The sequence below is a fragment of the Nocardia sp. CA-135953 genome, from assembly GCF_050955735.1.
Lineage (GTDB): Bacteria > Actinomycetota > Actinomycetes > Mycobacteriales > Mycobacteriaceae > Nocardia.
Window position 1 is genome coordinate 689,121 of the sequence record NZ_CP192082.1, and the last position, 56,235, is coordinate 745,355.

Sequence of the window (56,235 nt, forward strand, 5' to 3'; positions counted from 1 at the left end):
CGCATCCCCTGGCATAGAGTCTCGCGACTGCTAGTTTTCTCCGTCGTCGGCGGGTCGATCAATGATCGGCCCGCCGACGACGGTTTCGGCGACCATGGGAACCGGCTGGTGGCCGATCTGCGAGGTGTGGTGCGCCGCAATATGACTCGGGCTTGTTCCCAGCATCTGGCGAGTGCGGTGAGTTCGGCGATTTCCGCATCGACGTCCGCGGCCTCCGACGGTATCGCGATAGCATCCGCCGACGCCGCGGCGCCGCCCGCCTTTGCCGCGCCCGCCTACGCGAGGCAGACCGCGTAACGGAGTCGATCGCGGTCCGGCCGCGACCAGTGTCCACGCGTCGTAGGCGATTACGACATCTTCGACCCGGTCCAGCACCAGGCCGTACGGCAGACCCGTCGTCATGGTCGCGGGCAGTGGCAGCAGGCGAATCCGCTTGCCCAGCAACATGGTTACTTGCCGCAGGAAGGCCGACCGGTCCCATGGCGAGGGCACGGTCAACGTCGAGGTCAGGTTGCGTACCTGCGCGACGGCCGGGTCGGAGCACCGCCAGCGGCTCACGACAGGCCCGAACCACGGCAGATCGAACCCCGGTGGCCGCGCATTCGGAAATCGAGACAGGAACGGCGAATCCGGACCACCTGAATCGAAGTCGGTAGCTCATGCCATCTGAACACGGTCGAAACGGTACCGGGCATCTGCGCCAACGAGTATGGGCGGCCGCCTCGGGCTCGGATCGCGATAATTCGTGCGGAGACTTCGCCGAACTGCCTCCGTGGCGGCGATAAGTTGCGCTACGTTCTGGAACGCGTTCCAGACTTTGGAGGTCTCCATGCGGCGTGTTTCCGGGTCCGCAATCGTCGTTGCCGTGCTGGCCGTGCTGTGGGTTGGTGCGGCTGGTAGTGCACAGGCCGAGTATCCGGTCGACTACAACTTCTTCGCGGGAATCCCGAATGAGCTGGTGAATCATGGTGGCTCGCTGCCGGGTTCGAATGATTGGGGGTGTCGGCCCGGTGCGGCGCATCCGAATCCGGTGGTGCTCGCACACGGTACGGGTGGTGGGGCGCAGACGAATTGGGGGCTGTACGCGCCGCTGCTCGCGAACGAAGGTTACTGCGTCTTCTCGCTGACCTACGGCGCCTACGATCTGCCGTGGCCGATCTCCGCGGTCGGCGGGATGCTGCCGATCGAGCAGAGCGCGGTGCAGTTCGCGGCGTTCGTGGATCGGGTGCTCGCGGCGACCGGGGCGAGCAAGGTGGACGTGGTCGGGCATTCGCAGGGCACTGTGCTGCCGAACTACTACGCCAAGCGGCTCGGCGGTGCGGACAAGATCGATAAATATGTATCGATCGCACCGGCCTGGCGCGGTACCAATGCGGGCGGCGGGGCTGATGTGGCCGCATTCGCCGACCGGCTCGGCGCCGGGCCGTACTTCCATGCCGCGACGGGTTCGCTGTGCCAGGCCTGCACCGAGTTGTTACGCGATTCAACCTTCCTACGGGATCTCAACAGCGACGGCGTCTACGTTCCCGGTATCACCTACACCAACATCATGGGCAGCCTGGACGAGATCGTCGTCCCGTACGACTCGGGCTTCGTGCCAGCGCCGAACGCGACGAATATCGTGGTCCAGGACGGTTGCGCGATCGACTACTCCGAACATCTGGCGATCGCGGGCAGTCCGCGCACCGCCCGCTTCGTGCTCAACGCCCTCGATCCGGCGCATGCGCGCGAGGTGCCGTGCGAGTTCGTCCCGCCGTTCACCGGGTGACACCCACGGCTGGGAAGCGGCGAGGCGCCGATTTCGCTGAGGGCAAAACCTGAGCGGAAACGTATCCCGCAACTAGCACGTTATGAGTGAATGACCGTGTTGTCGCCGGTCCCCAATAGGGTGGTCTGGAGGCGGCGTAATCCCGTGCCAACTAGAGTGGAGGCCGGGGCCGCAACCCCCGGGCTTCATGGCAGGCTGACGCCACGGAAGCGTCGGATGCCAGAATTTCGGAGCAGGAGAGTGAGGGAGCGATGTTCGAGAGGTTCACCGACCGCGCGAGGCGCGTCGTTGTCCTGGCCCAAGAAGAGGCCCGGATGCTCAACCACAACTACATCGGCACCGAGCACATCCTGCTTGGGTTGATCCACGAGGGCGAGGGCGTAGCGGCGAAGTCGCTGGAATCCCTTGGTATTTCGCTGGAGGGTGTGCGCAGCCAGGTGGAGGAGATCATCGGCCAGGGCCAGCAGGCTCCGTCCGGTCACATCCCGTTCACCCCGCGTGCCAAGAAGGTGCTGGAACTGAGCCTGCGCGAAGCGCTGCAGCTCGGCCACAACTACATCGGCACCGAGCACATTCTGCTCGGCCTGATCCGTGAAGGTGAGGGTGTCGCGGCGCAGGTGCTGGTGAAGCTGGGTGCGGATCTCAACCGGGTGCGCCAGCAGGTCATCCAGCTGCTGTCCGGATATCAGGGCAAGGAGCCGGTGGAATCCGGTTCGCGCGGCGAGGCCGGGACCCCGTCCACCTCGCTGGTGCTCGACCAGTTCGGCCGCAACCTGACCCAGGCCGCCCTCGAGGGCAAGCTCGACCCGGTCATCGGCCGCTCGAAGGAAATCGAGCGCGTCATGCAGGTGCTGAGCCGCCGCACCAAGAACAACCCGGTTCTCATCGGTGAGCCCGGTGTCGGTAAGACCGCTGTCGTCGAGGGTCTGGCCCAGGCCATCGTCAACGGCGAGGTCCCGGAGACGCTGAAGGACAAGCAGCTCTACACCCTCGACCTGGGTTCCCTGGTCGCGGGCAGCCGCTACCGCGGTGACTTCGAAGAGCGCCTGAAGAAGGTGCTCAAGGAGATCAACACCCGCGGCGACATCATCCTGTTCATCGACGAGCTGCACACGCTCGTCGGCGCGGGTGCCGCCGAGGGCGCGATCGACGCCGCTTCGATCCTGAAGCCGAAGCTGGCTCGCGGTGAGCTGCAGACCATCGGTGCGACCACCCTCGACGAGTACCGCAAGTACATCGAGAAGGACGCCGCACTCGAGCGCCGGTTCCAGCCGGTCCAGGTCGGCGAGCCGACGGTCGAGCACACCATCAATATCCTCAAGGGTCTGCGCGACCGCTACGAGGCGCACCACCGGGTATCCATCACCGACGGCGCGCTGGTGGCCGCGGCCACCCTGGCCGACCGCTACATCAACGACCGGTTCCTGCCGGACAAGGCGATCGACCTGATCGACGAGGCCGGTGCGCGCATGCGCATCCGTCGCATGACCGCCCCGCCGGACCTGCGCGAATTCGACGACAAGATCGCCGATGCGCGCCGGGAGAAGGAAAGCGCCATCGACGCGCAGGACTTCGAGAAGGCGGCGCGGCTGCGCGATAAGGAAAAGCAGCTGGTCGCCAAGCGCGCCGAGCGCGAAAAGCAGTGGCGCTCTGGTGATCTGGATGTCGTGGCCGAGGTCGACGACGAGCAGATCGCAGAGGTGCTGGCCAACTGGACCGGTATTCCGGTGTTCAAGCTCACCGAGGAGGAGACCACCCGTCTGCTCCGCATGGAGGACGAGCTGCACAAGCGGATCATCGGCCAGGAGGACGCGGTCAAGGCCGTGTCGAAGGCGATCCGCCGTACCCGCGCCGGTCTGAAGGATCCGAAGCGTCCCTCGGGCTCGTTCATCTTCGCCGGTCCGTCCGGTGTCGGTAAGACCGAGCTGTCCAAGGCGCTGGCGAACTTCCTGTTCGGCGACGACGACGCGCTCATCCAGATCGATATGGGCGAGTTCCACGACCGCTTCACCGCATCGCGGCTCTTCGGTGCCCCGCCTGGATACGTGGGCTACGAAGAGGGCGGCCAGCTCACCGAGAAGGTGCGCCGCAAGCCGTTCTCCGTCGTTCTGTTCGACGAGATCGAAAAGGCACATCAGGAGATCTACAACACCCTGTTGCAGGTCCTCGAGGACGGTCGTCTCACCGACGGCCAGGGACGTACGGTCGACTTCAAGAACACCGTGCTGATCTTCACCTCGAACCTGGGTACCGCGGACATCTCCAAGGCGGTCGGCCTGGGCTTCACCCAGTCCAACGCCGAGGGTTCGAACTACGAGCGGATGAAGCTCAAGGTCAACGACGAGCTGAAGAAGCACTTCCGGCCCGAGTTCCTCAACCGCATCGACGACGTGATCGTCTTCCACCAGCTCACCACGGATCAGATCGTGGAGATGGTGGATCTGATGATCGGCCGCGTCGCCACGCAGCTGAAGAACAAGGACATGGAGATCGAGCTGTCCCCGCAGGGCAAGGCACTGCTTGCCAAGCGCGGCTTCGATCCGGTGCTCGGCGCCCGTCCGCTGCGCCGGACCATCCAGCGCGAGATCGAGGACCAGCTGTCGGAGAAGATCCTCTTCGGCGAGATCGGTCCGGGACAGACCATCGTGGTCGATGTCGAGGGCTGGGACGGCGAGGGCTCCGGCGAGAACGCCAAGTTCACTTTCACCGGCAAGGCGAAGCTGACCAAGGCGGCAGCCACGGAGGAGAAGCCGGAGGTCGTGCTCACGGGTGCGGGCGAAGGCACCACCACGGCCGAGACCGCCGGCGAGTAATCGCAACGGCTGGAAGATGCCGCCCACCGGATTTCCGGTGGGCGGCATTTTTCTGGAATTCGCACGGCTCGAGCGGCGGCGTACCGTGGGGAGCGGTCATTCGGACAACTATCACGGGGGTGCTAAGTGACAAATTCAGAATTGACATCGATCGCGGTTCTGCTGGATCGGTCGGGTTCCATGCAGGCGATCAAAACCGATACCGAGGGCGGCTTCGATGCCTACATCGAAGAACAGCGCAAGGTGCCGAGGACGACGCTGGTGACGCTCGCGCAGTTCGATACCGAATACGAACTGGTCTATGCGAATCGGCCGATCGCCGACGTGCCGCCGCTGAACCTGCAGCCGCGCGGCGGAACCGCACTGTACGACGCGGTGGGACGGCTGGTCACCGATATCGGCCGGGAACTCTCGGCTCGACCCGAGCACGAACGGCCGGGCACGGTGATCGTCGTTGTACTCACCGACGGGCACGAGAATTCCAGCCGGGAATGGACGCATGCCGCGGTGCGGGCGCTGATTACGCAGCAGCAGGAGGTGTACTCCTGGGATTTCGTATTCCTCGGCGCGAATATGGATGCGGTGGCGGTGGGGTCCGAATTGGGATTCGATCCGCGACGCTCGCTGACCTATGGCGCGACGCCGGCCGGAGCGGCCGGGGCATTCGCGTCGGCCGCGGCATATTCGGCGCGGCGCAGTATGGCCGCGCCCGGACAGGCGGTGGATGGATTCACCGATGCCGAACGGCGGGCCGCGAATCCGGACGGGCAGTAGTTCGGCAGGCAGTGCTGGTCTGGGTGCGGCGTGTGGCCTGCGGGTGCGGGGCACCCCGCCGGGCGCGGCTGCGGGTTGCAGCGCAGCCGCGTGGACGGTCAAGCGGAGGGATTCGTGAATCGGGCGAGGGTCGGGGCGAAGGCTTGGGCCAGCTCGCCCGGGACGATCAGTTCATCGATTCCGTACTTCTCCCTGCGGTATTCGAGCACCTCGGCGACGGTCGCCGGATCTTCGTCCAGCACCCCCGCCGATCCGGCTGCGCGCAGTCCGGCCGCGGTGAGTCCGAGGCGCTTGCTCAACCAAAACGGCAGTTTGTCACCGATGCCGACCAGCTGATGGGTGAAGCGCACATCGCGATCGGTGTTGTCCCGCACCACTCGCACCATTTCGGCGAGATCGGCCTCCGTGGCCTCCGGTCCAGCGGCCAGGAGCACTCGATCGGCGAAACCTGCTGCGACAGTGAGCATTCGAGGTCCGTTCGCGGCAACGACGATCGGCGGGGCCGGATCGATCTGTGCACGAACGGCATCCACCGTGGCGATGAGTTGCTCGCGCCGCCGTGCCGCCGAGCCCCACGGCATACCGAGCCGTTCGGCCTCACCGCGCGCATCAGGACGCCCCGACCCGATGCCGAGTTCGAATCGTCCGTCTGAAAGCAATTGCAGTGCAGTGGTTTCCCGCACCGTGACGGCGGGGTTGCGTAGCGGAGCGGCCAGTACGTTCGGGCGCAGCCGCACCGTGGTGGTCACCGCTGCGGCGGCCGCGAGCGTCGGGAAGGGCGATGGGGTGTTCAGTGTGTCCGGAAGCAGGATCGTCCGGTAGCCCTGCTGCTCGGCGCTCTGTGCCGTGCGGGCCCATTCAGCACCCGAGCGCGGTGTGATGACGATTCCGAAGGTCAGGCTCATGATGTGGTCTTCCGTGAGTCGGGTCGAATGATCTTTGGGTCGGAGTGCGGCCGTGTGATACCGGCGGCCGACATTTGTCGAGCAAATGTTTCTCGCGGTGCCCGCCACCGATCGGGGCCGAGACGACGGGCACGGCGTTTGCCGGGAATGGCTCAGGTGGTGGGAGTTTCGCCGCCGCGTGGCTTACCGCCGCGTTCGCGCAGCACCGCCAGTCGACTCCGATACTGATCCTCGGAGATCTCGCCCCGCGCGAATGCGATACGCAGCGCGCCGATTCCGCTCCGGTGTGTCCGGAACCGCCGCCGCGCGAATACGAAGACGACGATTATGGTCGCCCAGAACAGCACTGGGAAGATCCAGAAGAACGGCCAGGGATGCCACCCGCCGTCATAGTGATCGGCTAGAAAGGTCACGGCCTCGGGTTGGGTGAAAATGTTCATGCCCCAACCCTGCGCCCGACACCCCACCCAGACATCGGCCTGCCGACGCTATTCGTGCTACGCCTGTGCGCGTATACGTTTGGGTCGGCGGGCCACTGGTCGCATAACCACTGGGCCCCTCGCACACAGGATGCGAGGAGCCGGGAAGTCAGGCGAGGGCGGCGTCGAGGGTGATGTTGTCCACTCCGGCGAGGGCCTTGCTGACCGGGCAGCCCGCCTTGGCGGCGGCCGCCGCGGCGGCGAAGCCGTCGGCGTCCAGGCCGGAGACCCGGCCGCGGACGGTGAGTTTGATGGCGCTGATGCGGAAGCCGCCGTCCGGATCCGGGCCGAGGGTCACATCGGCGGTGACATCCAGGCTCTCGGGTGTGCCACCGGCATTGCCGATCTGGGCCGAGAGGGCCATAGCGAAGCAGGAGGAGTGCGCCGCCGCGATCAGTTCCTCGGGGCTGGTGGTGCCGTCGGCGTTGTCGGCTGCACGCTTGGGGAAGGAGACGTCGTACTTGCCGACACCGGAACTGGCCAGCTCGACCTGGCCGGAGCCGTCCTGGAGGCCACCGGTCCAGGCGGTGCGCGCGGTACGTGTGGGCATCACGGTCCTTTCGAAGATGTGTGAATCGCAATTCGCAGTCGAACCTACCCCGCCGCCCCGCGACGCGTGCGAAGGCGGCAGTCCGAATCGAGTGGTCCCGCACGTCCGGTCGCTGTTGGTGGCCGGCGGCGTCGGGAACCGGATGCCATGGCCGATTCGCCGCTCGCACCGTTGGCCGCCGAGGTCTACCGGCATCAGCGGGCGCGGGGTCTCACTTCCGCGCGGATCGCGGCGGCGCCGGCCGAACTGGCCCCCTTCCGTGCTGTCCGAGCCCCGAATGCACCGAACCGCTGACGGACTGTTGTCCGCCAACGGTTTTCGGTGCCTGCGGGATCAGACCATGTCGCGCCGCCACACCAGCCACATCGTGCCCGTCGCGAAGAGCGCCACGTACACCACCAGCGCGATGAGCGACTGCGTCCGCGACAGGATGTCGAGCACGCCCGGCGTCGACGGCCCCTCGACGGTCCGCATCGCACCGGCCATCGAACCCGCTGCCGTACCGGGCAAATGATCGGTGAGCACCTTGATCGGGCTGAAGATCGCCGCGACACCGCGCAGCAGATTCTCCACCACCAGTACCCATACCAGTCCGAGCCCAACGGCAAGTGCGGGACCGCGCGCGATCGCTCCGATCAGTGCGCCCGCCAGCGTCCACATCCCGAGAATCGCTGTGCCGGTGATGATTCCGTTCGCCGCCTGGCCGAGGCCTGGCAGTGCGAGCGACTGTGATCGGGTTGTCGCGATAATCGAGGCGACCCCGATATCCGCCACGAACGCGACGCACACCAGCCCGATAACCGTGACCGCAAGGCTGATCAGCGCACCGCCGATGGCATCGGTCCGCGACGGCCCCTGGGTGAGCACGGTCTTCCAAGTGCCCCAGCCATATCCGCTACCGATGGTCAATGCGCCCAGAATAAGCATCAGCGCACCACCGAACATCGCCATGCCCTGGGTGAAGACCTCTGGCACCGCGGCGGGCAACATCTGGTGCAGCAGAACGTCTTCGGGCACGCCGCTCGACATCGTCTTCATATCGCCGGAGGAGTAGGCGAGGTAGTTGAACAGGTAGGAGAAGGTGAGATTCAGCAGAATCCAGGTGCCGAGGATGATCCAGAATGCGGGCCACTTACGCAGTCGCAGCATTTCCGCTCTCGTGCTCGCCATCAGGTCTTTCACTGTCGCGTTCATTTCGCAGGCTCCAATTGGGTCATTTCGAAGAACACTTCTTCCAGGGACTTTTCATCGGTCCGCAGCTCCAGCAGATCCGCGCCGGATTCGACGACCGCTCGCGCGACCACCGGCGCGCTCTCCGCGCCGGCCTCGATCCGAATACCGCGCGCGGTCAACATGGCCGAGCGCTCGCCGACCGCTCGGCGCACCGCGGGAAAAGCCACCTCCAGCGGTTCGGCGCGCAGCAAAAGCGAAGACGCGCCGCGCAATTCGGTGACGGTGGATTCGGTGAGCAGTTGCCCGCCCGAGATCACCCCGACGCGATCGCAGATCTCCTGCACCTCGCTGAGCATGTGGCTGGACAACAGCACGGTATGACCGTCACCGGCGAGAGTTGTGATGAGCTCCCGCATTTCGGCCATGCCCTGCGGGTCGAGGCCATTGGTCGGCTCGTCCAGGATCAGCAGATCGGGACGGCCGAGCAGGGCCGCGCCGACACCGAGGCGCTGCTTCATGCCGAGGGAGTAGGTGCGGAATTTGTCATCGGCGCGATCGACGAGGCCGACGCGGTCGAGTGCGTCCTCCACGTCGGCACGCGCTAGGCCGCGGTATTTCGCGAGTACCCGCAAGTTGTCGCGGCCACTGAGGTAGGGGTAGAAGCCCGGACCCTCGATGAGGACGCCGATGCGGCGGACCACGGCCGGATCGCCCGGAGTATGTCCGAGCACGGTGGCGGAGCCCTCCGTCGGACGGATCAATCCGACCAGCATTCGCAGCGTGGTCGTCTTGCCCGCGCCGTTCGGACCGAGGAAGCCGTAGATCTCGCCGGGTGTGACATGCATGTGCACGCGGTCGACGGCGGCGTGGGTGCCGTAGCGTTTGGTCAGCCCTGCGGTGACCACGATGGAATCTGTCATGCACCGAGAATCCGCCCCGACCAGGGATGGCACATCCGTCACGCGGCGATGCTCGACGTACGTACCTCGGCCTACGAAGACCGTGACCGCGGCCGGGACGACTGATTTCGCAAGCACGTGGGTGAACGCCCGCTCCTGGCTGTCACCTCGACCGGCGGCCCGCGACGCGACCGTTGAGGCACCCACGGCCGGCAAATATTCGGGGGCGGGCGGAGCATACGTAGCGCGGCGGACGTCGTGGCCCGTCCGGGCTAATAGGCTGCAAGTGTGACAGCGCCAGGGGAATCGAAACGTGGCCCGGTCGTTCAGGACTGGGTGCTCACGCTCGTCGTCGCGGCGATCCAGCTCGTCGGGGGACGCAATGCCAACCTGCGCCAGACCGGAGTGCACGCACTCGACGCATTCGGCTATGTGCTGTTGCTGATCGGACCGGTGGCGTTATTGCTACGCCGTTCCTACCCGCGGCCCGCGCTGCTCGTGACGATCGTGTCCTGCGCGGTGTACCTGCTGCGCGGCTATGGCTACGGCCCGATCTTCGTCTCGCTGGTGATCGCGTTCATCAGCGCCGCGATCGTCGGATCGCGCTGGTGGACATATCCGCTCGCGCCGATCGGCTATCTCGCGCTGCTCTGGCCGCTGCCCGCGCTGGTCGGGCATCCGGCCGACCCGTGGCTGGCCTTCGGCATGATCGCCTGGCTGGGTGTGCTGGTCGCGATCGCGGAGGGGATCCGCCAGCGCCAGGCGGTGCTGGTGGCACGCAGGCAGCGGGCCGAGGCGGCCCGCCGCGATGAGGAGGCGCAGCGCGAACGGCGGGCCAGCGAGGAACGGCTCGCGATCGCGCGCGAGCTGCACGATGTACTGGCACATAGTCTTTCGCTGATCAATGTGCAGTCCTCGGTCGCGCTGGAACTCTTCGCCAAGAAGCCGGAACAGGCCGAATCGGCGCTCGCGGCAATCAAAACGGCGAGTAAGGATGCGTTGGCCGAGGTCCATACGCTGCTGCACTCGATCCGCAGTGGCAGCACGGCCGAAGTGCGCGACACGGAGGTCGAGCCGGAATTCGCGCGTGCACGTCCCGATTCCGAACGGGACCACGATAATTCGGATGCCGGCAGCGTCGAAGCCCCGCCGCCGCCCGCCCCGCGGAGCCCGGCCCCGAGCATCGAGGACCTGGACGCACTGCTGCAGCGCACCCGTGCCGCCGGTCTCACCGTCGATACCCGCGTTATCGGCACCACGCACAAACTGCCCAGCGTCGTCGACGTGGCGGCGGCCCGCATCATCCAGGAATCGCTGACCAATGTGGTCCGTCACGCCCCCGGCGCACCGGCCGCGGTGACCATCCGCTATGCCGCCGATTCGGTCGAGATCACCATCGACAACGCTCGCGCCACCGGCACACAATCGAAGTCCGCAGCCGGCGGTGGCAATGGCATTCTCGGAATGCGTGAGCGGGCACACGCCCTCGGCGGCCAGCTCATCGCGGGTCCGCGGCCCAGTGGCGGATTCCGTGTGGTGGCCCGGCTGCCGTCCAAGGTGGGGGCTCAGGAGGAGGCGCGATGAACGGCGGCGATTCGAGGGACGCGGGTGGGCCTGTCCGGGTATTGGTTGCCGACGACCAAGCCCTTGTGCGCGGCGGTTTCGTCGCTCTGCTCGATGCGCAGGACGGCATCGAGGTGGTGGGGGAGGCCGACAACGGCGAACAGGCCGTCCGCATGACCCGCAGCCTGACCCCCGACGTGGTCCTGATGGATATCAGAATGCCGGTCCTGGACGGCCTCGCCGCCACCAGGATGATCGCCGAGGATCCGAAACTCGCCGAGGTGAAGGTTGTCGTGCTGACCACCTTCGAACTCGACGAATACGTTTTCGAAGCAATGCGCGCCGGGGCAACGGGGTTCTTGGTCAAACACACCGAACCCGCCGACCTCGTCCGCGCCGTCCGAGTCGTCGCCGTGGGCGACGCCCTGCTCTCACCCGGCGTCACCCGCCGCCTCATCGCCGAATTCTCCGCCCACGCCAAACAACCTCCACCCGCCGCCTTCACCGAACTCACCGACCGCGAGCGCGAGGTCATGACCCTGGTAGCCGAGGGCCTCACCAATGCCGAAATCGGCGAACGCCTCTTCATGAGCCCCGCCACCGCCCGCACCCACGTCAGCCGCATCCTCATGAAACTGGACGCCCGAGACCGCACCCAACTCGTGGTCATGGCATACGAATCCGGCCTGGTCCGCCCGGGCTGGCAATGACGCGGTCCTGTGCGAAATAGCGGCGGGCGGTCGGGGGGTACATGGCGGGGATGGCAACCAAGACGGCCAGGATGTGCCCGGTGCGGAAGATTCCGGCGATCACTGCGGATGCGGTGAGGTCGTCGAACAGGTCACCGATCTGCTCGGCGGACAACGCGGCTGCCAGCGGTTCGATGATCAGTGAGGCCAAGCCGATAACGCCGATGCCGAAGGTGAGCACCAGCCTGGCCCAGCGGGCGCCGCGCGTCATCTGGACGGCAACGCCGAGAACCACCAGGTAGATGCCGCCGCGAATGGCCAGACCTGTTGCGAGCGAGCCGATATCGGCATTCGGGCGGTCCAATTGCACGGCGGTGTAGGTGATGGCCTCGCCGACGCCGCAGAGCAGCGCAATGGCGAAGCCGGTGAATGCCACAGAAACCGCGTGCGGTGGGTCGGTTCGCGGCCGTACGGAAAAGGCAGTGCCGGTCATGCGACCGACACTGCCCTGCGCGGTCCGAACTCCGGATCAGCCTGCGGTAGCGGCTGTTTCTCGTACCAGAGTGCTATCGCGCGTCGCGAATTCGGTGAGCGCCGCGAAACCGAGGCCGAGACAGGCCCACAGGGTGGCCGTCTCGCCGAGCGATGTCGCACGGAACTGCCACAGCAGGACGGCCGGGAAGTCGTCCTTCACCTCGTTCACACCGGGCAACAGGACGTACCCGAATACGACGATGAGGACGAATGCCGCGACCCCGGCGATCAGCCGGACCGTACCGAGTTGCGCGCCAAGCAGTTTGTAGACGTAGAGCCCGATACCCACGGCAGCCAGTCCGAGTAACACCGCCGCCAACCACAGCAGGGTGCGCTGGTTGATGGTGTCCGGTTCACCCACGGCGGGCGGATTGGCCGGGTATTTGAAGAACGGCACCGCCACGATCGCGGTCCAGCCGGCCGATGCCAATCCCAGCGCGAGCTTCGGCCCCGACAAGGTGGTGTACCGGCGTGCGAAATGCGCGACCGATGCGAAGATCGCCCCGAGCGCGAGCCCGGCGAGTCCGAGCGCAAGGAACTGCCCGAACTTCTGTCCGGACCGACTGACCAGCGGTTCTTCCTCGTCACCGTGCGTATGCCCGGCTGGTTCCTCGGCGTGCTCGGCGGCCTTGGCGGTATTGGCCTCTTCGATGGAGATGGCGGCGTCGATCTTGGGCTCGCCGACGAAATAGCCCACTGTCGCGGCCAGCAGACCGGCGATGAGGCCGGCCAGCAGGCCACGGATCAGCAGGGTCTTGAGCGATCCGATCAATGGCACGGCACACCGAGCAGGTGACGTCCGTCGTGCATGAGCTCATGCAGATACATCCCGCTGCGCGAGATGACGCCCTGATCGAAGCCGACCAGGTACAGCGTGAGCAATGCGAGCAGAACGACGCCCACTGCGATGAGCAGCGTGCCGAGTGAATCAGTTGCCCGACTCGGTGAATGCGCGATAGCCATTCGAGTCCTCCTAGGGATGCGCGTCCCGTGAGTTGTTCGGTGCAAGGGTGCCGGTGTCTGGCTTTCCGGCACCGAGGACTCGGTGCAAGAACACAGTGGCGCGACCGCTCCGGATTTTCACCGAATTACCGCGTCACCCTCGCGTTTGTCATTTCGAACTGTGACATCTGTGCACGCCCGCCGTCAACACGGCGGGTAACTTGCCCAGGCCGGGATGGGCGCGTCGCGCGCCGCGTCTGTCCAGCGGTTTCAGGAAGCGGACTTGGCCGCGACGTCCAGTACGACCTCGAATTCCAGCAGCGAGACACCCGTCGAAACCGGCTTCTGCCGCTCGCCTGCGTGGGCCTCGCGCGCGGGTCCGTCCCGCCACGCCGCGAACGACTCCTCCGAATCCCACTGGGTGACAACGAAGTACCGATTCTCCCCGGCTACCGGCCGGAGCAACTGGAAGCCGAGGAAGCCCGGCGAGCCCTCGACCGCGTGCGCGCGATGGGCGAATCGCTTCTCCAACTCGGGGCCCGCGCCCTCCGGAACCTCGATCGCATTGATCTTCACAACAGCCATGCGCTCGACAATACGTTCGCCGATGAACCCGGCTACCACGGATCTGTCTTACGAGCGACGTTCGCGGCCCGTCTCGCGCCCGCGCGAAGGCGCGGCCATCGACTCAGCCGAGTGGCCGAAGCGCATGCGACGAAGTCGCGAGTCTCGGCCGCGCCCCCAGCGATTGCTTGCAGGTCGCTCGAAAGGGTCGGACGCGAGACACCAGGGGCCGCGAACACGCAGCGCCGTAGGCGCTGCAAACTGTCACAGTGTTGTATGACGAAGGTGGAGCAGGGGTGCCGATCCTGCTGCTGCACGGACTGATGGGCAGTGCCCGCACCTGGCGCGATCACCTCGACTGGCTGCGCAAGTTCGGCCACGTCTACACCTTCGACGCCGCCGGTCACGGTCGTCCCGCGCCCGTGGAATTGACCACCGAGGCCTTCATCGACGACCTCGCCGCGGCCACCGCCGAAATTTCCGAACCCATGGTGGTCATCGGACATTCGATGGGCGGTCTGCACGGCTGGGTTTTCGCCGCGGGATATCCGGAGCGGGTGCGCGCGCTGGTGGTCGAGGATATCGCCCCCGACTTCCGTGGCCGCACGGCCGCGAACTGGGCGGCCATGATCGAGTCCTGGCCGCAGCCGTTTCCGGATGCGGATGCGGTGCTGGACTACTTCGGCCCGGTCGCCGGTCGCTACTTCCTCGACTCCTTCGAGCACGGCCCCGACGGCTACCGACTGCACGGTTCGGTCGCCACCTTCCGCGATATCTCCGAGGAATGGGGAACCCGCGACTTCTGGGCGCAATGGCGCGCGGTCGAAGCGCCCGTTCTCTTGATCGAGGGCGAATTCACCATCACCCCCGAGGGCCAGATGCGGCAGATGGCCGATGTCCACCCGAACGCCGTCTACGTCCGCATCCCGGGCGCTGGCCATCTGGTGCACGACGACCAACCCGAGCGCTACCGCACCGAGGTCGAAGCCTTTCTCCGGAAGGCCCTGAACCTTCCCGCATGAGGCTGTGTTCCGCCCTCGGCCGTCAGGGCGAACGGCCCGTCGGTCTTATTCGACAAGGTCCTCGATGACGTCGCACGAGGCTGTTCCAGCTTCGCCGGCCGACGCGAGCAGTCCGTAGTGGAGTGTCCGATCGGGGCTTGTTCGACAAGGACTCGAAAACCCCGATTGTCTAGCCCTCGCCGGCCAGCGCGAACAGCCCGTCGGAGGTTTGTTCGATGAGGCCGTCGACCAGCAACGAGTCCAAAGCTCGGTCGCGCTGGCCGGGATCGCGAGTCCAGGCCAGATCCAACCGGATTCGCTCGACCGGCCCGCTCGCGTCGCGTAACACGTCGAGCAGCCGACCGCGCGCCTGACGATCGGTGCCCTCGTACTTCTGCGTCTTACGAACCACATCCGAGACCGGCCTGCCCGCCGAAACCCACGCGCATTGCGGCAGCGGGCAACGCGAGCAGTCGGGCGTGCGCGCCGTGCACACCGTCGCGCCGAGTTCCATCAGCGCGGCGGAAAACATTGCGGCATGGTCGATTCGGCGCGGCAGCAGCGCTTCGGTCTCGGGTAGATCGCGCGACGACGGATTACCGGCCTGCGCGCGCCCGTGCACCGCGCGCGCCACCACCCGGCGAACATTGGTGTCCACCACCGGAACTCGCTGTCCGTAGGCGAAACAGGCCACCGCCCGCGCGGTATACGCGCCGATACCCGGCAGACCGAGCAGCACATCCACATCGGTCGGCACCTCGTCGCCGTGTTCGTCGGCGAGCACCTTCGCGCATTCGTGCAGCCGCAACGCCCGCCGCGGATATCCGAGCTTGCCCCAGGCACGCAGCACCTCGGCCTGCGACGAGGCCGCCATGGCGGAGGGGACCGGCCAGCGCGCGACCCACTCCCGCCAGATCGGTTCGACCCGGACCACCGGCGTCTGCTGCAGCATGATCTCGCTCATCAGGATCTGCCAGGCGGTGACGTCCTTGCGTCGCCACGGCAGATCCCGCGCGGTCTCCCGGTACCAGTCCAGCAACGATTCGGCATCCACCCGATTGGTACCCGTCGTGATCTTGGGTTTTCCGCCTGCATGCTGTTGCGCTGCGCCGCCCTCCGACACTGCCCTCACCGTTCCTATTGTCCTGCGGCCGGTCGATATTTGCCGAGCCGTAACGAACCGGACTCGCTGGTAACCATTGCGATGTGCACAATGGTCGGTATGCCGGATTCCAACCCGATCAGTGCCTGGAAATCCCTTCGCGAGGGCAATGCACGCTTCGTGAACGGCAACCTGCTGCATCCTAGTCAGGGCGCGGTCGACCGGGCCAAGCTCGTCAGCGGCCAGCACCCGCACGCAATCCTCTTCGGCTGCGGCGACTCCCGCGTGGCGGCCGAGCTGATTTTCGACCAGGGCCTCGGCGATATGTTCGTCGTGCGCACCGCCGGCCATGTCGTGGACAGCTCGGTGCTCGGCTCGATCGAGTACGGCGTGCAGGTCTTGAATGTGCCGCTGATCGTGGTGCTCGGGCACGACAGCTGCGGCGCGGTGAAGGCCACCATCGACGCGCTGGACGGTGGCGAAGTGCCCGGCGGATTCATCCGCAGTGTGGTCGAGCGGGTCACGCCGTCGATTCTGGTCGGACGCCGGGAAGGGCTGTCCACCGTCGACGAGATGGAGGCCAGGCACGTGGTGGAGACCAGCCGACTGCTCATGCAGCGCTCGATGATCATTTCGCAGCGCGTTGCCACAGGTGAATGCGCGATCGCCTGCGTCACATACAAACTGGCCGAGGGCGAAGTCAAGTTGCAGCGGGTCGTCGGCAATATCGGTGAGCTGGCCTGAACCGGTGAGCTGGCCTGATCCGGCCGAATCGAGACATCCAACGGTGGGAGCGGAATTTACCTGCCGTGCGCGGGTTTTCCGATCCGACACGCCGGGGTCCTGAGTCGCTGTACCGGATCGTGCCCTTACCGTTGACTCCGTGCTGGAACCGAATGGACCGCTGCCTCCGGAGATCTATTGGCGACGCCGCGCGCTCGCCGTAGGTGTCCTGGTCGTGGCGCTCGCACTGGTGATCTGGTTGGTATTGACGGTCACGCGCGGCGGCGATTCGCCCGGTACGACAAAAGCGGCCGCGACCAGTTCCGCGTCAGCGACGAATAAGCCCGCGGGCGCGTCCTCCTCGCCGCCGCCGACCACCGGCGAATCCAGCGCGAAGCCCACCGGCACTACCGCTGCGGCGGCGAGCGCCAGCCAGGTCGCCGCGGGTATCTGCCCGGATCAGTCGCTCGCGGTGAAGGTGACCGTCGAGCAGCCGACCTACAAGACCGGTGAGAATCCGGTATTCGGCGTCGTGATCACCAATATCTCGTCCACGGCCTGTTCGCGCGATGTCGGCTCCGGACTGCAGCAGGTCTCGGTGACCAGCCTCGACGGCCAGCGCCGCCTATGGTCGAGCACCGACTGCTACCCGGACGGCGCCCCCGACGTCCGCACCCTGAACCGCGGCGAGCAGGCGGCATTCATGGTCACCTGGTCGGGCTCGACCTCCCAACCCAACTGTGCGGGCGACCGCGTCCAGGTTCCACCCGGCGCGTACGCCGTTGTCGCCCAACTGGGCTCACTCCGCAGCGCCGCCGAACCCTTCAACATCGCCTGACCGGTTGTCCGAGAGTCATTGTCGGCTCAGAAGTCAGGGGCGGTCTCTGTGGCTGCGGTGCGCTGTTTACGGAGTCCGGCTAGGCGGATGGCCGACTTGACGTCGGTCACCTCGTGGATCTTCATGCCGCTCTTGGTGCGTGCCAAACCGGGTGGCACCAGCGCGGTGGTGAAGCCGAGGCGTTCGGCCTCGGCGAGTCTGCGTTCCAGTCCGGTGACCCGGCGCACCTCGCCCGCCAGCCCGACCTCACCGAGGATGATCCAGCCGACCGGCAGCGCCTGATCGCGCTCGGCACTCGCAATGGCAAGTGCCACAGCGAGATCCGCTGCTGGCTCCAGCAGGCGCATACCGCCGACGGTCGCGGCGTACACGTCGTGCTTGCCGAGGAACACCCGCCCCCGGCTCTGCAGTACGGCGAGCACCATCGCGACCCGGTTGTAGTCCAGCCCGCTCACCGCCCGCCGCGGATTCGGGATCTCGGTGTGCACGGTCAGACCCTGTACCTCCGCGACCAGCGGCCGTTTACCGTCCATCGCGACCGTGACCGCCGTACCCGATACCGAATCGGTGCGGTGGTGCAGAAAAAGCCCGGACGGATCGGTGACGCAGGAGATCCCGTCGTCGTGCAATTCGAAACAGCCGACCTCGTCGGAGCTGCCGAAGCGGTTCTTGATGCCGCGCACCATGCGCAGTGTGGAGTTCTTGTCGCCCTCGAACTGCAGCACCACATCCACCAGATGTTCGAGCGTGCGCGGGCCCGCGACATTGCCGTCCTTTGTGACATGTCCGACCAGCAGCACCGCAATGCCGCTCGCCTTGGCCAGTGACGTGAGCGCCGCCGCGACCGCGCGCACCTGGGTGACGCCGCCGATGGTGCCGTCCACCTCCGGGACGAGCATGGTCTGCACCGAGTCGACCACCAGCAGTGTCGGACGCACCTGTTCGACATGGCCGAGCACGATCGACAGATCCGATTCCGCTGCGAGATATACCCTTTCGTGCACCGCATTGGTCCGGTCGGCGCGCAGCCGAACCTGTCCGGCCGATTCCTCGGCGGTGACATACAGCGACTTCTCGTCGCGCTGACCGGCCCAACGATGGGCGACCTCCAACAGCAGCGTCGACTTGCCGACGCCGGGCTCACCCGAGAGCAGTACGACCGATCCGGGCACGATGCCCCCGCCGAGTACCCGGTCGAGTTCCTCGACCCCGGTCGGCCTGGCCTTGGTGACCTTCGAATCGATATGCGAGATGGGCGCGGCGGCGGTGCTCGGCAGCATGGCCTTGCGCCCGACCGGTGATGCCGCGGTGGCTGCCGATCCGGCTACCTCGTCGACGGTGCCCCATGCGCCGCAGTCCGGGCATTTGCCCACCCACTTGGCGACCTCGTACCGGCATTCGGAGCATCGGAAGATCGACTTGGTCTTGGCCACAGGCGCGCTCCCCCGCCTCTCCGAATCTTTGCCGGTCGTGAGTGCCTCGAAAATCACCACCCGGGGCCCGGCGGTCGGGCATTCGAACAGTGTTGGGCGTGCCCGACGAGTTACCCATGTCCTTACGAGATCAGTTGTTGTGTCGGCAATCCTACTGTGCCGTCGCCCTCAGGAGATCGGATCAGTGTCCGCCCTTGTGCTCGCCCTCGGTCGCGGTGGCCTGGCCCCCGTGCCGTTCGGCGACCGCACCGGCGTCGACCGGGACCTGCACGGTCACGGTGCCGTTCTGCTTGAAGTTGAACGTCACCGGGTAGGTGAGGCCGGGGATGATGTCCTTGGACAGACCGGTGATCTCGATCAGACCCGGCTTCTTCTCCGGATCGACGGCGGTCGTCTTCTCGCCGGCCCCGGGCGTGGCGCTGGTGGTCGGCGCGGCAGTGCTGCTCGGCGCGGCGGAGCTGCTCGGCGCGGCGGAGCTGCTCGGCGTCGCACCGTGCTCGTCGGACTTGGCGGCGGTCGCGGCGGTGGGCGAGGTCGCCGCGACGACGGTCTGCTGCGGGGCGATCTGGAAGGCCGAGGCGCCCGCAGGCGGGGTGATCTTGACCGTGCCGAGGTCGGTGGTGATGCTGGTCAGCTCGTCGGTGACGGTCTCGCCGTTATTGACGACCGACAGCGCGATGATCGCCTTGCCGCCCTTGGTGTTGGTGTAGTCGGTGCCCGTGGCCGGGAAGACGATGTGCACATTGCGCAGCGAGATCCGGTCGATGTCGGCGTGATTGCCGTTGACTGCGGCGACCTGGGTCGCGGTCTGCGAGATCTGGCCTGCACTACAGCCGGACAGCACGAGCGCTGCTCCGGCGGCGAGCACGGCAACCGAAACCATGCGACGACGCGCCCCTGTCGAGGCGGTCACAGCTTTCAGGGCAGTCACGGGTTGTCCCTCCATGTCGACCGGGCTCACTCCGCTAGGGAGAGTAATAACTAGGCAGCGTAGTAGTAGCCTCCGCGGCACGGGCGCCCGGGATGTGTCTGATTGCAGCGCCTGCGGCGCTGCTCTGTTTTTGGCCGCGTGGCCGCGGCGGGTTCGCGGCCCCCTGGTGTCTCGCGTCCGAGCCGTCGAGACTCGCGACTTCGTCGCATCGCTTCGACGACTCGGACGCGAGACGGGCCGCGAACGGTCGCTCGCAGGACTCGCTCCGTGGTGGTTGGTGATGGTGGATCGTTCGGCACCGGATGCGCGCGGCGGGTGGTCGAGGCTCGCGTCTGGGGCGCATCGCTTCGACGGCTCGGATGCGAGATGGGCCGCGAACGGGTCGCTCGTAAGGCAGCTCCGCTCCGTGGTGGTCACTGACGACGGATCGTTCGGCACTGGATGCGCGCGTCGGGTGCGAGGCTCGCGTCTGGGGCGCATCGCTTCGACGGCTCGGATGCGAGACGGGCCGCGAACGGGTCGCTCGTAAGGCAGCTCCGCTCCGTGGTGGTCACTGACGACGGATCGTTCGGCACCGGATGCGCGCGGCGGGTGGTCGAGGCTCGCGTCTGGAGCGTATGCGCTTCGACGGCTCGGATGCGAGACGGGCCGCGAACGGGTCGCTCGTAAGGCAGTTCCGTGGTGGGTTCCCAGGGCTGGATGGTTCGGACACCCCGTTGCTCGGCATCCGTTGGGTAACGGTTTTGCGCGGTGGCGGCGTAATGCCCGACACGCCGCTGGGTTCGCGGACCGTCCGGTGTGCTATTCGCGCCGGTCGATAACCTGTTCTGGCACAACGCAATGCACACCGCACCGGTTCTGTCAACCCCCACGGTTGGCTCGTTGTGGCCCTGACCTGCACAGTTGATCGCGCCGTTACCGAGTCGCATGTTAAACTGTGAACATCGAAAGGGGCACGGGACACATGATTTTTAAGGTCGGAGACACCGTCGTTTACCCCCACCACGGAGCGGCGCTGATCGAAGCTATCGAGACTCGCACCATCAAGGGTGAGCAAAAAGAGTATCTGGTCCTGAAGGTCGCACAAGGTGACCTGACTGTTCGCGTTCCCGCAGAGAACGCCGAATATGTCGGCGTGCGCGACGTCGTCGGCCAGGAGGGTCTCGACCGAGTCTTCCAGGTGCTGCGTGCGCCGCACACCGAAGAACCGACTAACTGGTCTCGCCGCTACAAGGCCAACCTGGAGAAGCTCGCCTCCGGCGATGTGAACAAGGTGGCCGAGGTCGTTCGCGACCTGTGGCGTCGGGAGCAGGACCGCGGTCTGTCTGCGGGTGAGAAGCGGATGTTGGCCAAGGCCCGTCAGATCCTCGTCGGTGAGCTCGCACTCGCCGAAGGGACCGATGACGGCAAGGCCGAGACGCTCCTCGATGAGGTTCTTGCTGCGGCTTCCTGACCGTGAACGTCTCTAACAGCGACGGATCCGTCGTTGCGTTGGTGCCTGCCGCCGGCCGTGGCGTTCGTCTGGGTGAATCGACACCCAAGGCGTTCGTCACGGTCGGCGGCACACCTATGGTCCGGCTGGCCGTCGACGGCCTTATCGCCTCCGGGGCGGTCGACCGGATCATCGTGATGGTCCCCACTGAACTCGTCGAGAGCGCCGTTGCCCTGCTGCCGCCCTCGGAGTCGGTGCGCGTGGTCACCGGTGGCGCCGAGCGCACCGATTCGGTGCGCTGCGGTATCGCCGCCGCCCCCGATGCCGCCCACTTCCTCGTGCACGACGCCGCCCGCGCATTGACCCCGCCCGATCTGATCGCCCGGGTCGTCGCGGAACTGCGGGCCGGCGCCGAAGCGGTCGTGCCCGCATTGCCGGTGGTCGACACCATCAAATCCGTCGACGCGCGCGGCGAGGTCACCGGTACGCCCGGCCGCGCCGGTCTGCGCGCTGTTCAGACTCCGCAGGGTTTCGCCGCCGACTTGCTGCGCGCGGCCTATGCCGATGAGCGCCTGCAGGCCACCGACGACGCGGGTCTGGTCGAACTGCTCGGCACCCGGGTGCGCACCATTCCGGGCGACCCCATGGCTTTCAAGATCACCACCCGGCTCGACCTGCTGCTGGCAAATGCCGTGCTCGACGGTGCCCGGACGGTAGGGCTGTCATGAGTATGCGCGTCGGCATCGGCAGCGATGTCCATCCCATCGAAGCGGGCAGGCCGTGCTGGATGGCGGGTCTGCTCTTCGACGGCGACGACGGCTGCGCCGGACATTCCGACGGCGATGTCGCCGCGCACGCCCTGTGCGATGCGCTGCTTTCCGCCGCCGGACTCGGCGATGTCGGCGCGGTGTTCGGCACCGGACGGCCGGAATGGGCAGGCGTTTCCGGCGCGGCCATGCTCAAAGAAGTGCGAAGGCTCCTTGACGAGGTGGACTTCGAAATCGTCAACGCGGCGGTTCAGGTGATCGGCAATCGGCCGAAGATCGGACCGCGTCGCGCCGAGGCCCAAGAGGTGCTCGGCGAACTACTCGGCGCCCCGGTCTCGGTGTCGGGCACCACAACCGACGGCCTCGGGTTGACCGGTCGCGGCGAGGGCATTGCGGCAGTGGCTACCGCCCTGCTACAAGAATGTCGCTGATCCAGCCTTCGCCGACCTGAGCCGCTCCGTGAACGGCCTTATCTACCAGCTAGGATCGACTTCCGTGACTCTGCGCCTTTTTGACACCGACACGCGGACCATGCGCGATTTCGCGCCACTGGTCCCCGGCCGTGCCTCGGTGTACCTCTGCGGCGCCACCGTGCAGGGGGACCCACATATCGGCCATGTGCGCAGCGGAGTCGCATTCGACGTACTACGGCGCTGGCTGCTCGCCCACGACTACGACGTGTGGTTCATCCGCAATGTCACCGATATCGAGGACAAGATCCTGACCAAGGCCGCCGAAGCGGGTCGGCCCTGGTGGGAGTGGGCGTCCACCTACGAGCGCGCCTTCGACGACGCCTACCGAACCCTCGGCGTACTGCCACCCTCGGTGGAGCCACGCGCGACCGGCCACATCACCCAGATGATCGATCTGATGCAGCGGTTGATCGAGCGCGGGCACGCCTATGCTTCGGAGGGCAACGTCTACTTCGACGTGGTCAGCTATCCGGAATACGGCAGCCTGTCCGGACACCGACTCGATGACGTGCACCAGGGCGAGAGCGCCGGTGCGGGCAAGCGCGATCCGCGCGACTTCACGCTGTGGAAGGCCGCCAAACCCGGCGAGCCGACCTGGCCGTCGCCGTGGGGGCCCGGTCGGCCCGGCTGGCATCTGGAATGCTCCGCGATGGCCGAGTTCTACCTTGGCTCCGAATTCGATATCCATTGCGGCGGAATGGATCTGGTCTTCCCGCACCACGAGAACGAGATCGCCCAGTCCAAGGCGGCCGGTGACGGTTTCGCGCAGTATTGGCTGCACAACGGCTGGGTGACCATGGGCGGCGAGAAGATGTCCAAGTCGCTCGGCAATGTGTTGTCGGTGCCGAATGTGCTGAAAAAGGTTCGGGCCGTTGAACTTCGGTTCTACCTGGGCAGCGCGCACTACCGTTCGATGCTGGAGTACTCGGATAAGGCGCTCTGCGATGCGGCGGCCTCATATCAGCGCATCGAGGCATTCGTGCATCGGGTGGCCGAGCGGGCCGGTGTGATCGCGGTCGGCAAGTGGACCGATGCGTTCGCCGAGGCGCTCGACGACGATCTTGCTATTCCGCGGGCCTTGGCCGAGGTGCACCGTGTTGTGCACGAGGGCAATAAGGCGCTGGAATCGGGTGCGATCGATGCGGCGGTCGAATTGGCCGGGCAGGTCCGGGCCATGCTGAATATCCTCGGCGTCTGCCCGTTCGACCCGCAGTGGTACAGCCCACAGGACAATTCCGTCGCGCTCGATGCCCTGGACGTCTTGGTGCGCGCCGAACTCGACCGCCGCCAGCAGGCGCGCGCCGCGAAGGACTGGGCCAGCGCCGACGCGGCGCGGGACCGGTTGCAGGCCGCCGGAATCGAAGTGACCGATACCGCACAGGGTCCGGAATGGTCGCTGGGTGCGGCACAGCATTCGCCGGGCGCGGTGCAGCGTGGAAAGGCGGACTGATGGCAGGCAATTCGCAGCGTCGAGGCGCGATTCGCAAGGGCGGCAGCAAGAAGGGCGCGGTCGTCGGCTCGGGTGGACAGCGTCGGCGTGGTCTGGAACCGCGCGGTGCGACCCCGCCCGCCGAGGCGCGCACCAAACATCCCGCCGCCAAGCGCGCGGCCGCCAAGGCGAAGGCCGCGGCTCAAGGTAGGCCGGGTCCGCGCGGTGGCGCTCGCCCGGCCGGACGCAAGAGCGACGACGGTCCGGAGATGGTGCTCGGCCGCAATCCGGTCGTCGAATGTCTGCGTGCGGGTGTGCCCGCGACCGCGCTGTACGTCGCGGTGGGCACCGAGAACGACGACCGGCTCACCGAAAGTGTGAAGATTGCCGCAGATGCGGGCATTTCGATCCTCGAGGTGCCGCGCACCGATCTGGATCGGTTGAGTGCCAACGGACTGCATCAGGGTGTTGCGCTGCAGGTGCCGCCGTATCGGTACGCCCATCCGGATGATCTGGTTGCGCGGGTGCAGGATTCGGCCGAACCCGCGCTGCTGGTCGCGCTGGACAATATTTCCGATCCGCGCAATCTCGGTGCCGTGATCCGTTCGGTGGCCGCCTTCGGCGGACAGGGTGTGTTGATTCCGCAGCGGCGCAGCGCGAGCGTTACCGCGGTGGCCTGGCGGACCAGTGCCGGTGCCGCGGCCCGGCTTCCGGTCGCCCGCGCGACGAATCTCACTCGCACACTGAAGGATTGGGCTGCGCAGGGGTTCCAGATCGTCGGACTCGACGCGGGCGGTGACACCATCCTCGATGATTTCGACGGCAGCGTTCCCACCGTGATCGTGGTCGGTTCGGAAGGTAAGGGCCTGTCCCGGCTGGTTCGCGAGACCTGTGATTCGATCCTCGGCATCCCGATGGCGGGTCCGGTGGAATCGTTGAACGCGTCCGTGGCGGCGGGCGTCGTACTCTCCGAGATCGCGCGTCAGCGCCGGGCCTGAGCACCGGGAGTCGGCTAGTTCACCGCCGAATCGGCGACGCGTTCGAACCGCAACGGGCGGACCGCAAATCACCGATCGCCGTCGATCGGGCAAATCGGCCGCCGGGTTGAACCGCAAATCGACTCCGGCCCCGTAGAATTCGACTCGTGGTCATCCCGAACCAGGCTCCCCAGGAGACGATCGAGCATCCGCACGCGACGGCGGTGCTGGCGCTCGGTGCGGCGAGTCTGTTCTGCTGCGGTGTGCTGGGACCGGTGGCCTGGGCGCTCGGCAGACGCGCGCTCGACCAGATCGAGGAGTCCCACGGCGGTTACGGTGGCCGCGCCCAGGTGCTGGTCGGCTATGTCCTCGGCGTTATCGGCACGATCCTCATGGTCTGCACGGCGATCGTTTTCCTGCTCATCCTGGTCGGCGGCCGCGCGTAACCCGAGCGGGTCAATCCAGGCTGGGCCGTTGCTCGTCGACGTTGCTGTCCCAGGTCGGCCATTCCTCGCTGATGCTGCCGGTCCAATTGGGCTGGCGGCGATCCCGGAATGCCGCCATCGCCTCACCGCCGTCGATGCTCTTGCCGACGTGCTCGTTCAGATCGGTCTCCAGCTGACCGACCATGGCCGGGCTCATGCCGAGGCTCTCCCATAGCAGCCGTTTCGACAGGGCCACCGGCAGCGGCGCCGCACCGTTCGCGATGTCATGGGCGATGGCGAGTGCCGTGGGCAGCACCTCACCCGCGGGCAGGCAGCCATTGGCCAGGCCCATGGCCTTGGCCTCGTCGCCGTCGAAGGTGCGACCGGTCAGCATGATGTCGGCGGCATTGGCCATGCCGACCAGCCGCGGCAGCGTCCAGTGCGCGTAGCCGTCGGCGAGCACCCCGCGCCGCACCTGATTGAGTCCGTAGACGGCGTCCTGTGCCATGTACCGCAGATCGCATTGCAGGGCCAGCGCGAGTCCGATGCCGACCGCATGTCCGTTGACCGCCGCGATCACTGGTTTGCGCACCCGCCACGGCGCCGGTTCGATGGTCGCGCTGACATCGCCGACCCGATTGGACAGATCCGCACCCGCGCAGAACGCGGGTCCGGTACCGGTAATGACGACGGCGCGAATCGCATCCTCGACATCGCAACGCTGCAGTGCCGCACTCAATTCGGCGGCCATGGCCGGAGTGACGGCATTCTGCTGTGCGGGTCTGTTGAGCGTGAGGACGGCGATGCCCGCGGAGACATCGACGAGCAGTTCCGAACTCATGCCACTGGATGGTAGTCGTGTTGAATTTGCCTCGCCCGCGGCGCTGGCAACGTGGCTCACGCCCGCAACACGCGGCGGCCGATGGCGTACTTGTGCACCTCGGTCGGGCCGTCGTAAAGCCGGAAGGCGCGCATGTCGCGGAAGATCATTTCGACGACCGTCTCATCGCTGATGCCGATGCCGCCGAGCACCTGTACGCAGCGGTCGGCGACCTTGAACAGTTCCTCGGAGACGTAGGCCTTCGCGATCGAACTCTCGTGCCTGGCCATGTCGCCCTGGTCCATCAGCCAGCAGGCGTGCCAGATGGTGAGGCGGCACTGGTGCAGGGCGATCTCGTTATCGGCCAGCATGAACGAAACGCCCTCGTGGTCGCCGATCGGCTTGCCGAAAGCGGTGCGGGTCCTGGCGTATTCGACGGCGATGGACTGCGCGCGTTCGGCCGCACCGAGCCAGCGCATGCAGTGCGTGAGCCGGGCCGGGGCCAGCCGCAGCTGGGCGTAGCGCAGTGCCTGACCGGTCTCGCCGAGCAGCGCGTCCTCGGGCAGCACCAGATTCTCGAAGCGCACCACGCCGTGACCGCCGACGTAATTGCGGTCCATGGTGTTCATGGTGCGTTCGATAACGATGCCGGGCTGGTCGCCCTCGGTCAGGAACAGCGTCGGGCCCTCGGGCACATGCGGGTTCGGTGCGACGCGCGCCATGATGATCCAGGTCTTCGCGCCGTCCGCGCCGGTGATGAGCCATTTGCGGCCATTGATGGTGAAGTTCTCGCCGTCGAAGACGGCCTCGGTGGCCAGCTGATTCGGGTCCGAACCCGCGCCGTCCGGTTCGGTCATCGCGAAGACGGTGCGGCGGTGTCCGGCGACCGCGGGTGCGAGGTGACGCTCGACCTGTTCCGGGTTGGCGATCTTGGAGAGCAGGAACATGTTGCCCTCGTCGGGCGCGGCGCAGTTCATGGCGACCGGGCCGAGGGTGGACCAGCCCGCTGCCTCGTAGATCACGGCCTGCTCGATATGGGTGAGGCCGCGACCGCCGAGGGCCTCCGGCGCCTGCACGGTCAGCAGTTTTTCCGCGCGGGCCAGCTCGATGAGGTCCTGGCGCAGTTCGTCGGTGGGACCGTGCGACGTGAGTCGCGGATCGCGCTCGAAGGGGATGATCTTGTCGATGACGAACTGGCGGACCCGGTCGCGTTCGGCGGCGAGTTCGGCAGGAATCGTGAAGTCGATCATTGGTCACCATTCGTTCGATGGGGCGCGTGGGTCGAGCATACGAAACCGGGGGCATCCGACTGAAGGCGACTGCCATCAAAAGCCGTCTATGGCTGGCTACAGCCTTGCTGACCTGCATTGATATCCGAAGTCAGCCGAGCCGACCAGGTGTCAGCGCGCTGTCAGCGCGGCGGGGGTAGTCCGTGCGCGCCACACATGGCTGATGGTTATTCCGTGCGTGGCCGCGGCACCGGCTCGGGTCATGTGCGGGAGTCAGCGGGCGCGGGCCGCCTGACGGCGTCGGGGACCGAGAAGACGACAGATCAGATAGATCAGGAACGAGATGGTGGTGACGAAGGTGGAGACCGGAACGCCCGGCGCGAGCGACAACAGGATGCCACCCACCGCCGCCGTTTCCGCGAAAACCACCGCGAGCACCGTGGCGCGCACCGGATTCGCGGTCAGCTGCGCCGCCGCGGCCGCAGGCGTGATGAGCAGGGCGAGCACCAGCAGCGCGCCGACGATCTGTACACCGAAGGCCGCGGTAATGCCGAGCATGACCGCGAACACCACCGAAAGCGCCCGCACCGGAACCCCGCGGGCGAGTGCGACTTCGGGATCCGAACTCGCGAAAAGCAGCGGCCGGTACACCACCGCGAGTACGGCGAGCACCAAAACGGTGCAGGTCAGCAACAGTGCCAACCCGTTGTAGCCGACGCTGACCACCTGACCGGTCAGCAGCGAGAATTTCGATCCGGCGCGTTCGGGACCGAGCCACAGGAACAGCACCGAGAGTCCGAGTCCGAACGACAGCACCACCGCGATCACCGAATCGCGTTCTCTGGCTTTGGTACCGAGCAGACCGAACAGCACCGCCGCCACCACCGAGCCGATGATCGCGCCCAGCCCGACCCCGATTCCGGCGAGCAGCGCGGCAGACGCACCGGTCAGCGAGAGTTCGCTGGTGCCGTGTACCGCGAACGACATCTGCCTGCTGATGATCAGCGGACCGATCACACCGGCAAGCAATCCGAGCAGCGCGGCCGCGAATACCGCCTGCTGCACGAAGGAATACGAGAGCAGGTCCGCGGTGGTGGTGAAGTCGAACATCTTCGAGACGACATCGGAGAGCTTGTCGTTCACGAACGAACCCCGGCCGATTCGGGCAGCTCATCGGAAAGCGTTGCGCAGTGCTGGGCACCGGCCGCACCGAGCGCGTCCATGGTGTCGCCGGTGCCGACGACGACCAGCCGCCCGCGCACCCGCAGCACATCGACCTCGGTCTGGTACAGCTCCGAGAGCACCGCCGAGGTCATCACCTCGTCCGGAGTGCCGATCCGGAACTTCCCGTCGACCAGATACAGCACCCGATCCACCAGCGGCAGAATGGGATTGATCTCGTGCGTCACGAAAAGCACCGCGGTGTCATGGGTTCGCCTGCGTCGATCGATCAGTTCCGAAACCAGCCGCTGATTCGCCAGATCGAGGCTCAGCAGCGGTTCATCGCAGAGCAGCACCTCGGGATCGCCGACCAACGCCTGTGCGACCCGCAGCCGCTGCTGTTCGCCGCCGGACATGGATTCCAGTGGCGCATAAGCGAATTTCTCCGCGCCCACATCGGCGATGGCCGCACGGACCTTGCGCTTGCGCTCGGCGCGCCGCCGCAGTCCGAGGCCCCAGCGGTGCCCGTCGACGCCGAGTCCGACCAGATCGACCCCGCGCAGCTGCACACCGGCATCGATCGTCTTCTGTTGCGGCACATAGCCGATGTCGGGATTGCCTGCCCGTGCGGGCCCTCCCGCGATATCGGCGGTGCCGGAGCTGAGCGCGAGCTGACCGAGCAGCACCTTCAGCAGCGAGGTCTTCCCGGATCCGTTCGGCCCGAGAACGGCGACGAATTCACCAGGCGCGATCTCGAGATCCAACCCTTGCCAAAGCGTGCGTTCGCCGAATGACAAGCTGGCGGAATCGAGTTTTACGGCGGCTGAGCGGGTATCGGGCCGCCGCTCCACCTTGTCGGTGTCTTCGGTGGTCAGCGCGGCTCCCATGGGCCCACTCGTCACCCGGCCACCACCCCTCATCGGATCGCTTCGCGATGCTGTCATAATCTCGATCAGGCCAGCGCCGCGGCCAGGGCCTGGGCGTTCTTGGTCTGCCACTGAATGTAATCCACACCCTCGGGCAGCGTTTCGGTCACCTCGACAATGGGTAAACCGTTCGACTGCGCGAGCGCCCGCAAATCCTTGGTGATCTTGTCCTCGGTCTGGATGTTGTAGATCAGCGCGCGAACCTTCTTACCGGTCAGCAGATCCTGGGTGGCGGCGACGGCGGCGGGCGCCGGATCGGTCTCCTGCTCGATCGCCTCCTGGAATTCGTGCGGGGTCAGATCCTGGGTTCCGGCGGCGACCAGCAGGTAGTGCGCCAGCGGTTCGGTCTGCAGCACCGGGGTCTTCGGGTGCTCGGCCGCGATCTTGGTGGCGACGGCGGTGATCGCGGTCAGCTGGCTCTTGAATGCGGCGGCGCGGTCGGCGTAGGCGGCGGCGTGGGCGGAGTCGATCTCGCCGAGGGTGCTCGCGATCTGGTCGGCGACCGTGCGCACCGTGCCGATGTCGTAGAAGACGTGCTCGTTCTCGTCGCTCTTGTCGGTGCGGGATTCGAATGCGTCGACGGTGCGCTTGTCCTTGCCCTGGATCGCCTTCTCGATGAACTCGTCGTAGCCGCCGCCATTGAACACGACCAGATCCGCATCGCTGATCTCGGCCGATTCCACGGCCGAGGTCTCGTGCGAATGCGGATCGGCGGTGGGGTCGGTGATCAGCGCGGTCACCGCGGCATCCGGGCCCGCGATGGTTGCCGCGATATTGCCCCAGACATTGGTGGACGCGACGACGCTCGGCTTATCCGAATCCTTCGAACTCCCGCATGCGGTGAGCGCCACTGCGGTGGCCACCCCCACGACGATACCGGCGAATCTGATGGCAATCCGTGTGCTCACGCGGGGGGTACTCCTGGCAATGCGGCAGATCTGAGCGTGCTCTAGATCATAATGGAAATCGTTACCATTTGAACTGTAGCAGTAGGCCCGGTTCGGCACGAGTCGATGTTCGCCGCGTCACTTCGACGCCGGATACCGGCCGGGCCCGCGAACCGATCGGTTCGCGGGCCCTGACCAGGGTGGCGGTCGGCTCAAACGAACGCTTCCACCGGCTTACCCAACAGCTGTGCACAACGCAGCAGGCCGAGATGGCTGTATGCCTGTGGATGGTTGCCGAGTGAGCGTTCGGCGACCGGGTCGTACTCCTCGCTGAGCAGACCAGTCGGTCCGGCGACATCGACCAACTGCGCGAACAGCGCCTCGGCATCCGAGCGCTTACCGATCAGCAGATACGCCTCGACCAGCCAGGCCGCGCACAGGTGGAAGCCGCCCTCTCCGCCGGGCAGGCCGTCGTCGTGGTGGTACCGGTACACCGTCGAGCCGCTGCGCAGTTCCGCCTCGGTGGCGACGACCGTCGCCGCGAAACGCGGATCCGACGGGTCGATCAATCCGCTGAGGCCGATGTGCAGGGTGGCCGCGTCCAGATCGGTGCCGTCGTAAGCGGCGGTGTAGGACTGGACGTCGTCGTTCCAGCCCTTGGACTTCACCTCGTCGGCGATGGTGTCGCGCAACGTGATCCACAGCGGATCGATCTGGCGCTGGAACCGCTGCGCGAGGGTGATCGCCCGGTCCACGGTCAGCCAGCCCATCACCTTCGAGTACACGTGGTGGCGCGGGTTGCCGCGGATCTCCCAGATGCCGTGGTCCGGTTCCTGCCAGCGCCGCTGCACCGCGGAGACCATGGCGTGCACCAGTTCCCAGTCGGCGTCCGGCAGCGTCTTGCCCGGGTCGGTCGATCCCTTCGCCTCGCGACCGTGGGCCAGCGATGCGATGAGATCGACGATCGGACCGAAAACATCCAGCTGCACTTGCATATTCGCGGCGTTGCCTACGCGGACCGGACGCGAACCCGCATAGCCGGGCAGCTGATCGATCGATGCCTCGGGCGGCAGGGTTTCGCCGTAGAGCGTGTACAGCGGGTGCAGGCGCTCGGGACCGGGCAGCGTCTCCAGGACCCGGTGCACCCAGCCCAGGAACTCCTCGGCCTCGGTCAGCGAGCCGAGCGAAACCAGCGCCTGTGCGGTCAGCGAGGCATCGCGCAGCCAGCAGTAGCGGTAGTCCCAGTTACGTACGCCGCCAATGTCTTCCGGCAGCGAAGTAGTGGCGGCGGCCAGGATCGAACCCGACGGCGCGTGCACGAGGCCGCGCAGCGTGAGGGCCGAACGCTTCATCAGATCCGGCTTCAGCGGCGGCAGTTGCAATTTGGCCGCCCACTTGGACCAGTAGTCCTCGGCATCCCTGCGCCGCTCCAATTCGCTGACCATGGCGGGCGCGAGATCCTGCGTGCCGCAGCGCATTTCCAGCACGATCGGGCCGCGGGACGGATCGATGACGGCGCGCGCGGAGCTGTGCATGCCATCGGAGTGGATCTGCCAGTGCACACCGGGGGAGCGCAGCACCATCGGGTCATTGGTGCCGACTACGCGCAGTCCGTTCGATTCGATTTCGATGCTGACCGGTACCTGACCGAATTCCGGTCGGGGCGCGAAGGTTACGACCGCCTTCGCGTCGCCGGTGATCACCCGGGTCAGGTCGGTGCGGGTGGGGGCCACATCGTGGGGCAGGTAGTCCACCACTTGCAGTTTGGCCCAGCGGGTTTCGACGGTCATGGTGCCGTCGATGTAGCGCTGCGACAGCGGCAGGCCGGGACGTTCCGGCTCGATGGTGAAGTGTCCGGCCTGCGGTCCGCCGAGCAGGTGGGCGAAGACCGCGGCCGAATCGGGCTCGGGGTGGCAGAACCAGGTGACGGTCGCGTCGGGTGTGAGCAGCGCCACCGAGCGCGGACTGGCCAGCATGCTCAGCCGCTCGATGCGCGGCGCGCTCGCCCCAGCCAACCAGGTGCGCCGTTCCTCGAGCAGGAAGGCCAGCGCCCAGGACACCGCCTCGGTGGAATCCACGCGGTATTTGGCCAGGCTCTCGCCGTCGCCGACCTTGATGCCGACATCCGGGCCGGACAGCATGCGGAAGGCCTTCTCGTCGGTGACATCGTCGCCGAAGAACACCGCCGCCGACGCGCCCTCCTGATGCCGGACGGTATCGAGCGCGACGCCCTTATCCGTCTGGATCACCGCGAGCTCGATAACCGATTTACCCTCGGTCACCTGCACGCCGACCCAGCAGGCCGCACCCTGGCGCACCGCCTTGAGTGCGCGCAGCCCGATTTCCGGACTCGCATTGCGCACATGCAGTGCGACGCTGGCCGGTTTGATCTCGACGCTGGCGCCGGGATTTTCCGCGGCTATCTGCGTCAGACTGTTCTGGACTTCGACCAGCAGTTGTTTGGCGTCATTGTCGATGGCGTGCACGAAACCCACATCGAATTCCGAACCATGACTACCGATAAGTTGCACCTCGACCGGAAGTCGCGACAATGCCGCGAGATCTCGCAGTGCACGGCCGGAGATCACGGCGGCGGTCGTTCCGGTGAGACCGGCAAGCGCGCGTAGCGCGCTTACCGATTCCCGATGTGGAAAAGCTTTCGCCGGGTCGGACACGATGGGTGCGATCGTCCCGTCGTAGTCCGATGCGACCAAAAGCCGTGGCACGCGCGCGACCGTCGACAGTGCACGGCGAAGTTCCAGTGGCAGATCCTGTGCGCTCACGCATCCAACCTAGTGATCGGAGGAGTTTTTTCAGGGGCACGCGTGACAATACTGTGTTGAATTTGCCGCACCGAAGTGCGCTGCGTGGCGTGCGCGGTGTTGGATTTGCAGCGCCTGCGGCACTGTGTGTTCGCGGCCCTCTGGTGGCTTGCGGCTGAGCAGCCGAGACTCGCGACTTCGTCGCATGCGCTTCGACTGCTCAGCCGCAAGCCGGGCCGCGAACGTCGCTCGTAATCTCGCTCCGTGGTGGCTCGGTGAGCAGGGATGTGACCGAAATTACGGCGTACGGGGGCCTTCCGTCGCCAAATCTGCGCGGTATGTGCTGGTTGTCGGCCGGCTGGATGGCCGCCTGCTGATCTTGTCGAGCGGCCCGCGCGCAATCGCTAGCGGCCGCCGTTGTCGCCGAGCAGCAAATCCACGGTGAGTTCCAGTCGCTCGGTCACATCGGTGGCCGAGGCGCGTCTGGTCAGCCAGGCGACCAGATTCGATAGCCAGACATCGCTGATGACCCGCGCGATCGCCAACTGGCGTTCGGTGGGCTCGCCGTCATTCATGGCCCTGGCGAATACCCGGTCCATCACCTTGCCGACCCGGTCGACCTCCGCGGCGGCCGAGGCGTCGGCGAACATGAACGCGCGCGTCATCGCCTCGGTGAGCAAAGGGTCGCGCTGCATCATTCGGGTGATCTGGGTCAGCAGCAGGTGCATGCGCTCGTTCGGAGTCTGGCCGGCAAGTGGTTTGCGTTTGCCCTCGATCTGCTCGAATTCCCGCGACAGCGCGGAAACGAGCAGATGCACTTTGGACGGGAAATATCGGTACAGCGTGCCGACCGCCACGTCGGCGCGTTCGGCCACTGCGCGCATCTGCACCGCGTCGTAACCACCCTTGGAGGCCAGTGCGAGCGTCGCGTCCAGAATTCGCTTACGCCGTTCCCGCTGCGCGGCCGAGCTGAGCTCGGCCTCGCTCAGCGTGGTGACCGTCGCGGTGGCCGATGCTTGCCCGGCCGCATTCGAATCGGCTGGCTGCGATCGGGAGGGGCTGGCCATTGATGAAAGTCCTTTCCTGCATTCCGGCAACGGGCATCGGTCGTCTCTTGACTTCCGCCCAGCTAGGATATTAGAACATGTTCTAGGTGTGGGAGTCACGCCGGAAAGGCGGTACGGACTGTGACCATCGCCACCACTGACGAGCATAAAGCCGTTCAGGAGTCGATGCGCGGATGGGCCGGATCGGTCCGTCCTATTGCAACAATGCGGGACGAGCCGACGGACTTCTGGCGCGCATATTGGCCGGGGTTGGCGGACTTCGGAATTTTCCGGGTCGCCATTGCCGAAGCGGCAGGCGGCCACGGTGGATCGGTCGCCGACCTGGCGGTATTGGTCGAGCAGGCGGCGCACGATCTGGTCGGCGGGCCGGTGCTGTCCACCGCATTGGCGAACCTGGTCACCGCGGGCGCGCTCGCCGAGGATATGCCGTGCGGTGTTGCGCTCGACTTCGTTGTCGGGCGGGACGTGGTCAGCATACCGGTCGCATCCGATGAGTTGTTGCTCACAGGTGTCTGGGAATCGGTGCTCGGCGCTGCATCGGGTACTTCGGTGCTGGTGCCGGTGCGGACGCCGGATGGGTTGCGCTGGTGCGTGATCGGGCCCGATGCCGAAGGTTTGCGCATCGAGGCGCTGGCACCCGCTGACCCGAGTACGCCACTGGCGCGTGTGCACTGCGCCGAGGTACGAGTGCCCGCGAACCGAGTGTTCGAGTCGCCGCATGCGGTGGAAGATCTGCTCGCGGTGCTGGTTTCGGCCGAGCTCGCCGGTGTGGCGGGCTGGTGCCTGGAGACCGCCGTCGAATACGCCAAGGTGCGTGAGCAATTCGGGCGCAAGATCGGCTCTTTTCAAGCGCTCAAACACATTTGCGCGTGCATGCTCTGCCGGGCGGAGCTGATCCGTTCCGTCGCGGCCGATGCCGCGGCCGCGGTCGACGAGGGCGGTGCGGAACTGCCCATCGCGGCCGCCATCGCCGCCGCGATATCGCTGGACGCCGCGGTCGAGACGGCCAAGGACTGCATTCAGGTGCTCGGTGGCATCGGTTTCACCTGGGAGCACGACGCGCACTTCTACCTGCGCCGGGCCACCGCGCTGCGGCAGCTGCTCGGCGGTTCGGCGCGCTGGCGGGCCAGGGTCACCGAGCTGACCCGGGCTGGGCAGCGACGGACCACCGGTGCGGACCGGGTCTTCGCCTCCGCGGCGCGAGCGATGGCGCCGCAGGAGGTAGCGGAGCGTAACCACGGAGGGGTCCGGGAGCGCCGCGAATCCGACACAGCGGCGGGAGCGATGGCCCTGGAGGAGGTAGCGGAGCGTAACCACGGAGGGGTCCGGGAGCGCCGCGAATCCAACACCTCCGAGGTCGATGACAGCAATGCGAACGAGCTGGCCGCCGAGGTGGCCGCGATCGCCGCGCTGCCTGCCGATCAACGGCGCAATGCGCTGGTCGACGCCGGGCTCGCCATGCCACACTGGCCCGCACCGTACGGGCGCGGCGCGAATCCCATGACGGGCCTGGTGATTTCGGAGGAGTTGCGGCGCGCGGGCCTGGAATCGCCGGATCTGACGATCGGCGGCTGGGCCATTCCGACCTTGCTGCAGCACGGCACCCAGGAGCAGATCGACCGCTTCGCGTGGCCGACGCTGCGCGGCGAGGTGGTCTGGTGTCAGCTGTTCAGTGAGCCGGAGGCCGGTTCGGATCTGGCCGCGCTGCGCACCACCGCCAAGAAGGTCGACGGCGGCTGGGTGCTGCGCGGACAGAAGGTGTGGACGTCGCTGGGTGATCGGGCGAACTGGGCGATCTGCCTGGCCCGCACCGATCCGGCCGCACCGAAGCACCGCGGTATCAGCTACTTCCTCGTCGATATGCGCAGCGCTGGACTCGAGGTGCGTCCGCTGGTGCAGATCACCGGAGAGGCGCGGTTCAGCGAGGTCTTCCTCGACGATGTGTTCGTGCCCGACGACGGTCTGGTCGGCGCGCTGAACAACGGCTGGAAGATCGCTCGCTCGACCCTGTCGACCGAACGAGTCGCCATGGGCGGCAACGGGATCGGGCCGGTGCTGGAGGAGCTCATCGCCAAACTGCCGGCCACCGGGCCGGGGGCGGAGCTATTGAACGATCGGCTCGGCGGCTTTGTCGCCGATGCGATCGCTGGACTGTTGCTGGAACAGCGTGCCGCGGTTCGGATGCTGGCGGGCGGTGATCCGGGAGCGCAGAGCAGCGTGCGCAAGCTCGTCGGTGTCCGGCACCGCCAGGCAGTGGCCGAATTTGCGGTGGAAACGGCAGGTCCAACCGGTGCGCAGGACTCAGAGGTGGTAAAAGAGTTCCTGCTCACACGCTGTTTGTCGATTGCTGGTGGAACCGAGCAGATTCTGTTGACCGTGGCCGGTGAGCGAATCCTCGGACTGCCTCGCGACACCGACAGCTAGTCGACCAACCAACTGGGAGTTAGAGCGTGGACTTCACCCGGGACGAGGGCCAGGATGCCGTGGCCGAGGTCGTTGTGAGTTTGCTGGAGCGTGAACCGGCACGCGATATCGAGCTGTGGCCGAGTCTGATCGAGACCGGACTGCTCTCGCTCGCGCTGCCGGAGCGGTTCGGCGGTGACGGTATGGGCTTGGCGGAGGTCTCGGTCCTGTTGACCGAACTGGCGGCCGAGGCGGTGGCCGTGCCCGCCCTGCCGACCCTCGGCTTCGGCCTGTTGCCGCTGCTGGCCGGATTGCCGGACAGCGTCGCCGAGCGGGTCTATTCGGAGGTCGCCGAGGGCGCGGTGCTCACCGCCGCGTTGAGCGAGCGCGCGAATCCGTTCGTGGTCAAGCCGGAGACCACCGCGGTTGCCGATGGGGACACCGTGCGCATCACCGGTCACAAGGTGGCGGTGCCGTATGCGGAGCAGGCGCGCTGGCTCTTGATTCCGACGAATTCCGGTATCGCACTGGTTGATTCGGATTCGCCGGGGCTCACCCTGACGCCGTCACCGGCTTCCGGCGGGATTCCGGAATGTTCGGTGCGCCTGGACCAGGTCGAGATTCCGGCCGAGCAACTGCTGCCCGGCGGTATCGGTGAACTGCACCGGTTGGCCATCGCCTCGATCGGCGCGACGGCGGACGGACTGCTCAAAGGTGCGCTTCTGCTCACCGCTGAGCACCTGCGAACCCGGCGGCAGTTCAATCGGCCGCTCGCCGAATTCCAGGCCGTCGCACAGCAGATCGCCGATGTGTACGTCGTCTCGCGGACCTTGCACGCCACCGCCGTTTCGGCGAACTGGGCGCTGGCACAGTCCGATTGGACGCCGCCGCATCAGGAGCGCATCGATGACGACCTCGATGTGCTCGCCTACACCGTGGCCTCGGAACTGCCCGCCGCCATGCAGAAATGCCATCACCTGCACGGTGGCCTCGGGGTCGATGTGACCCACCCGATGCACCGCTACTTCTCGCAGGCCAAGGACATCGCACGCTGGCTCGGCGGCGAATCGTTCCGACTCGATCGATTGGGGGCCAGATGTTCATCGATCTGACCGCGGAGCAGCGCAAGCTTCGCGATGAATTGCGGGCGTACTTCGCCGATCTCGTGACTCCCGAGGAGGAGGCCGAGATGGCGATCAACCGCCACGGTGACGCCTACCGCGCGGTGGTGCGCCGGATGGGTGCGGACGGTTGGCTCGGTGTCGGTTGGCCGAAGGAGTTCGGCGGCCAGGGTTTCGGGCCGATGGAACAGCAGATCTTCTTCAATGAGGCAGTACGCGCGGACGTTCCGCTGCCACTGGTCACCTTGTTGACGGTCGGGCCGACGCTGCAGAGCTTCGGCACCGACGCGCAGAAGGCGAAGTTCCTGCCCGCAATCCTTTCCGGCGATATCCATTTCGCGATCGGCTACTCCGAACCGGAGGCGGGCACCGACCTCGCCGCGCTGCGCACGAGTGCGGTGCGCGAGGAATCCGGCGATTGGATCGTCAACGGGCAGAAGATCTTCACCACCGGTGCGCATGAGGCCGACTATGTCTGGCTGGCCTGCCGCACCGGCTCGGTCGAGTCACGACACCGGGGCATCACGATCCTGATCGTGGATACCACCGATCCCGGCTACTCCTGGACGCCGATCATCACCTGCGATGGCGCGCACCACACCAACGCCACGTATTTCGACAATGTCCGGGTGCCCGCCGACATGCTGGTGGGCGAGGAGAACAAGGGGTGGCGACTGATCACCACCCAGCTCAACCACGAGCGGGTGAGCCTCGGCCCGTCCGGCAAAATCGAACAGCTCTACGACCGGGCGCGCGAATGGGCCCAGTCGCGCGGTGTGCTGGCCGAGGCGGATGTGCGCCGTTCGCTCGGTCGCATCCACGCCATGGCGCGGCTCAACGAACTGTTGAACTGGCAGGTCGCGGCGACCGTCGACGGTGACCAGGCCACCGTGATCGCCGATGCCTCGGCAACCAAGGTGTATTCCACCGAATCGCTGCAGGAGGCGGGCCGGTTGGCCGAGGAGATCGTCGGGCATTACGGCGATCCGGCAGATCCGGACACCGCCGAACTGCTGACCTGGCTGGACCGCAGAACCAAACAGAATCTGGTGGTGACCTTCGGCGGCGGCGTCAATGAGGTGATGCGCGAACTGGTCGCCTCCTCCGGGCTGAAACTGCCTCGGGTACCTCGATGAATCCGCGCCGATGCGCGGTACGGACGACGACAAGGAGCCGCGCGTGCCGGAAACCATGACTCCGGAAGCGATTACCGAAGCCGCCGAGAAGATCATCGCGGCGGGTGATTGCGCGCTACGCCTCGGGCGTGATCCGGTGAACCAGCCGATGATCAACAACTGGGTGGAGGCGCTCGGGGATCGGAACCCGATCTACGTCGACGAGGAAGCCGCGCGCGCCGCCGGACATCCCGGCACCGTGGCGCCGCCCGCCATGATCCAGGTCTGGACCATGCTCGGGCTCAATGGTTCCCGCGCGGCGGACGATCCTACGAACCAGATCATCGAGCTGCTGGACAGCGCGGGCTTCACCTCGGTGGTCGCGACCGACTGCCAGCAGACCTACCACCGATACCTGAATGTCGGTGAGCAAGTGGCGGTGACCACCAGGCTCTGCGATATCCGCGGGCCGAAGCGGACCGCGCTCGGTGAAGGGTGGTTCATCACCTTCCAGATCAGCTGGCAGGTGGGCGACGAGGTGGTCGCCGAAATGCTCTGGCGGCTGCTGAAATTCGCGCCTGGCAGTGTTGTTTCGAGCGACCTGCAAGCAGTCGGCGGCGGCACCGCCCCGAAAGCCCCCGCGGGCGACCGGGTCAAACCGCTGGTCTCCTGGGATACCGAATTCTTCTGGGAGGGCACCAAGGCCGGGGAGCTGCGGATCCAGCGGCTGCCGGACGGCACGCTGCGACATCCGCCGATTCCGGCACTGTGGCAGGACAAGTCGGAGCAGACCGACTATGTCGTCGCCTCCGGGCGGGGTGAAGTGTTCAGCTATGTCGTGCATCACGCGCCGAAAGTGCCCGGGCGGCAATTGCCTTTCGTGGTCGCGCTGGTCGAATTGGCGGAGGGGGTGCGGATGCTCGGTGAACTGCGCGGCGTCGATCCGGCCGATGTGAAGATCGGCCTGCCGGTGCAGGTGGAGTTCGAGAAGCTCGACGACGATGCCGTGCTGCCGGTTTGGCGGGTGATCGCATGACCTACGTCGAACCGGCCACGATCGAGGTCGGCACCGCGCTGCCCGAGTTGGTCATCACTGCCGATCCGACCTTCGTGATCAGTACAGCGTTGGCCACCAGGGACTTTCAGGATGTGCACCACGACAGGGACAAGGCCGTCGCCCGTGGTTCCAAGGACATCTTCGTCAATATCCTCACCGATACCGGGCTGGTGCAGCGCTTCGTCACCGACTGGGCCGGACCGCGCGCCATCGTCAAATCGGTCGCGCTGCGCTTGGGCGTACCGCTGTATGCCGGTGACAGCCTGACACTTTCCGGCACCGTCTCCGCGATCCACGGCGACGACATCCATATCGATGTCGTCGGCCGCGACAGCCTCGGTGACCACATCACGGCGAAAGCCGTTATCGCACTGCGGAGGCCATGATGACCGCTGCCAGCACCACCGGGATTTCCGGCCGCGCCGCCATTGTCGGCATCGGCGCCACCGACTTCTCCAAGGACTCCGGCCGCAGCGAATTGCGGTTGGCCGCCGAGGCGGTCACCGCCGCGCTCGCCGACGCGGGCCTCACACCCGCCGATGTGGACGGCCTGACCACCTTCACCATGGATACCAATACCCAGGCGGCCGTCGCACGTGCCGTCGGTATCCCGCGGTTGAAGTTCTTCAGCCACATCGGATTTGGTGGCGGTGCGGCCTGCGCCACCATTCAGCAGGCCGCCATGGCGGTCGCCACCGGCGTCGCCGATGTGGTTGTCGCCTACCGCGCCTTCAATGAGCGTTCGGTATCGCGCTTCGGCCAGTTTTCCACCGCGCTGGCCACCGCGCCGACTTCCTCGGGCATCGATGCGGGCTGGTCTTATCCACCGGGGTTGGGGACACCGGCCGCGCAGGTGGCCATGGTCGCTCGCAGGTATATGCACGTCTACGGCGCGACGAGCGCGGACTTCGGCCGCGTCGCCGTCGCCGACCGCAAACACGCCGCGGTGAACCCGGCCGCCTTCTTCTACGGCAAGCCGATCACTCTGGACGATCACCAGAATTCGCGCTGGATCGCCGAACCGCTGCATCTGCTCGACTGTTGCCAGGAGTCCGACGGCGGTGTCGCGATTGTGGTCACCAGCGTCGAGCGGGCCCGGGATCTGCCGCAGCGTCCGGCCGTAATCGCCGCTGCCGCACAGGGTTCCGGTGCCGACCAATATGTCATGACCAGCTACTACCGTGACGCCCTCACGGGCCTGCCGGAGATGGGTCTGGTCGGCGATCAGCTCTGGGAGCAGAGTGGTTTGCGTCCGGAGGATATGCAGGCAGCCATCCTCTACGACCACTTCACTCCGTTCGTCCTCATGCAATTGGAGGAACTCGGTTTCTGCGGACGCGGTGAGGCAAAGGATTTCATTGCCGACGGCGCGATCGAAGTCGGTGGCCGCCTGCCGCTCAATACCCACGGCGGACAGCTGGGCGAGGCCTATATCCACGGCATGAACGGGATTGCCGAGGCGGTCCGGCAGATCCGCGGCACCTCCGTCAACCCGGTGGACAGTGTGGAGAACATCCTGGTCACCGCTGGCACGGGAGTCCCGACCTCGGGCTTGGTGCTAACGCGTTAGGTGTCGGACAGGGACGTCGACCTCAGTTAGTACCGCTAGAGTGAACATATGAAGCGGATGGTCCAGATTCCATCTGAACTGGAGCAGGAGGAAGACGGTACTTGGGGTGCTCACGCTGTCTTTCCGAACGGCGGCGCGCACGGGGTCGGTCAGACTCCGGATGAGGCGGTTGCCGACCTACACGAAGCCGTCACACTAGTTCTGGAGGAGATCGGACTGCCGTCAGTTCTGACGATCGTCCAGGACGTCGCCTGATGCCGCCGCTTCCAGTGGTTTCAGGCGACAGGGTTATCAAGGCACTCGAGCGAGCTGGGTTCGGGCTGATCCGAGTGAACGGCAGCCATCATATGATGCGCAGTCCGGAAGGGCGGTTCACCGTTGTGCCGGTGCATCGCGGCGCCGACATTCAAGCCCGGCACGCTGCGCCGCATCATTCGGGATGCAGGGCTGTCGGTTGCCGAATTTGTGCAATTACTCGATTAGGCCACTCGTCCGGCCGCCTCATCGAAGGCGGCCAGGATGGCACCGGTATCGAGGATGAATGCGGTCACTCGCCGAAGTCTCCAGCCAGCCCCTTATCGATTCCCTCGAGGTTGAGCGGTCGGTCACTGCGGTATCCGCCGGTCGTCGGACGTGGTTTCGCCGCATGCTGATCGATGAGTCGGTCGATTTGCTGAGCTAACGTCAATCCGTGTGCTGCCGCCAGCCGGTGCAGCTGGTCACGCGTTGCCTTCGGCACCTTGATGGTTGTAGCAGTCATACCTCAGGTATACCGATTGGTGCGGCAGACAGTTGTGAGGGATTCATATGACCGATCGCCATCTGGTCGATGTTCACATTCTGCTCGTTCGTGATGGTGACGTGTTGCTCAGCAGGCGGCGCAGTGCGGACGAGTTCGATGGTCTGTGGCATCTGCCTGCGGGGAAGTTGGAATCCGGTGAGTCCGCGACCGTCGCTGCCGCGCGTGAGGCGGAAGAGGAGATCGGGGTTGTCATCGATCCGGCGGAGCTGCGGCTGATCCATACCGTGCACGTGACCAGCTCTGGGCGAGAAGCCCGGCTAGGGCTGTTTTTCCATGCGCAGCGGTGGATGGGTGAGCCGGTGAATCGTGAGCCGGACAAGAGCTATGGGCTGCAATGGTTTTCGCTCGACGCGCTGCCGGAGGAGACGCTGATCCGCTATTCCGCTGCCGGAATCCGTGGGTTCACGACGGGCACGCCTTACAGGGAGTTGGGCTGGGCGAAGTAGCCCTGAGGAGCTCGGGGTTCGCGAGGGGCACGCCCTACCGAGAGTTGGGCTGGGCGAAGTTGGCCCGGGGTCTAGGGGTGACTGGCGGGACAGCTCCGGGTTCAGGATGGGTACGCCCTACCGCGAGGGGGCTCGGCGTAGTCACCCAGGGTCTACGGGTGAGTTGGCGGGACAGCATGGCCATGAGCTGGTCGACGCTGTCCCGGGTGCCTGCCGGAACATGGGCCCGCGCGCCCGCGAATCTATCGAAGACCGCGCCTTCGACCACCGCGATAAAGTCGGCGGCGGCCGCATCAGGATCGGGAAAACCCAAGGTCTGGAAGAGTTCTCGCGCCCGCTCGGTCGAGAACAGGCTGTGTGTCAGCCGTTGGTGCAATTCCGGGTCGCCGAGCAGATCGATGATCAGCGCATGCCGGACGATCAGGTGATTGCGACGTTCGACGAGTAGCCGGTCGAGCCAGCCGGCTATGGCCTTCGCGATGTCATCGGGCTCGAGCGATGGCGGCGTAGCGAGTTCGGCGGCGGCGAAGTCGTCGCGGGAGCGGGTGGTGATCCGGTCCGCGATCGCCTCGATGAGCGCGCGTTTGGTGCGGAAGTAATAGGAGGCCGACCCAGCGGGCAGCTCGAGGGCGGTGTCGAGGGCGCGGTGGGTGAGCGCTCGAATGCCCTGGGTGGCAATCACATCGATGGCGGCGTCGACGAGTGCCGCGCGTCGGTCGGTTGTGGACATCATCACCTTCGCTGGCGGCCGCATCCCTTGATCCTCTACAACTGTAGAGGATTAGGAGGGTGTCATGGAAGACAACATCACACTGGATGCCGACCAACTCCGCGCGCGCGCGTGCTTGCGCGAGCTGCTCGACCGGCACGGCAGGCCGGTGAAGCGGCACCGCGGCATCTACCTGCACGGCCGACCCGGTCGCGGCAAAACCATGTTGATGGACGACTTCTTCACAGGCATAACGTCGAACCGTAAGCGCCGCTTCCACTTCCACAACTACTTCGCCCAATTGCACACCGCGGCACACAAATCGGGCGCCGTCGACAAGACCATCGACAACCTGCTCGGTCATGCCGAACTGGTCTGCTTCGACGAATTCCACGTGCACGATATCGGCGACGCCATGCTGATCGCCCGCATGCTCGACGCTCTATTCGCCCGCCGCATCGTCTTGGTGGTGACCTCGAATTACCCGCCGGAGCAGCTGCTGCCCAACCCGTTGTTCCACGACCGCTTCCTGCCGACCATCGCGCGCATCCGCGCGCATCTGGATGTCGTCTCGGTCGACGGCCCACTCGACTACCGAACCCGCGTCGCGCACAGCGGCACGGGCTTCGCCTCCGGCTGTTACCGCATCGACGATGCGAGAGAAGTCGACACCGCAGAGGTTGTCGTTGCGGGTGCCCGCGAGATCCACGCCGACGCCATCGACGGCTCCGCCATCGCTTTCGATTTCGCCGCCCTGTGCGGCACCGCCACTGCCGCCTCGGACTACGTCGAACTGGCACACCGCTTTCGCCGGTGGACCTTGCGCAACGTCCCACCCTTGCGCGAGGTCCCGCCCGACTGGGCGATGCGCTTCGTCAATCTGGTCGATGTGCTCTACGACGCCGATCTCGAACTCACCCTCGAGGCGCGCACGGCACTATTCGACCTGCTGGCCGACGTTCCCGCCGTCCCCGATCCGGCACGGACGGCAAGCCGCCTGAGTGAACTCCGTCAGCCCGAATCCGTCGTGCTCCGCTAGCTGCGTACCCACCTGAATGCACTGCCGGTTACGGATAAAAAGGAGCTGTTCCTAAGTATTCGATTCACTCCCGAGCGGACCACTCGGCATGCAACTATGTGCCTGTTCGGAGCTGTACTCAGATGTGGTGGTGGCAAAGTGGCCAGGGCGGGAGCGCCGATATCGCGCGTGATCGTGCTGATCACGCTACTGGCGTGTGCCGCGATCGCACTGCGCGGCCACATTCCCGGGGCCCATGATTCCGGCGATCACCGCACGGTGCCATCGGCTATTTCGGTGGTATTGATGCCGGTACTGCTCACGGTATCGGTGGTGATCCTGATCGCCGGGGTGATAGCCAGCCAGCATCGACTGCCGCTGGCCATGCCGGAGGTGGATCGTGATTCCGAGCGCAGACATGGACTGCTCGGCCGTACCGGGCTACTGGTGCTGGCCGCGCTGGCGGTCGTGTCCTTGATCGTCGCGGCGGCGTCGGCGGTCTTCTTCGTCGGATTCGGTCGCGAGGGTGAGCCGACGCCGTCATCGGGGCCGCGCGGTACCACCACCCACACCCCGCAGGAGGCGGTCACCGCCCCCGCGACCCCCGACAGCGCTCCCACCCAGCACCTCACGGGGACCGCACTTCTGCTGGCCATTGCCGCTGCCGCCGTGCTGGTCGGCGGGGCATTGATCGGGCTGATCGTGGTCGCGGTGGCGGGGCGGCGTAAGCCGCGTGTGGCGCCGGTCCCGGTACCCCCGGCCGCGCCGACGGTCGCGGGTTCGCTGGCCAGGGCGGCCGAGATGGGTCTGGCCGCCATGAATGTGCCCGGTCAGGATCCGCGCGAGGCCATCATCGCCTGTTACGTCGCAATGGAACGCGGGCTGTCCTTCGATCGCGCGGCCGCGCCGCTGGCTTCGGATACCCCGATGGAGGTGCTGGCCCGCGCCTTCGAGCGCGGCGCACTGCACGACGCGTCGGCCAGGGAATTGGTCGCGCTCTTCGAGGAGGCCAGGTTCAGTCCGCATTCGATGCTGGAGTGGCAGCGGATGCGGGCCGAACAACTGCTGCGTATCGTGCTGGCCGATCTGCAGGGGGAGATGGTATGAACCGCGCGATCGTGATCGGAGCGGTGATGCTCATCGTGCTGATCGAGCTGATCACCCTCGGCAAGGGCCGCGGCGCGTTGCTCATCGCCGCCGGAGTTCCGGTGGCGCTGGCCATGATTCAGCTCACCTGGTCGTTGACCGGCCGTTCGGCCATCAAAACCGATGTCGGATCCGACGATATCGACAACGGTCCCGCCGAGATGCTGCGGCACTGGCATGCCAGAGCGGAGATGCTCGCCGACCGCGCGGACGGCACCAGAGCCGACTGGGATCGGCATCTGCGTCCGCTGCTGGCCAAGGAATTCGAGTTGTCCACCGGCTTGCGGGTCGCCAAGAACCGCAAGGCGACCGAGGGTGCCGGAATTTTGCAATTCGGCCCGGAGCTGTGGCGCTGGGTCGATCCGGCCGACTCGGCACTGCGGGATCAGACGACTCCCGCACCGGGGCGGGCCGCGCTGGACGAAATCCTGCGCCGCCTGCAAAAGATGTAACCGACCCGGCATGAGCGAGCGGAGCGAGCGAACAATGAACACAGCCGGGTCAGGCCCGGAGGAGGCAGCTTGCGTAACCAATGTAGGCCCCGATCATGCCGAATTGAATACGGCCGTAGGAGAATGGGTTTGAGGCAAGTGCGGGTAGACATATGACGATGCCGATGGACACGACCATCCAGCGCAGCGAGGCGGTGCTCCGGGAACTTTCCCGGGTGATCGTCGGCAAGCGGGATGAGTTGCAGCTGATCATGATCGCCGTACTTGCCGGCGGTCACATCCTGATCGAGGATCTGCCCGGCCTCGGCAAGACGCTCATCGCCAGGTCCTTCGCCGCCGCGCTCGGTCTCGACTTCACCCGCGTGCAATTCACGCCCGATCTGCTCCCCGCCGACCTGCTCGGCTCCACCATCTACGACATGTCGTCGGGCCGGTTCAATTTCCGGCGCGGACCGGTCTTCACCAATGTGCTGCTGGCCGACGAGATCAACCGCACCCCACCGAAGACCCAGGCCGCGCTGCTGGAGGCGATGGCCGAGAGCCAGGTCAGCATCGACGGCGAAACCTTCCAGCTGCCCCAGCCTTTCATCGTGCTCGCCACCGATAACCCGATCGAGTACGAGGGCACCTATCCGCTGCCGGAGGCGCAGCTGGACCGATTCGCCATGCAGCTGCGGCTGGGCTATTTGTCGGAGAACGACGAACGCCAGATGATCCGCCGTCGCTTGGAGCGCGGTTCGGCGACACCACAGGTGGTGCAGGTGGTGGATGCGAACGGCCTGTTGGAGATGCGGCAGTCCGTCGAATTCGTCACGGTGCATCCGGATGTGGTCAGCTATGTGGTCGCGCTGGCCGGTGCGACGCGTGCGCATCCGCAGGTCGAGGTGGGTGCGAGTCCACGCGCCGAACTCGATCTGGTGCAGATGTCGCGGGCCCGTGCGCTGCTGCTCGGGCGCGACTATGTGATTCCGGAAGACGTCAAGGCGCTCGCCGTTCCGGCCATGGCGCACCGGATCACCTTGCGTCCCGAGATGTGGGTGCGCCGGATCCGTGGCGAGGACGTGATCACCGAATTGCTGCGCCGTTTGCCGGTTCCGCGCGCGTCGGTGACATGATCCGGCGGGAAAGGGCATGACCCAGCCGGATTCCACCGCCCCCGTCATCCAAGGGATCGCGGCGGCCAACGCCGCGGCGGCGCGACCGCCGACCAGGGACGAGCCGATGGCGGGCGGGGCGCGGCATCGGGATATGACTGCCGCCGTCGAGGCCGAATTGCGCTGGCGTCCAGCGCCGTTGGTATTCATGCTGGCGGTGAGCGCGGCGGTGGCGCTGCTACTCGCGGTGGTGCTCGGTCGCTGGCAACTGGTCGTCTTCGCGGCTCCGCTGCTCGGTGTGCTGGCCACCGTGCCGTGGCAGCAGTCCAGGACTCGGATCCAGGTGGACGGCGGCGGCACGCTGCGGTGTTTCGAGACCGAGGAGATCGTGACGACGATCGGCGCCTCCGTAGAATCGGGTCACGCCTTGCTTCGGTTGAAACCGGAGAAGTTCGCGGGACTCGGGATCGACATCGAGGAGGCGATCGATTCCGGGACGGCGCCCGCCGGGCTGCGGTTGGCTCTGACGGCGGACCGCTGGGGTCGCTATCCGCTGTCGGTGCGGGTCACCGCGCTGAGCCCGGCGGGACTGTCCGTGGCCGCCGCGGTGCTGCCCGCGGGGCAACTGTTCGTCTACCCGATCACCGACCCACAGCGAATGAAGTTGCCGCGCACCGAACTTCCCGAACGGCTCGGCACCCACCTCACCCGCAAGCACGGTCCCGGTGTGGAGTACGCCGATATCCGCGCGTACGCGCCCGGCGATCAGCTCCGCATCGTGAACTGGCCGGTGAGTGCGCGGCGCGGGCGACTATATGTCACCGAGCGGCTGACCAACCGATCCGCGGATGTGGTTGTGCTGGTGGATACTTCGCAGCAGGCCCCAGGCCCGGCCACCGATTCGCTCGAGCTGTCGGTGCGCGGTGCGGCGCAGGTGGTGCAATCGACGCTGCAGGCCGGTGATCGCACCGCGGTGGTCTGCCTCGGCCAGTCCCCGCGCTGGCTGCGCCCGGATATCGGGCGGCGGCAGTTCTATCGGATCGTGGATACCGTGCTCGATGTCGGCGATGAGCACATTCCGACCACCGGCACCTTGGCCCCGCATGCGGCCGTGCCACTCGGTGCGATCATCGTCGCTTTCACCACACTGCTGGACACCCAGTTCGCGCTCGCGCTGATCGATCTGCGCAAGCGCGGACATGTGGTGGTGGTCGTGGATGTCCTGCGCGGCACACCTTTTCACGAACATCTCGATCCGACGCTGGGCCGGATGTGGAATCTGGAGCGCGCCTCGATGTATCGGGATATGGGAACCGTCGGAGTCGATATCGTGGCCTGGACCGAAGACGCCCGGCTGGATCAGGTCATGCGATTGATCCCGGACCATCGCCGAACCGTAAGGGTGCGCCGATGATTCGATTCCTCGCCATCCTGTCCGGGGTCCTGTTGGTGACCTCGGTGACCTTGATGACGCCATGGGCCGGGATTCCGGCGACGGCGCTGGTGGTGGCGGGCTGGTGGTTCCGGCTCCCCGCGGTCGGCGCGGTGCTCCTCGCGATCGGGGTGCTCGCCGTGGCTGATACGGGTGTACTGGCCGCCGCCGCGGCAGGTTTGGTGGCTACGACTTATCTGCTGAATACCGCGACGGTGTCCGCGCCGGTCGGCGTTGTCCCGACCACGGTTCCGTCCGTCGCCGGCGCGGTGGCATTCGCCACTGTTGCTGTCGGCGCGGCGCTGCTCCCGTTGCGCTTGGCCTGGGTCCCGATCGCCGCCCCGATCCTGGTGATCCTGCTGTACGCCCTGGTAATCCAGGGCGTCGCAATCAAACGAGCAAGCAACACGAGCGCGCCCAGTTGAGGCCATAAACGAAGGGCCCCGCCGCAAAGCGACCCACAGCCCGCCCTTTTCCCGAGAATGTACTGGTGCAGGCGTGCTCTCGGCGTTTGCCTCCACCGGTACATCGTGATCAGACGTCCAGTGCTCAGGTGAAGCGCAGGCTGACATCGGCGAGGACGGGGGCGTCGGCGCGGTCCGCGACGGTGGCGCTGATGATGAGTTCGGCGTCGGTGCGCCAGATTCGGGTGCGGATGGTTTCGCCGGGGTAGAGGACGCCGGCGAAGCGGGCGCGGAAGCCGGTGACGCGGCTCGCGTCCGAAGCGAGCACGGTATCGGTGGCGGTTTTGCAGACGATGCCGTAGGTGCACAGGCCGTGCAGGATAGGGGCGGGGAAGCCTGCGGCGCGGGCGAATTCGGGATCGGAATGCAGGGGGTTGCGGTCGCCGCACATACGGTAGAGCAGGGCCTGCTGGGGCAGGGTTGGGGTGGTGACGTCGAAATCCGGGGCGCGGTCGGGGAGTTCGGTCTTGGTGCTCGGGCCGCGTTCGCCGCCGAAGCCGCCCTCACCCTTGGCGAAGATGGATGAGCGCGCGGTCCACAGCGGCGCGCCGTCGGAACCGGTGATCGCATGCTCCTGTACCACGACGGCGGCGGAGCCTTTATCCCAGAGTTCGGTGATGCGCCTGGTGATCGTCGCCTTGCCTGCGGCGGGAATCGGGCGGTGCACTTCGATCTCCTGGTGGCCGTGCACGACCTTCGCCAGATCGATGTCGATGCCGGGGAACCGCACCTTCGGTGGCTCGGTGTCGTGGAAGTTAGGTGCCACGGTCGCGAAGGTCGGCAGCACCTGCGGGTCGCGGTCGTCGACGTAGCGCAGTTCGGCCGGATCCGTCCAGCGTGTGCCAGCCCCGAGGCCCAGGTGGTACAGCTGCACTTCGGATGGCGTCCAGGTGAACTCCCCGCTCGGAAGTTCCGCGCCGAGCGCGATTTTCGGGTCGATGGGCATCGAGTTCTCCTTGTGAATGCTTGTGGACAGCTCGCCCGCGGCACGCAGGCAACCTGTCATGGGCGTATCCCAGCGATCCGAGGCCCCATGTGGCAATTGCCTCGGATCGATCGTGCGGCGGCCGGGCCGCGTCGGGCAAGGTCGCGTCCGCTCCGTGAGACGCCATGGCCGCCTATGCCTCGGCGACGGCCTCGGCCGACTGCTGCTTCTTGCGCTCGGCGATATCCAATACCGCCAGGTAGCCGAAAGTGATCGCGGGCCCGATGGTCGCGCCGGGGCCCGCGTACGTGTGACCCATCACGGGGGTCGCGCTATTGCCGGAGGCGTACAGGCCCTCGATCACCGTGCCGTCCTCGCGCAGGACCCGCCCGGCGGTATCGGCGACCAGACCGCCCTTGGTGCCGAGATCGCCCGGCACGATCTTGGCCGCGTAGAACGGACCCTGCACAAGCCCGGCCAGGCATGGGTTCGGCTGCACGGTCGGATCGCCGTAGTACCGGTCGTAGTGGCTGTTGCCGCGGCCGAAATCCTCGTCCGTACCGGTCTCGGCGAACTTGTTGAACCGCTCGACGGTCGAGGTCAGATTCTCGGCGGGCACGCCGATCTCGGCGGCCAACTCCGCGAGGCTATCGGCCTTGACAATCAGGTCGTTTTCCATCCAGCGGGACGGAAACCGCTGACCGGGCTGCAGTCCGGCGAAGATGTAGCGGTTCCGGTAGCGCTGGTCGAACACCAACCATGCGGGGATGTTCTCGCCCGGACCCTCACCCTGCCCGTATTCGCCGCCGTACATGGTGTGCACAGCCTCGACGTAAGGAGCGGACTCATTTCCGAATCGCTTACCGTCGGCGTTGACCATGATGGTGCCGGGCAGATTCCGCTCGGCCAGCGCGAACCACGGCTTTCCGCCCTTGAAGATGGTCGGCCCCCACCAGGAATCCTCCATGAAGTCGACCGCCCCGCCGGCTTCCATGCCCGCATTGATGCCGTCGCCGGTATTGGCGGCCGCGCCCGTGGTCCACTCGGTGGTGATGGGCTGGCGCTGGTACTTGGTGCGCATTTCGGCGTTGTGCTCGAATCCGCCGCTGCCGAGTACCACACCGTATTCGGCGGTGAACCGCACGGTCTCGCCGTTGTGCTGGGCCTCGACGCCGGTGACCACGCCGTTCTCCACGACAAGTTTGGTCAATGCGGTGTTCAGCAGCAGCGGCACATTCGCGTCGATGAGCCCCTTGCGCATGGCGGCGATGATCGCCTGCCCCATGCCGAGGATGTGCTTGCCGGTCCACTTGGCGAAGTAGGTGCGGGCGCCGACTCGCATGGCCCGCATGACGCCCTTCGGATGGCGACGGATCAGGTTGAGCCGGACGAAGTCGGCCTGCATGACGACGACATTGAGCGGGGCCTTGGCATACGGCGGCTCGAGGTTGAACCGCTCGTCACCGAGGATCTTGGCGTTGAACGGCGCGGGCTCGCACGAGCGGCCCTGCCCCAGGCCGCCCGGGGCCTCCGGGTAGTAGTCGGAGTAGCCGGGCACCCACTTCATCTTCAGCGGGGTGTGGTCGAGGACGAAGTCGAAGGCCTCCGCACCACGGTCGATGTAGGTATCGATCCGGTCCTTGGGCACCGCGTCGCCGATGATGCTGTGCAGGTAGGTGCGGGCGTCCTCGCGATCATCGGGACGTCCGGAGGCCTTCAGTGCCTTGTTGCCGGGGATCCACACGCCACCGCCGGAGCGTGCGGTCGACCCTCCGTAGTGCGCGGCTTTCTCGATGATCACCGCGCTCAGCCCGTGGTGGGCAGCGGCGAGGGCGGCGGTCATCCCGGCGGCACCGCTGCCGACCACCACCACATCGTAGCTGCGCGCATCATTAACCGGATCAGTCATGTAGAACACGTTATAGAATGGGACCGCATTTGGTCTATGTTGAGTGGCAGAAGACGCGCTCGACATTCCATTCGTCGAGAAAACCTGTTTCAGTTTATGGCCGGAGTGATGTACATGGGCGGTGTTGTTTCGAGCGACCTGCAAGCAATCGCCAGCGGTGTTGTTCCGAGCGGCCTGCAAGCAGTCGCCAGCGGCGAATGGGACCTGACCGCCGACGTCGTCGTCGTCGGCTACGGCGCGGCGGGGGCCGCGGCCGCGCTGGAAGCGACCGAGGCGGGTGCGCAGGTGCTGGTGCTGGAACGTTTCGCCGGTGGCGGGGCGTCGGCGTTGTCGGGCGGCATCATCTACGCGGGCGGCGGCACCTCCGTGCAGCACGAGGCCGGGGTGCACGATACGCCGGAGCAGATGCTGGCCTATCTCGAGCGTGAGGTCGGCACGGCGGTCACGCCCGAGACGCTGCGGCGGTTCGTGGACGAGAGTCCGGCGCTGATCGATTGGCTGAAGGGGCACGGTGTGCCGTTCGAGGCATCGCTGTGTCCGTACAAGACGTCGTATCCGAATGACAGCTACTACCTCTACTACTCCGGTAGTGAGGTTTCCGGTTACGGCCGCGAGGTCGCGACGCCCGCGCAGCGCGGACACCGGGTCAAGGGCAAGGGCACGTCCGGGAAGAAGCTCACCGGTCCGCTGGCCGCCTCGGCGTCGCGACGCGGGGTTCGGCTGGAAACCCTCACGCAGGCAACGCGATTGATCAGCGATGACAACGGTACCGTGATCGGCGTCGAATGCGAGTCACTGCGCGACGCTCCCGGGTGGGTCCGGGATCGCTACACCCGCATGGCGAAAATCGCCGCCAAGCCCGGCATTTACTATCCGCCGCTGCGCAAGGCGATGGAGCGTCAGCTCGCGAAGCTCGATCGCAGGTACCGCACGAGAATTCGGATTCAGGCCCGTCGCGGTGTGGTGCTCAGCGCGGGCGGATTCATCGCGAATCGGGAGATGCTGCGCGAGTACGGGCCGCAATACCGCGGCGGACTCGCGCTCGGCACCACCGGTGATGACGGCAGCGGCATCCGGATGGCCGAGCAGGTCGGTGCGGCGACGGATCGGATGGGCAATATCTCCGCGTGGCGATTCATCTTGCCGCCCAGTGCATTTACCGGTTCGGTGCTGGTCGATGCGGAAGGACGTCGGGTCATCGATGAGACCCGCTACGGCGCCGCGGTCGGCCACGCACTGATCATCGAACACGGCGGTAAGGGTTGGCTGCTCGCCGACGACGGACTCATGCGCACCGCGATCGCACAGATTCGGACGCAGTCGGCGTGGTTCCAGCGCGGACAGTTCGAGGCCATGCGACGCAATGCCGTGCGCGGCGCGACTCTGGATACCGTTGCGGCGAAGGCCGGTATCGATGCGGACGGGTTGCGCGCCACCGTCGCCGAGCACAATGCCGCGATCGCGAACGGTGCGCCCGATCCGGTCGGCAAGCCCGCCGAATTCACCAAAACGGTGGGGGCCGGGCCCTTCTGGCTGTTGGATGTAGGTATCAAACCGAGCGTCGTCAATCCGTGCCCGATGCTCACCCTCGGCGGAGTCGTCGTCGATGAGGACACCGGTGCGGTGAAATCCACTGCCGGAACCGATATTCCCGGCCTGTACGCGGCCGGCCGGACGGCGGTCGGTATCTGCTCGGACTCCTATGTCAGTGGATTGTCCCTGGCCGACTGCATTTTCTCCGGTCGTCGTGCCGGCCGATTCGCGGCGGGTGCCGAAGTGCTTTCGCGGGCAGCGGTGCCCGAAGCGACAACAGTGGAAGGAAACTAGCGTGCTGTCCGACGCGGTACGAATCGAATTGGCCGATGAACTCGAGGCCGCCGAACGCGATCGGGTCGGCATCGACCCGCTCATCGCCAGGCATCCCGATATCGATGTCGTCGACGCCTACGAGATCCAGCTGATCAATATCCGGCGCAAACTCGACAACGGCGCGAAGGTGGTCGGGCACAAGGTCGGACTTTCGTCGTTGGCCATGCAGCAGATGATGGGTGTGGACGAACCCGATTACGGTCATCTGCTCGCGGATATGGAGGTCTTCGAGGATGTTCCGGTCGCGACCTCGCGCTATCTGATTCCGCGAGTCGAGGTAGAGGTCGGATTCGTGCTCGGCGCGGATCTGCCCGGCGAAGAATGCACCGAGGCCGATGTGCTCGCCGCGACGGTCGCCTACGCGCCGTCCATAGAGCTGATCGATTCGCGGATCAAGGACTGGAAGATCGGGCTGGCCGACACCATTTCCGATAACGCGTCCTCGGCCGGTTTCGTACTCGGTGCGGCACGGGTTGCGCCGAAAGGCCTGGATATCAAGGCCATTGACGCCGTGCTCACCCGAAATGGTGAGCTGGTCGCGGAGGGGCGCAGCGATGCGGTGCTCGGCGATCCGGTGATTGCGGTGGCCTGGCTGGCGCGCAAGGTAGCCAGTTTCGGCGTGCGGTTGAAGGCGGGCGACATTGTGCTGCCCGGTTCCTGCACCCGCGCCATCGATGCCCGCGCGGGCGATTCGTTCCACGCCGAGTTCGCCGGACTCGGTTCCGTCCGTTTGCAATTCAATTAGGAGGCTTGCCGTGTCCGAAACGGGGACCGTCACCGCCGCGATCGTCGGATCCGGCAATATCAGCACCGATCTGCTGTACAAGCTGCTTCGCTCCACCACGGTGGAACCGAAGTGGATGATCGGAATCGACCCGGAGAGCGAGGGTTTGAAGCGCGCCCGCGGGCTCGGGCTGGAAACCTCGCACGAGGGCGTGGACTGGTTGCTCGCGCAGTCGGAACTGCCGGATCTGGTATTCGAGGCGACCTCGGCGTATGTGCATCGGGCGGCCGCTCCGAAATACGCCGAGGCCGGAATTCGCGCGGTAGATCTCACGCCGGCTGCGGTGGGGCCCGCCGTGGTGCCGCCGGTGAATCTGGTCGGCGCGAATCTCGATGCGCCGAACGTCAATATGATCACCTGCGGTGGTCAGGCCACCATTCCGATCGTCGCGGCGGTATCGCGCGTGGTGCCGGTGGCCTACGCCGAAATCGTCGCCTCGGTGTCGTCGGTGTCCGCCGGACCGGGCACCCGCGCCAATATCGATGAGTTCACCAAGACCACCTCGCGTGGTGTGGAGACCATCGGCGGTGCGCAGCGCGGCAAGGCCATCATCATTCTGAACCCGGCCGAACCGCCGATGATCATGCGCGACACCATCTTCTGCGCGATTCCCGAGCACGCCGATACCGATGCGATCGCGGATTCCGTCCACCGGATGGTCGCCGATATCCAGAAGTACGTGCCCGGCTACCGACTGCTGAACGAGCCGCAATTCGACCCGCCGTCGGTGGTTTCCGGTGGGATGGCGAAGGTTTCGGTGTTCGTAGAGGTCGAGGGTGCCGGCGATTTCCTGCCGCCCTACGCGGGCAACCTCGACATCATGACCGCGGCCGCCACCCAGGTCGGCGAGGTCATGGCATCCCAGATTCTGTCGGCCCGGGTGTAAAGGAGCTCAACCATGGCATATTCCGCAGAACTCGACATCCGCGTCACCGACACGTCACTGCGTGACGGTTCGCACCACAAGCGCCACCAGTTCACCGCCGACGATGTGCGCAATATCGTGACCGCGCTCGACGGCGCCGGTGTGCCGGTCATCGAGGTGACGCACGGCGACGGCCTCGGCGGCTCGTCGTTCAACTACGGCTTCTCGCACACTCCCGAGCAGGAGCTGGTCAGGATTGCCGCGGAGACGGCGAAGCAGGCCGAGATCGCGGTGCTCATGCTGCCGGGCGTCGGCGTCAAAGAGGACATCAAGATCTCCCAGGACAACGGTGCGTCGATCTGCCGCATCGCCACGCACTGCACCGAGGCGGACGTATCGATCCAGCACTTCGGTCTCGCGCGGGAGCTGGGGCTGGAAACCGTCGGCTTCCTGATGATGTCGCACACCCAGCCGCCGGAGGCGCTGGCCAAGCAGGCGCGCATCATGGCCGATGCCGGATGCCAGTGCGTCTACGTGGTCGACTCCGCGGGTGCGCTTGTGCTCGAACAGGTTTCGGACCGAGTGGCGGCGCTGGTCGCCGAACTCGGTGACGACGCCCAAGTCGGCTTCCACGGGCACGAGAATCTGGATCTGGCGGTTGCCAACTCGATCTATGCGGTTCGTGCGGGTGCGAAGCAAATCGACGGCAGCGCACGGCGATTCGGCGCTGGTGCGGGCAATACGCCCGTCGAGGCGTTCGTGGGTGTCTGCGACAAGCTCGGTATCAAGACCGGCATCGATTTCTTCGCGATCGCCGATGCGGCCGAAGATGTGGTGCGGCCCGTCATGCCGCAGGAATGCCTGCTGGACCGCCAGTCTCTGATGATGGGCTATGCGGGTGTGTATTCCAGCTTCCTGAAGCATGCCGAGCGTCAGGCCGAGCGCTATGGCGTTTCGGCGGCCGAAATGCTGGTGCGTGCGGGCAAGCGCAAATTGGTCGGTGGACAGGAAGACCAGC

General features: G+C 66.2%; 57 protein-coding genes, 1 pseudogene and 1 riboswitch (2 of these 59 running past the window's edge). Of the genes and pseudogenes, 34 read left to right on the forward strand and 24 right to left on the reverse strand.

The genetic code is table 11. The features are described 5' to 3' along the window. Positions 1-17, forward strand: the 3' portion of a protein-coding gene (locus ACQPXH_RS03185; protein WP_433600823.1) for a DUF1772 domain-containing protein. It extends 640 nt beyond the left edge of the window; the window shows 17 of its 657 coding nt (coding positions 641-657); the start codon falls outside the window, past its left edge; its stop codon occupies positions 15-17. A 13-nt stretch (positions 18-30) separates the two neighbouring features. Here the strand turns inward: ACQPXH_RS03185 and ACQPXH_RS03190 are convergent, their stop codons facing one another. Then, complete coding sequence (locus tag ACQPXH_RS03190; RefSeq protein ID WP_433600824.1) at positions 31-558, reverse strand: hypothetical protein; 528 nt, start codon at positions 556-558, stop codon at positions 31-33. 271 nt (positions 559-829) lie between these two features. Here ACQPXH_RS03190 and ACQPXH_RS03195 point away from each other — a divergent pair, with 271 nt between their 5' ends. The 3 genes from ACQPXH_RS03195 (at position 830) to ACQPXH_RS03205 (ending at position 5,355) form a co-directional block, all read left to right on the forward strand. Continuing rightward, positions 830-1,768, forward strand: coding sequence for an esterase/lipase family protein (locus ACQPXH_RS03195; RefSeq protein ID WP_433600825.1), 939 nt, complete (start codon positions 830-832; stop codon positions 1,766-1,768). 251 nt (positions 1,769-2,019) lie between these two features. After that, positions 2,020-4,581, forward strand: a complete 2,562-nt coding sequence (locus ACQPXH_RS03200; protein WP_433600826.1) for an ATP-dependent Clp protease ATP-binding subunit — start codon at positions 2,020-2,022, stop codon at positions 4,579-4,581. A 126-nt stretch (positions 4,582-4,707) separates the two neighbouring features. Next, entirely contained in the window at positions 4,708-5,355 is a 648-nt protein-coding gene (locus ACQPXH_RS03205; RefSeq protein ID WP_433600827.1) for a vWA domain-containing protein, read from the forward strand. Positions 5,356-5,453: 98 nt separating this feature from the next. Here ACQPXH_RS03205 and ACQPXH_RS03210 read toward each other — a convergent pair whose 3' ends face one another. From ACQPXH_RS03210 to ACQPXH_RS03230, 5 genes are all read right to left on the reverse strand, one after another. Continuing rightward, on the reverse strand, positions 5,454-6,260 hold the full coding sequence (locus tag ACQPXH_RS03210; protein WP_433600828.1) for an LLM class flavin-dependent oxidoreductase: 807 nt from the start codon (positions 6,258-6,260) through the stop codon (positions 5,454-5,456). Positions 6,261-6,412: 152 nt separating this feature from the next. Beyond that, positions 6,413-6,700 (reverse strand): SHOCT domain-containing protein, encoded by a 288-nt coding sequence (locus ACQPXH_RS03215; protein WP_433600829.1) that lies wholly within the window; start codon positions 6,698-6,700, stop codon positions 6,413-6,415. 148 nt (positions 6,701-6,848) lie between these two features. Continuing rightward, a complete protein-coding gene (locus ACQPXH_RS03220; RefSeq protein ID WP_433600830.1) occupies positions 6,849-7,289 on the reverse strand; it encodes an OsmC family peroxiredoxin in 441 nt (146 codons plus the stop codon). A 333-nt stretch (positions 7,290-7,622) separates the two neighbouring features. Beyond that, positions 7,623-8,483 (reverse strand): ABC transporter permease, encoded by an 861-nt coding sequence (locus tag ACQPXH_RS03225; RefSeq protein ID WP_433600831.1) that lies wholly within the window; start codon positions 8,481-8,483, stop codon positions 7,623-7,625. Beyond that, entirely contained in the window at positions 8,480-9,382 is a 903-nt protein-coding gene (locus ACQPXH_RS03230; protein ID WP_433600832.1) for an ABC transporter ATP-binding protein, read from the reverse strand. Before ACQPXH_RS03230 ends, ACQPXH_RS03225 begins: the two co-directional genes overlap by 4 nt. Before the next feature lie 267 nt (positions 9,383-9,649). On the opposite strand from ACQPXH_RS03230, the gene ACQPXH_RS03235 reads away from it, so the two are divergent. After that, positions 9,650-10,945 carry a sensor histidine kinase gene (locus ACQPXH_RS03235; RefSeq protein ID WP_433600833.1) on the forward strand — a complete coding sequence of 432 codons (1,296 nt, stop codon included), beginning with the start codon at positions 9,650-9,652 and terminating at the stop codon, positions 10,943-10,945. Then, a complete protein-coding gene (locus ACQPXH_RS03240) occupies positions 10,942-11,634 on the forward strand; it encodes a response regulator (RefSeq protein ID WP_433600834.1) in 693 nt (230 codons plus the stop codon). The genes ACQPXH_RS03235 and ACQPXH_RS03240 overlap by 4 nt, the downstream gene beginning before the upstream one ends. Here ACQPXH_RS03240 and ACQPXH_RS03245 read toward each other — a convergent pair. The 4 genes from ACQPXH_RS03245 to mhuD all read right to left on the reverse strand — a co-directional run bounded on the left by ACQPXH_RS03245 (position 11,591) and on the right by mhuD (position 13,674). Beyond that, complete coding sequence (locus ACQPXH_RS03245; protein WP_433600835.1) at positions 11,591-12,049, reverse strand: hypothetical protein; 459 nt, start codon at positions 12,047-12,049, stop codon at positions 11,591-11,593. The two genes, ACQPXH_RS03240 and ACQPXH_RS03245, sit on opposite strands and share 44 nt — an antisense overlap. Positions 12,050-12,142: 93 nt before the next feature. After that, positions 12,143-12,925, reverse strand: a complete 783-nt coding sequence (locus ACQPXH_RS03250; protein ID WP_433600836.1) for a CbtA family protein — start codon at positions 12,923-12,925, stop codon at positions 12,143-12,145. Further along, complete coding sequence (locus tag ACQPXH_RS03255; RefSeq protein ID WP_040686176.1) at positions 12,916-13,110, reverse strand: CbtB domain-containing protein; 195 nt, start codon at positions 13,108-13,110, stop codon at positions 12,916-12,918. Before ACQPXH_RS03255 ends, ACQPXH_RS03250 begins: the two co-directional genes overlap by 10 nt. Positions 13,111-13,141: 31 nt before the next feature. After that, positions 13,142-13,294: riboswitch (cobalamin riboswitch) on the reverse strand. Between the two features lie 65 nt (positions 13,295-13,359). Continuing rightward, positions 13,360-13,674 carry a mycobilin-forming heme oxygenase MhuD gene (mhuD, locus tag ACQPXH_RS03260; RefSeq protein ID WP_433600837.1) on the reverse strand — a complete coding sequence of 105 codons (315 nt, stop codon included), beginning with the start codon at positions 13,672-13,674 and terminating at the stop codon, positions 13,360-13,362. 248 nt (positions 13,675-13,922) lie between these two features. Between mhuD and ACQPXH_RS03265 the strand changes: the two genes are divergently transcribed. Next, the gene (locus ACQPXH_RS03265; RefSeq protein ID WP_433600838.1) at positions 13,923-14,675 is read left to right on the forward strand and encodes an alpha/beta fold hydrolase; all 753 of its coding nucleotides are present in this window, start codon (positions 13,923-13,925) and stop codon (positions 14,673-14,675) included. Positions 14,676-14,844: 169 nt separating this feature from the next. Here the strand turns inward: ACQPXH_RS03265 and ACQPXH_RS03270 are convergent, their stop codons facing one another. Beyond that, positions 14,845-15,729 (reverse strand): A/G-specific adenine glycosylase, encoded by an 885-nt coding sequence (locus ACQPXH_RS03270; RefSeq protein ID WP_433603284.1) that lies wholly within the window; start codon positions 15,727-15,729, stop codon positions 14,845-14,847. Positions 15,730-15,876: 147 nt separating this feature from the next. On the opposite strand from ACQPXH_RS03270, the gene ACQPXH_RS03275 reads away from it, so the two are divergent. Together ACQPXH_RS03275 and ACQPXH_RS03280 are read left to right on the forward strand one after the other, a co-directional pair. Continuing rightward, positions 15,877-16,500, forward strand: a complete 624-nt coding sequence (locus ACQPXH_RS03275; protein ID WP_433600839.1) for a carbonic anhydrase — start codon at positions 15,877-15,879, stop codon at positions 16,498-16,500. A 139-nt stretch (positions 16,501-16,639) separates the two neighbouring features. Beyond that, positions 16,640-17,317 carry a hypothetical protein gene (locus ACQPXH_RS03280; protein ID WP_433600840.1) on the forward strand — a complete coding sequence of 226 codons (678 nt, stop codon included), beginning with the start codon at positions 16,640-16,642 and terminating at the stop codon, positions 17,315-17,317. 26 nt (positions 17,318-17,343) lie between these two features. On the opposite strand, the gene radA is transcribed toward ACQPXH_RS03280, so the two are convergent. Both radA and ACQPXH_RS03290 read right to left on the reverse strand, forming a co-directional pair. Next, positions 17,344-18,750, reverse strand: coding sequence for a DNA repair protein RadA (gene radA / locus ACQPXH_RS03285; protein WP_433600841.1), 1,407 nt, complete (start codon positions 18,748-18,750; stop codon positions 17,344-17,346). Between the two features lie 181 nt (positions 18,751-18,931). Further along, on the reverse strand, positions 18,932-19,681 hold the full coding sequence (locus ACQPXH_RS03290) for a hypothetical protein (RefSeq protein ID WP_433600842.1): 750 nt from the start codon (positions 19,679-19,681) through the stop codon (positions 18,932-18,934). 964 nt (positions 19,682-20,645) lie between these two features. Between ACQPXH_RS03290 and carD the strand changes: the two genes are divergently transcribed. From carD to ACQPXH_RS03320, 6 genes are all read left to right on the forward strand, one after another. Beyond that, positions 20,646-21,134 (forward strand): RNA polymerase-binding transcription factor CarD, encoded by a 489-nt coding sequence (gene carD / locus ACQPXH_RS03295; RefSeq protein ID WP_011206964.1) that lies wholly within the window; start codon positions 20,646-20,648, stop codon positions 21,132-21,134. A gap of 2 nt (positions 21,135-21,136) precedes the next feature. Continuing rightward, positions 21,137-21,841: a 2-C-methyl-D-erythritol 4-phosphate cytidylyltransferase gene (gene ispD, locus ACQPXH_RS03300; protein ID WP_433600843.1), complete on the forward strand. Its 705-nt coding sequence runs from the start codon at positions 21,137-21,139 to the stop codon at positions 21,839-21,841. Between the two features lie 2 nt (positions 21,842-21,843). After that, positions 21,844-22,311, forward strand: coding sequence for a 2-C-methyl-D-erythritol 2,4-cyclodiphosphate synthase (gene ispF / locus ACQPXH_RS03305; protein WP_433603285.1), 468 nt, complete (start codon positions 21,844-21,846; stop codon positions 22,309-22,311). A gap of 64 nt (positions 22,312-22,375) precedes the next feature. After that, entirely contained in the window at positions 22,376-23,803 is a 1,428-nt protein-coding gene (gene cysS, locus ACQPXH_RS03310; RefSeq protein WP_433600844.1) for a cysteine--tRNA ligase, read from the forward strand. Beyond that, on the forward strand, positions 23,803-24,780 hold the full coding sequence (gene rlmB, locus ACQPXH_RS03315; protein WP_433600845.1) for a 23S rRNA (guanosine(2251)-2'-O)-methyltransferase RlmB: 978 nt from the start codon (positions 23,803-23,805) through the stop codon (positions 24,778-24,780). Before cysS ends, rlmB begins: the two co-directional genes overlap by 1 nt. Before the next feature lie 146 nt (positions 24,781-24,926). Beyond that, positions 24,927-25,205, forward strand: coding sequence for a DUF4190 domain-containing protein (locus ACQPXH_RS03320; RefSeq protein WP_433600846.1), 279 nt, complete (start codon positions 24,927-24,929; stop codon positions 25,203-25,205). 10 nt (positions 25,206-25,215) lie between these two features. Here the strand turns inward: ACQPXH_RS03320 and ACQPXH_RS03325 are convergent, their stop codons facing one another. From ACQPXH_RS03325 to kstR, 7 genes are all read right to left on the reverse strand, one after another. Further along, the gene (locus ACQPXH_RS03325; protein WP_433600847.1) at positions 25,216-26,025 is read right to left on the reverse strand and encodes an enoyl-CoA hydratase/isomerase family protein; all 810 of its coding nucleotides are present in this window, start codon (positions 26,023-26,025) and stop codon (positions 25,216-25,218) included. 56 nt (positions 26,026-26,081) lie between these two features. Then, complete coding sequence (locus ACQPXH_RS03330; protein ID WP_433600848.1) at positions 26,082-27,254, reverse strand: acyl-CoA dehydrogenase family protein; 1,173 nt, start codon at positions 27,252-27,254, stop codon at positions 26,082-26,084. Positions 27,255-27,506: 252 nt separating this feature from the next. After that, entirely contained in the window at positions 27,507-28,343 is an 837-nt protein-coding gene (locus tag ACQPXH_RS03335) for a metal ABC transporter permease (RefSeq protein WP_433603286.1), read from the reverse strand. 29 nt (positions 28,344-28,372) lie between these two features. Further along, positions 28,373-29,281, reverse strand: coding sequence for a metal ABC transporter ATP-binding protein (locus ACQPXH_RS03340; RefSeq protein ID WP_433600849.1), 909 nt, complete (start codon positions 29,279-29,281; stop codon positions 28,373-28,375). Positions 29,282-29,346: 65 nt separating this feature from the next. Beyond that, positions 29,347-30,228 (reverse strand): metal ABC transporter solute-binding protein, Zn/Mn family, encoded by an 882-nt coding sequence (locus tag ACQPXH_RS03345; protein WP_433600850.1) that lies wholly within the window; start codon positions 30,226-30,228, stop codon positions 29,347-29,349. A 191-nt stretch (positions 30,229-30,419) separates the two neighbouring features. Next, positions 30,420-32,990: a trehalose-phosphatase gene (otsB, locus tag ACQPXH_RS03350; RefSeq protein ID WP_433600851.1), complete on the reverse strand. Its 2,571-nt coding sequence runs from the start codon at positions 32,988-32,990 to the stop codon at positions 30,420-30,422. 383 nt (positions 32,991-33,373) lie between these two features. Further along, complete coding sequence (gene kstR, locus ACQPXH_RS03355; RefSeq protein ID WP_433600852.1) at positions 33,374-34,036, reverse strand: cholesterol catabolism transcriptional regulator KstR; 663 nt, start codon at positions 34,034-34,036, stop codon at positions 33,374-33,376. Positions 34,037-34,201: 165 nt separating this feature from the next. On the opposite strand from kstR, the gene ACQPXH_RS03360 reads away from it, so the two are divergent. The 8 genes and pseudogenes from ACQPXH_RS03360 to ACQPXH_RS03395 all read left to right on the forward strand — a co-directional run. After that, positions 34,202-36,460, forward strand: coding sequence for an acyl-CoA dehydrogenase family protein (locus tag ACQPXH_RS03360; protein ID WP_433603287.1), 2,259 nt, complete (start codon positions 34,202-34,204; stop codon positions 36,458-36,460). A 26-nt stretch (positions 36,461-36,486) separates the two neighbouring features. Beyond that, the gene (locus tag ACQPXH_RS03365; protein WP_433600853.1) at positions 36,487-37,551 is read left to right on the forward strand and encodes an acyl-CoA dehydrogenase family protein; all 1,065 of its coding nucleotides are present in this window, start codon (positions 36,487-36,489) and stop codon (positions 37,549-37,551) included. Beyond that, positions 37,536-38,696, forward strand: a complete 1,161-nt coding sequence (locus ACQPXH_RS03370; RefSeq protein ID WP_433600854.1) for an acyl-CoA dehydrogenase family protein — start codon at positions 37,536-37,538, stop codon at positions 38,694-38,696. The genes ACQPXH_RS03365 and ACQPXH_RS03370 overlap by 16 nt, the downstream gene beginning before the upstream one ends. Positions 38,697-38,751: 55 nt before the next feature. Beyond that, on the forward strand, positions 38,752-39,711 hold the full coding sequence (locus ACQPXH_RS03375; protein ID WP_433603288.1) for a bifunctional MaoC family dehydratase N-terminal/OB-fold nucleic acid binding domain-containing protein: 960 nt from the start codon (positions 38,752-38,754) through the stop codon (positions 39,709-39,711). Then, complete coding sequence (locus ACQPXH_RS03380) at positions 39,708-40,118, forward strand: MaoC family dehydratase (protein ID WP_433600855.1); 411 nt, start codon at positions 39,708-39,710, stop codon at positions 40,116-40,118. The genes ACQPXH_RS03375 and ACQPXH_RS03380 overlap by 4 nt, the downstream gene beginning before the upstream one ends. Further along, positions 40,118-41,302: a lipid-transfer protein gene (locus tag ACQPXH_RS03385; RefSeq protein ID WP_433600856.1), complete on the forward strand. Its 1,185-nt coding sequence runs from the start codon at positions 40,118-40,120 to the stop codon at positions 41,300-41,302. The genes ACQPXH_RS03380 and ACQPXH_RS03385 overlap by 1 nt, the downstream gene beginning before the upstream one ends. A gap of 48 nt (positions 41,303-41,350) precedes the next feature. Beyond that, complete coding sequence (locus tag ACQPXH_RS03390) at positions 41,351-41,557, forward strand: type II toxin-antitoxin system HicB family antitoxin (RefSeq protein WP_433600857.1); 207 nt, start codon at positions 41,351-41,353, stop codon at positions 41,555-41,557. Next, a pseudogene (locus tag ACQPXH_RS03395) lies at positions 41,557-41,697 on the forward strand (type II toxin-antitoxin system HicA family toxin); the annotation flags it as partial. The gene ACQPXH_RS03390 and the pseudogene ACQPXH_RS03395, both read left to right, overlap by 1 nt. A gap of 152 nt (positions 41,698-41,849) precedes the next feature. On the opposite strand, the gene ACQPXH_RS03400 reads toward ACQPXH_RS03395, so the two are convergent. After that, positions 41,850-42,062, reverse strand: a complete 213-nt coding sequence (locus ACQPXH_RS03400) for a hypothetical protein (protein WP_433603709.1) — start codon at positions 42,060-42,062, stop codon at positions 41,850-41,852. Positions 42,063-42,109: 47 nt separating this feature from the next. On the opposite strand from ACQPXH_RS03400, the gene ACQPXH_RS03405 reads away from it, so the two are divergent. After that, on the forward strand, positions 42,110-42,550 hold the full coding sequence (locus ACQPXH_RS03405) for an NUDIX hydrolase (protein WP_433600858.1): 441 nt from the start codon (positions 42,110-42,112) through the stop codon (positions 42,548-42,550). Between the two features lie 34 nt (positions 42,551-42,584). Here ACQPXH_RS03405 and ACQPXH_RS03410 read toward each other — a convergent pair whose 3' ends face one another. Beyond that, positions 42,585-43,304 (reverse strand): TetR/AcrR family transcriptional regulator, encoded by a 720-nt coding sequence (locus ACQPXH_RS03410; RefSeq protein WP_433600859.1) that lies wholly within the window; start codon positions 43,302-43,304, stop codon positions 42,585-42,587. Between the two features lie 40 nt (positions 43,305-43,344). Between ACQPXH_RS03410 and zapE the strand changes: the two genes are divergently transcribed. The 6 genes from zapE to ACQPXH_RS03440 all read left to right on the forward strand — a co-directional run bounded on the left by zapE (position 43,345) and on the right by ACQPXH_RS03440 (position 48,826). Beyond that, entirely contained in the window at positions 43,345-44,298 is a 954-nt protein-coding gene (gene zapE / locus ACQPXH_RS03415; protein ID WP_433600860.1) for a cell division protein ZapE, read from the forward strand. A gap of 168 nt (positions 44,299-44,466) precedes the next feature. Beyond that, entirely contained in the window at positions 44,467-45,384 is a 918-nt protein-coding gene (locus ACQPXH_RS03420; RefSeq protein WP_433600861.1) for a DUF4129 domain-containing protein, read from the forward strand. Further along, entirely contained in the window at positions 45,381-45,875 is a 495-nt protein-coding gene (locus tag ACQPXH_RS03425) for a hypothetical protein (RefSeq protein ID WP_433600862.1), read from the forward strand. The genes ACQPXH_RS03420 and ACQPXH_RS03425 overlap by 4 nt, the downstream gene beginning before the upstream one ends. 152 nt (positions 45,876-46,027) lie before the next feature. Next, positions 46,028-46,990: an AAA family ATPase gene (locus tag ACQPXH_RS03430; protein ID WP_433600863.1), complete on the forward strand. Its 963-nt coding sequence runs from the start codon at positions 46,028-46,030 to the stop codon at positions 46,988-46,990. 133 nt (positions 46,991-47,123) lie between these two features. Next, positions 47,124-48,383, forward strand: a complete 1,260-nt coding sequence (locus tag ACQPXH_RS03435) for a DUF58 domain-containing protein (RefSeq protein WP_433603289.1) — start codon at positions 47,124-47,126, stop codon at positions 48,381-48,383. Further along, positions 48,380-48,826, forward strand: coding sequence for a hypothetical protein (locus ACQPXH_RS03440; protein ID WP_433600864.1), 447 nt, complete (start codon positions 48,380-48,382; stop codon positions 48,824-48,826). Before ACQPXH_RS03435 ends, ACQPXH_RS03440 begins: the two co-directional genes overlap by 4 nt. A 124-nt stretch (positions 48,827-48,950) precedes the next feature. Here ACQPXH_RS03440 and ACQPXH_RS03445 read toward each other — a convergent pair whose 3' ends face one another. Continuing rightward, a complete protein-coding gene (locus tag ACQPXH_RS03445; RefSeq protein WP_433603290.1) occupies positions 48,951-49,811 on the reverse strand; it encodes a MaoC/PaaZ C-terminal domain-containing protein in 861 nt (286 codons plus the stop codon). Positions 49,812-49,983: 172 nt separating this feature from the next. Next, the gene (gene kstD, locus ACQPXH_RS03450) at positions 49,984-51,708 is read right to left on the reverse strand and encodes a 3-oxosteroid 1-dehydrogenase (protein ID WP_433600865.1); all 1,725 of its coding nucleotides are present in this window, start codon (positions 51,706-51,708) and stop codon (positions 49,984-49,986) included. Between the two features lie 105 nt (positions 51,709-51,813). Here kstD and ACQPXH_RS03455 point away from each other — a divergent pair, with 105 nt between their 5' ends. The 4 genes in view from ACQPXH_RS03455 to dmpG are tightly spaced (at most 12 nt apart) and all read left to right on the forward strand, a layout consistent with a single transcriptional unit that may run on beyond the window. Then, complete coding sequence (locus ACQPXH_RS03455; protein WP_433600866.1) at positions 51,814-53,526, forward strand: FAD-binding protein; 1,713 nt, start codon at positions 51,814-51,816, stop codon at positions 53,524-53,526. Between the two features lies 1 nt (position 53,527). After that, on the forward strand, positions 53,528-54,313 hold the full coding sequence (locus ACQPXH_RS03460; protein ID WP_433600867.1) for a 2-keto-4-pentenoate hydratase: 786 nt from the start codon (positions 53,528-53,530) through the stop codon (positions 54,311-54,313). A 10-nt stretch (positions 54,314-54,323) separates the two neighbouring features. Then, positions 54,324-55,238, forward strand: coding sequence for an acetaldehyde dehydrogenase (acetylating) (locus ACQPXH_RS03465; protein ID WP_433600868.1), 915 nt, complete (start codon positions 54,324-54,326; stop codon positions 55,236-55,238). 12 nt (positions 55,239-55,250) lie between these two features. Next, positions 55,251-56,235: the 5' portion of a 4-hydroxy-2-oxovalerate aldolase gene (gene dmpG / locus ACQPXH_RS03470; RefSeq protein WP_433600869.1), read on the forward strand. The gene runs 50 nt beyond the window's last position; 985 of the gene's 1,035 nt are visible here — the first part of the coding sequence; its start codon is at positions 55,251-55,253; the stop codon falls past the right edge of the window.

Bases quoted from the DNA above. Each gene is read 5' to 3' on its own strand.
- ACQPXH_RS03220 (WP_433600830.1), bottom strand. From the start codon at position 7,289: ATGCCCACACGTACCGCGCGCACCGCCTGGACCGGTGGCCTCCAGGAC.
- ACQPXH_RS03225 (WP_433600831.1), bottom strand. From the start codon at position 8,483: ATGAACGCGACAGTGAAAGACCTGATGGCGAGCACGAGAGCGGAAATG.
- ACQPXH_RS03210 (WP_433600828.1), bottom strand. From the start codon at position 6,260: ATGAGCCTGACCTTCGGAATCGTCATCACACCGCGCTCGGGTGCTGAA.
- ACQPXH_RS03335 (WP_433603286.1), bottom strand. From the start codon at position 28,343: ATGTTCGACTTCACCACCACCGCGGACCTGCTCTCGTATTCCTTCGTG.
- ACQPXH_RS03200 (WP_433600826.1), top strand. From the start codon at position 2,020: ATGTTCGAGAGGTTCACCGACCGCGCGAGGCGCGTCGTTGTCCTGGCC.
- ACQPXH_RS03360 (WP_433603287.1), top strand. From the start codon at position 34,202: ATGCGCGGATGGGCCGGATCGGTCCGTCCTATTGCAACAATGCGGGAC.
- ACQPXH_RS03215 (WP_433600829.1), bottom strand. From the start codon at position 6,700: ATGAACATTTTCACCCAACCCGAGGCCGTGACCTTTCTAGCCGATCAC.
- zapE (WP_433600860.1), top strand. From the start codon at position 43,345: ATGGAAGACAACATCACACTGGATGCCGACCAACTCCGCGCGCGCGCG.
- mhuD (WP_433600837.1), bottom strand. From the start codon at position 13,674: ATGGCTGTTGTGAAGATCAATGCGATCGAGGTTCCGGAGGGCGCGGGC.
- ACQPXH_RS03455 (WP_433600866.1), top strand. From the start codon at position 51,814: ATGGGCGGTGTTGTTTCGAGCGACCTGCAAGCAATCGCCAGCGGTGTT.
- ACQPXH_RS03325 (WP_433600847.1), bottom strand. From the start codon at position 26,025: ATGAGTTCGGAACTGCTCGTCGATGTCTCCGCGGGCATCGCCGTCCTC.
- kstR (WP_433600852.1), bottom strand. From the start codon at position 34,036: ATGGCCAGCCCCTCCCGATCGCAGCCAGCCGATTCGAATGCGGCCGGG.
- ACQPXH_RS03410 (WP_433600859.1), bottom strand. From the start codon at position 43,304: ATGCGGCCGCCAGCGAAGGTGATGATGTCCACAACCGACCGACGCGCG.
- ACQPXH_RS03435 (WP_433603289.1), top strand. From the start codon at position 47,124: ATGACTGCCGCCGTCGAGGCCGAATTGCGCTGGCGTCCAGCGCCGTTG.
- ACQPXH_RS03405 (WP_433600858.1), top strand. From the start codon at position 42,110: ATGACCGATCGCCATCTGGTCGATGTTCACATTCTGCTCGTTCGTGAT.
- ACQPXH_RS03375 (WP_433603288.1), top strand. From the start codon at position 38,752: ATGACTCCGGAAGCGATTACCGAAGCCGCCGAGAAGATCATCGCGGCG.
- ACQPXH_RS03430 (WP_433600863.1), top strand. From the start codon at position 46,028: ATGACGATGCCGATGGACACGACCATCCAGCGCAGCGAGGCGGTGCTC.
- ACQPXH_RS03330 (WP_433600848.1), bottom strand. From the start codon at position 27,254: ATGATCGACTTCACGATTCCTGCCGAACTCGCCGCCGAACGCGACCGG.
- ACQPXH_RS03370 (WP_433600854.1), top strand. From the start codon at position 37,536: ATGTTCATCGATCTGACCGCGGAGCAGCGCAAGCTTCGCGATGAATTG.
- rlmB (WP_433600845.1), top strand. From the start codon at position 23,803: ATGGCAGGCAATTCGCAGCGTCGAGGCGCGATTCGCAAGGGCGGCAGC.
- carD (WP_011206964.1), top strand. From the start codon at position 20,646: ATGATTTTTAAGGTCGGAGACACCGTCGTTTACCCCCACCACGGAGCG.
- ispF (WP_433603285.1), top strand. From the start codon at position 21,844: ATGCGCGTCGGCATCGGCAGCGATGTCCATCCCATCGAAGCGGGCAGG.
- ACQPXH_RS03340 (WP_433600849.1), bottom strand. From the start codon at position 29,281: ATGGGAGCCGCGCTGACCACCGAAGACACCGACAAGGTGGAGCGGCGG.
- ACQPXH_RS03255 (WP_040686176.1), bottom strand. From the start codon at position 13,110: ATGGCTATCGCGCATTCACCGAGTCGGGCAACTGATTCACTCGGCACG.
- ACQPXH_RS03195 (WP_433600825.1), top strand. From the start codon at position 830: ATGCGGCGTGTTTCCGGGTCCGCAATCGTCGTTGCCGTGCTGGCCGTG.
- ACQPXH_RS03385 (WP_433600856.1), top strand. From the start codon at position 40,118: ATGACCGCTGCCAGCACCACCGGGATTTCCGGCCGCGCCGCCATTGTC.
- ACQPXH_RS03275 (WP_433600839.1), top strand. From the start codon at position 15,877: ATGCCGGATTCCAACCCGATCAGTGCCTGGAAATCCCTTCGCGAGGGC.
- ACQPXH_RS03400 (WP_433603709.1), bottom strand. From the start codon at position 42,062: ATGACTGCTACAACCATCAAGGTGCCGAAGGCAACGCGTGACCAGCTG.
- ACQPXH_RS03445 (WP_433603290.1), bottom strand. From the start codon at position 49,811: ATGCCCATCGACCCGAAAATCGCGCTCGGCGCGGAACTTCCGAGCGGG.
- ACQPXH_RS03240 (WP_433600834.1), top strand. From the start codon at position 10,942: ATGAACGGCGGCGATTCGAGGGACGCGGGTGGGCCTGTCCGGGTATTG.
- ACQPXH_RS03390 (WP_433600857.1), top strand. From the start codon at position 41,351: ATGAAGCGGATGGTCCAGATTCCATCTGAACTGGAGCAGGAGGAAGAC.
- ACQPXH_RS03380 (WP_433600855.1), top strand. From the start codon at position 39,708: ATGACCTACGTCGAACCGGCCACGATCGAGGTCGGCACCGCGCTGCCC.
- ACQPXH_RS03425 (WP_433600862.1), top strand. From the start codon at position 45,381: ATGAACCGCGCGATCGTGATCGGAGCGGTGATGCTCATCGTGCTGATC.
- ACQPXH_RS03230 (WP_433600832.1), bottom strand. From the start codon at position 9,382: ATGACAGATTCCATCGTGGTCACCGCAGGGCTGACCAAACGCTACGGC.
- ACQPXH_RS03440 (WP_433600864.1), top strand. From the start codon at position 48,380: ATGATTCGATTCCTCGCCATCCTGTCCGGGGTCCTGTTGGTGACCTCG.